The organism is Pseudarthrobacter chlorophenolicus (assembly GCF_000962805.1).
GTDB lineage: Bacteria > Actinomycetota > Actinomycetes > Actinomycetales > Micrococcaceae > Arthrobacter > Arthrobacter chlorophenolicus_A.
The window spans coordinates 1-57,671 of sequence record NZ_JZTW01000002.1 but is presented as its reverse complement, the minus strand read 5'-3'; the positions used below and the strand labels follow the sequence as shown (position 1 = coordinate 57,671).

The window sequence follows — 57,671 nt, the reverse complement described above, 5'->3', positions numbered from 1 at the left end:
CAGGTGCCGCTTCCTGGGGCTGCACCTTGAGTTCGGCGGGAGCGGACGCGGCCGGGTTTGAGCGGATTTCGCTCTTCTCGATGCTCATCTGGGAATCGGTGGCAGCGGGGGATTCGGTGCCGGTGGCTGCCACGCGGGAAAAGCCGTCCGTGGCCTGGCCTGCGGCGCCTACGCCCACCAGCATGGCTGCGGACACTGCGAGGACCGCGGCGCGCTTGCCAAAGGAAGACTTCTTGCGGGTTTCAGGCTGCGCGCTGTGGCTCGGGGCCGATTTTGGGCGCGGTTTTACCGTGAATTTAGACATGTTTATTTCGCCTCTCACACCTGCGGAGTTAGCTGTCGGGTTCGGATGAGGGCATCCGGCCGCACGGCAAATACACGTGCTGGCTTAACCCCAAGGGCAAAACTGCGTTGCCCGGGACGTGGGTCCCCCGCCTCTGCCTCAGTTCAAGCGAAATCCGGGAAGTGGCAGAGCTTGGCGTCATCCGGATATGCGGCCCGAACGGGAACCGCACTCTATCGACGGTACAGGAGAGCAGCGCTTAAGTCACATTTAGGTAACAGACATCACGACGGCGGCGCGTCGGCTTGGCGAAGTCAGGCCACGGTAGGCAGGCGGAGCGCGAATTCCGTCATCCCCGGCCGTGACGTCACCGTTACCTGGCCGCCGTGGGCCTCAACGATGGACTGGACGATGGACAGGCCCAGCCCGCTGGTGCCCTCGGCAACCGCCGCGCCGGCCTGGTCACCGCTGCCCTTGCGGGCCGCGTCAGCGCGGGCGAAGCGTGAAAAGACGTGGTCCACGAAGTCTGCCGGGATGCCTCCGCCGTCGTCCGTCACCGTCACCACGGCGGCGCCGTCCGGTGCCCTGCCGACGCCGGCCACTACGGTGGTTCCGGCGGGGGTGTGTTTCCGGGCGTTGGACAGCAGGTTCATGAGCACCTGCCGCAGCTGCACGCCGTCTCCGTTGACCAGCACCGGCTCCGCAGGAAGGTCCAGCCGCCAGGTGTGGCTGGGGGCCATGACCTTTTCGTCGCTGACGCTTTCCACCACCAGCTGCGTCAGGTCCACTTCGGCCAGCTTCAGCGGCTGGCCCTCATCCAGGCGCGCCAGGAGCAGCAGGTCCTCCACCAGTGCCGTCATCCGCTCCGACTGGCTCTGGACCCGGCCAAGGGATTTCTGTCCGTCGGGAGTGAAGTCCTCGGTCATCCGCATCAGTTCGGTGTAGCCGCGGATGGCGGTCAGCGGGGTCCGAAGCTCGTGCGAGGCGTCCGCCACGAACTGGCGCACTTTGGTTTCGCTCTTCTGCCGGGCTTCCAGGGCGCTGGCCACGTTGTCCAGCATGAGGTTCAGCGCGTGCCCCACGCTGCCCACTTCCGTGCCGGGGTTGGAGTTCGACGGCGGCACGCGGACTGCGAGCGCCACCTCACCGGCGTCCAAGGGCAGTTCAGACACCCGGGTGGCAACTTCGGAGAGCTGTTCAAGGGGTTTCATCGTACGGCGGATCAGTACGGTCCCCACCAGGCCGATCAGCAGCAGGCCACCCAGGGAGACGAATACGAAGGTCCACACGAGGGACCGGAGGGTACTTTCCTTGGTGGCCAGGGGGAGTCCCGTGACCAGGATGTCACCGGAGTTTGTCTGGACAGCGATCAGCCGGTAATCACCGCCGGACATGGAACGGTCCACTGGCCGGGAGTCGGCATCGAGCGCAAGGAGCGTTTCCTTGTCCTCCGTGGAAAGCGGCTGGCGGGTGGTGTCCGAGGCAAGGAAGCCGCCGGAACTGACCTGGCCGCTGCGGATGCTCGCGTTCACGGTGCCGATCCTTTGGCCCCGGGCGTCCAGGGGGTCCCTTCCGTTGAAACCGCCAAACGGCGGGCGGCCCGGGTTGTCGGCCAGATTGGCGGCCTGGCTCAGCTGGTCATCCAGCTGCCGGGTCAGGAAGGCGTCCATCGACGCGTAGCTCACTATGCCAACGGCACCGCAGATGGCGATGAGCAGGGCCATGGCCAGGGCGATCAGCCGGGTGCGCAGGTGCCAGGTTGCCGGCCTAAGCCAACTCCGGCCGTAAGGAGCTTCTGAAGGGGCCATGGCGTGCTAGTCCGCAGGCTTGATGACGTAGCCGGCCCCGCGGACGGTGTGGATCATCGGCGGATGGACGGCATCGATCTTCTTGCGCAGGTATGAAATATAGAGCTCCACAATGTTGGCCTGGCCGCCGAAGTCGTAGTCCCACACGCGGTCCAGGATCTGTGCCTTGCTGATGACCCGCTTGGGGTTCTCCATGAGGTACCGGAGGAGTTCGAACTGTGTTGCCGTCAACTGCACGTCGTCCCCGGCCCGCGTTACCTCGCGGGTGTCGACGTTCAGCACCAGGTCACCCACTACCAGCTCAGCAGTATCCATGGCAGCCACGCCTGAGCGCTGAACCAGCCGGTGCAGGCGGAGGATAACTTCCTCCATGCTGAACGGCTTGGTGACATAGTCGTCACCGCCGGCGGCCAGGCCGACGATGCGGTCCTGGACTGCGTCCTTCGCGGTGAGGAAGAGAGCGGGCACCTCCGGCGCGAAAGCGCGGATCCTGCCCAGCAACTCAACGCCGTCGAACCCCGGAAGCATCACGTCCAGCACCAGGACGTCGGGACGGAAGTCCTTGGCCAGCTTTACCGCCTCGGGCCCGTCCGCCGCCACGGCCACGGACCACCCGGCCATCCGCAGGCCCATGCTCATCAACTCGGAAAGGCTGGGTTCGTCATCCACCACCAGGGCGCGGATGGGGGAGCCGTCCGGGTGGGAGAGCTTGGGGAGGTTGTTGGTCATGGAGTGCGAGGTGGCCATGGGACAACTCTCCGATCCTTCGATATAGGCGGGCTTTGGGCTTCCTGTGCCCCAGCTGTGAATCCCAGCCTAGCCAGCTGGAAAGGCGGTGTCCGGAAACCCTGCAAGGGTTGGGCCTGCCGGTTCCAACGGAGCGGCCACGCGCTGTTCGCGGGCCGCCGGTAATGGGACTGCCATGCCTTTTACACCAGCTCCCGGCAGCTCTTTCACCACGGGGGGAGGAAAAATTCCTGGTCCATTTCTGCCGGTTGCTGGACAGCTGCAAATGCTCAGTGTGCTGATTTTGGGTTTCCCGGACAATATGAATATTTTGATGCCAAAGTGCCACTTGCTCGAACGAAGTTCGGATGAGCCACCAAAAGAGGGTCCACTTTCGGATAACGAGCGTTATTCTTTTGGGTCTGCCAGAATCGTGATCTGCGGCACAATGGTCCGATTCGTCTCACCATGCGGACGATTCCGTCCATTGTTACTTGCAAGTTGCCATTGTTACGCTGCACACTTCCAATGTGAACAAGAACTCAACAGCACCTGCAGCCGCAGAATATTGGCCCAGCACATCAGCTGCTGCCGACATGCGCTGTTGTCGAATGCACGCCTGACCTTCTCCACCCCTCGAAGTTCTTAGGCATTCGCCCCCAGCCCAGCGTCGGGCGCCCCTCCCCATTCGCAGTGCGGGGAAACCCAGCATTCGAGTGCCGCTAAGGCGGCCATTCACATTGAGGTAAGCATTCCATGTCAGTTGCATCCGGATACGTCCACATCTCCGTCCGTAACGCCGCCAAGGCAGGCCAGCCGTCCGGCCTCCGCCCCGGCTTCGGCCCCCGCCCCTCGCTTGCTCCTACGTCCGGAAGCAGCTTCCCGGCACAGGGCTACGCACCGCAGGGCTACAACCCCAATTCCTACGGCCAGCTCCGCGCCGTGCAGCCCACGGAGACCGCGGCGCCCGTCACCGCCCCCACCCCGGTGGTGGCCGGGCCCAACGCCGTCCGGCCGGTTCCCAATGAGAACGTGGCCCGCGGGTTCGTCCTCTACATGGGCATTGATGAGGAAACCGCTGCAGCTGCCGGCACCTCCATCGCCAAGCTCGCCCAGGAAATCCGGGCCTACGCCCAGTCCCTGGTGACCGGCGCCGAAAGCTACGCCGCCGTGGCGGTTGCCCCCGCCGGCACTCCCGGTTCCGCGCTCGACGTCGTCCGTTCCACCTTCGGTGACCCCACCGTCAACGCCCGGCAGCGCACCGAGGCACCCCGGCCCCAGCAGCCGCAGGAGCCCCGTCCCTCCGGCGTCCTGATCGACCTCGCCCGCCGCGAAGTCCACCTTGACGGCGAATCCCTCAACCTGACCTTCAAGGAGTTCGAACTCCTGAACTACCTGGTGGAAAACGGCACCCGCACGGTGGGTCGCGACGAACTGCTCGAAGGCCTGTGGCGCAACGCCGAAGAGGTCCCCAACGAGCGCACCATCGACGTCCATATCCGCCGCCTGCGCTCCAAGCTCGGCCGGCTGGCCAACACCGTCCGCACGGTCCGCGGCCAGGGCTACCGGTTCTACGAGCACCCCGAGGTGGTCGTCTGGGCCGCTCCGGAATACTCGATCTAGAAACTCTCATCACCGCCAGAAGGCGGCACGATCCCTCCGCGCCTGCGCTCGTTCCTCCCCACCGCTTCCCTCGCCTCGCAAGCTCGGCCAGGGAACCCTGGCGGAGTGGGCCCAGCAACAACGGCGCTTTCGGGATGTGCCGCCTTCTTGCGTTCGTGTTGCCCAGCCAAGCATTGACCTCCGCGGCTAAGTGGTTTGGATAGGCTTGGGCCATGAGTGAGCACCATCTTCGCCGGCTTGTGATCATGCGGCACTCCAAAGCCGACTGGCCGGGCGGGGTTGCCGACCATGAGCGGCCTCTGGAGGAACGCGGCCACCGGGAGGCGCCGCTGGCCGGGAAGTGGCTGCTCAAGCACAACATCGTTCCTGACTTCATCCTGTGCTCGAGTGCCCTGCGGACCCGCCAGACGTGCACCTGGGTGTGCTCGGAACTGGGGGACAAGGCCCCTACGCCCAAACTCGAGGACGGGCTGTACGCCGCCTCGGCCCTGCGCATGCTTGCCGTGGTCAACCACGTTCCAGACACCGTGACCACACTGATGCTGATCTCGCACCTGCCGGGCGTACAGGACCTGGCCATGCACCTGGCGTCCCGGGACTCCGACCACGACGCCTATATGGACGCTGCCACCCGGTATCCCACCAGTGCGCTGACGGTACTTGAAACCGAAAAGTCGTGGGCCGAGCTGGACGGGCAGGACGCCCGCATCACCAGGTTCAAGGTTCCCCGGGCCCGCTAGCCGCGATCTCCCGCAGCAGCTCCGACACGTAGCGGATACCCGGACTGGCCGTCATGGTCCTGCGGTGCACAATACCCACCTGCCGCGCCTGGACGGGGTCCGTGACGGGTACCGCCACCACGTCCCCAGGCAACACGGGACGGCCCAGCCGCGGAACCAGGGCCACCACGGCGGCCTGCTCCACGAGGGCGATGTGGGTGGCGAAATCGGGGTCGTAGACCTTAATGTCGGGAACCCGGCCAAGGTCGGCGAAGATCCTCAGCAGGGCTTCGTTGCAGATGGCCCCGTGCGGGGTGCTGATCCACTGCTCATCCACCAGGTCCGCCGGTGTCACGCCGGAACGCCCTGCCAGCGGATGGCTGCTGTGCACCAGGACGTCGGCGATGTCCTCGCACAGCCACTCCAGCGACAGATGCTCGGGAATCACCAGCGGCACGGAATTCCAGTTGTGCACCAGGCCCAGGTCCGCCTCGCCGTTCGCCACCCGGGCCACGGCTTCTCGTGGGTCTTCGGCAAGGACGCTGACGTCCAGGTCGCTTTCGGACTTGCCCAGCCTGCCCAGCAGGGGCCCCACCAACCCGCGGCATGCGGTGGAGAACGCCACCACCCGCAGCTGCCCGCTGGGCTTGGCCGGATCTGCAAGCAGGGTTGACTGGAGTTCTTCGAGTTCGGCAAGGATGCGCCGTCCGTAGGCCGCCAGCGCCACGCCACGTTCGGTGAGCAGCACGCCCCGCCCCCGGCGCTCCAGCACGGCGAAGCCTGCCTCCTTCTCCAGTTTCTTCACCTGCTGGGAGACGGCCGAGGGGCTGAACCCCATGGCTTCGGAGGCAGCAATGACGGACCGGTACTGTTCGATCGCGGCCAGGGCCCGGAGCGATCCGATATCAATCATGAAGCAAAAGTACACGATAGGCGGTGTAAATAAACGCTGGTGCTTCATTGGTTGATCTGCCACCCTGATGGGGTGAACCTCCGCAACTCCCTCCTCGCCGTCCTGGTCGCCGTCCTGTGGGGCCTAAATTTTGTGGCCATCGACATCGGGCTGCACCCCGGGGGAGAGGACGTCCCGCCCCTGCTGTTCGTGGCAATGCGCTTCGTCCTGGTGGTGGTCCCCTGGATCTTCTTTATCCGCAAGCCGGATGTCAGCTGGAAGGCGATCATCGGCGTCGGACTCTTCATGAGTGCCGGGCAGTTTGGGCTCCTTTACCTGGCCATGGCGCTGGGAATGCCGGCAGGGCTCGCTTCCCTGGTGCTGCAGGCGCAGGTGCTCCTGACGGTCCTGTTGGCCGCCGTCTTCCTCGGTGAGCGGCCCGGACCCCGCCAGCTTGCCGGCGTGGTGCTGGGCGTGGCGGGGTTGGCGGTCGTCGCCGTGGGCCGCAGCGCCGTGGCACCCCTGCTGCCCTTCCTGATCGTCCTCGCGGCCGCACTGTCCTGGGCCGCCGGGAACGTCATTGCCCGGAAGGCGCGGGCGGCCTCGGGGCTGGGCCTGGTGGTGTGGTCCGGCGCCGTGGTGCCGCTGCCCCTGTTCGGGCTGTCGCTGGTGGTGGACGGCCCCGGAGCGGTGCTGGGGACGCTCGGGCACCTGCAGGCGCCCACGCTGCTGAGCGCGCTGTACACGGCCGTTTTCGCCTCGCTGGTGGGTTACGGAATCTGGAACCGGCTGCTGGCCAGCCACCCGTCGTCGGCCGTTGTTCCTTTCACTCTGCTGGTCCCGGTGGTGGGAATGGGCGCGGCCTGGCTGGTCCTGGCGGAAATTCCCACGCCAACGGAAGTTGCGGGCGGTCTGCTGCTCCTTGCAGGTGTGGCGACGGCGGTGGTCAACATCAGCCGAAGGCCACCTCAGCGGCCGGTGGTCGAGCCGTTGCCGGATCTCGGCGACGGGCGGCGGGCCGGCGCGGACGGCAGCCTGGCCGGCGGGCGGGTCCCCGGGGCACGCTGAGCCGCCGAACCCTGCACGCCCGTACGCTGCGATCCTGGCCGCTGCGCACTGGGGCGCTGCGCGGGCTTTTGTGCCGGTCCCCGGCCCGGGGGCCGTCCGGAAGAAGCTGGCCTGCGTGGTACCGGCGCGCGCTTGCGCCCGTTGCCGGCACGACGGCGGGAGGGCCACGCGGCGCCGAGGAAGAGGACCGCGAGGGTCCCCGCCGCGGCGGCAGCGGCCACCATGAAGTAGTTGTCCGGATCGTTCGTGGGCAGCGGCGTACCGATGAAGGACGATTCGCCGTCGAACGCCAGCTCCCAGGTGCTCAGGAATGCCAGTGAGCACGCGATGGTGATGCTGGTACCCGCACCCGTTGCCAGGAGGGCCAGGCGCCGCCGACGGACCAGCAGCTCCCCGACGGCGGCCACATAGGCCAGCGCCAGGACGCCAAGGAACGCCAGGAACACCGGCTCAGCCAGCGTCATCCCCGTCAGGACCAGCAGCCCGGCCGCGACGATGCCGCAAATGACCGCAAACTTTCCGCTGTTGCCCATGTGACGCATGTGCTCCATCATCCCCGAGGGGGCGCATCCTTCAGGACGTAGCCGCGCATGATGGCCATGATTGCTGCAACGCTTTGGTCACGGGTCCGTTCGGGGTTGTAGGTCTGGCGGTCCAGGCCCACCACAAAACAGGCGCCGAAGATGGCCGTTTCCAGGCTCCCGCGGGGTACGGACTCGTCCACCGGGTAGGCCTTCGCCACGTTGTCCACGGCCTGCCCCACCACCTCCAGCAGCTCGCCGCGAAGCACCGCGAAGGTGCCCTGCCACTCGCTGGGGATGCGCCAGTTCTCGCTAACCCACAATCGGGCGAAGGACGGGTACTCTGCCATGAAATCCATGGCCTGCCCGATCATCGCCTCCATGGCCACCAGGGGATCCCCGGCCGGCGGGGCAGCGCTACCGGCCCCGGCACCGCCGGCCTTATCGGCCTTGCGCGGGCGCCCGGAACGGGGGCCCCCGGCGTCGGCCGCTCCCAGCAGCCGGGCCTTGAGGATGTCCACCCCATGCCTCAGCAGCTGGGCGATCAGTTCAGACTTGCTCCCGAAGTTGTAGTAGACCGTACCCTTCGATACGCCCGCCGCCGCGGCGATCTCGTCCACCGTCACATTGGCGGCCCCGCGCTCGCCGATCAGTGCCATGGAGGCGTCGAACAGCTTCTGCCGGGTGGCCGTGGTCCGGGCCGGACGCCGCCCCTTCGCTGCCTCCAGCGAGTCGGTGCCCGTTCCGGCCGATTCCTGGGCCACCCCTGATGCGGCCCTGTCTGCGCTGGCTGCCTCTGCCATGGCCGCGCCTGTATCTTCCGGGTCCTTGCTCATACGGCAATCTCCGGCTTGAGCGTCTTCAGGGTCCAGTACTTGTTCTTGCGCACTGCCAGCGTGGACATCACCGTTCCCAGCAGGGTGTACCCCAGGAGCCCGGCCACGGTGGGCAGGATCATGGACAGGTCCGCCCCGTAGATCAGGTGCCTCATTCCGGTCACCACATATCCCATCGGAAGGATCTCGTGCACCACATGCAGGGGCTGCGGGGTGGTTTGCCAGGGGAAGGTGCCTCCCGAGGACACGAGCTGGAGCACCAGCAGGATGAGCACCACCAGCTTGCCGGGGGAGCCCAGCAGCGCGACGATCCCCTGGATCAGGGCGCTGAACGCCATGGCCGCCGCCAGCATGAACAGCCACATCATCACCGGATGCGCGGGGTTCAGGCCCAGGGCGACGTTCACTACGAGGGTCAGCAGGGACGCCTGCACAACAGATACAGCCAGGAAGGGGAGCCAGCCGCCCAGGGCGATCTTCCAGGACGGGGCGTTGGAGGCCAGCGCCCGCTGGGTAATGGGACGCATGGCCTGCACCAGCATGAAGATGCCGATCCACAGCGCCAGCGTGAGGAAGAACGGTGCCAGCCCGGCGCCGTAGGAATTGGCCTTGGCCTGCGAAACGTTGCTGACCGCCACCGGATCCGCCATCACCCGGGACAGGTTGTCCTTCTGGGCGTCGTCGGGGTTGGGAACCTGCCCGGCGCCCTTACCGATCTCGTCGGCCAGCGTGCGTGAACCGTCCGCGGCCGTGCTGGCGCCGTCGGCGAGCCGGGCAGCGCCGGAATCGAGTTTCTGCGCCCCCGCGGCCAGGCTGGAGGTACCGTCCAGCGCTGCCTGCTCGCCGGTGGCCAGCGTGGCGGCACCGGTATGGAGCTGGTCGGCGCCGCTTGAGGCCTGCCGGATGGCATCCTTCAGGGCGGGTGTGGCTGCGGCCAGCTGCGCGGCGCCGACACTCACGGCCTCGGAGCCGTCGGCGAGTTGCTGGATCTGGGCCGCATCCGTCTGCAGCTTCGCCTTGGCATCGGCCACGGGGCTGGACGCAGCCGCGGCGTCAAAGTCGGCCAGGATGGCGTTGGCCTGCTCCTGCGTCAGGACCCCTGAAGCCACCAGCCGGCTGTTGGACTCCACCACGCGCGCCCGCAATCCCTGGTCCGCCGCCTCCAGCTGTGCTGCCACGTCCTGGACCTTCGTGTTCAGCTGGGCATTTCCAGCGGCCACCTGCGCGGCGCCGGACGCCAGCGTCTGCGAATCGGTGGGGAGCTGCCCGGTCTTGTCCTTCAGTACCGACAGGCCGCTGCTCAGCTGGCCGGCGCCGTCGGTGAGCTGGTTGGCCCCGTCCCGGAGCTTCAGTTGGCCGGCCTGGAGCTGGGAGGCTCCGCTGCTCAGGTCCGTGGTTCCCTGATGCAGCGTCACGGTGCCGTCGCGGAGGGTGGCGACGCCGTCGGCCAGCTGGCCGGCGCCGTCGGCCGCTTTCACCATCTGGGTGTGGATGGTGCCAAAGCCGGTGAGCAGCTGGTTTGCGGTTTCCTCGCCCACTTCGGTGGCCACCGTGGTGTGAACAGCAGTGGTCAGCTTGTCCACGATGGTGCTGAGGAGGTAGTTGTTCGCGTCGTTGGTGGTGACGTTGAGCATCGCCTGGCTCGCAGAGTCGAAGCTTCCCGGGGACGCCAGGTTGGCGGAGAAGTCCTTGGGGATCTTCAGGGCGAAGGCGTATTCGCCGCTGCTGACGCCTTCATCCGCTGCTGCGGAGCTTTCCACCGGAATCCAATGGAAGACGTTGCCCTCCACCAGGCTGTCCGCAACCTTCGCCCCGGCCTCCAGCCGGGTGCCGTCGCTGCTGCCGGCCCCGGTATCCTCGACCACCAGCGCGGCATCGAGGTTGTTCAGGTGCCCGTAGGGGTTCCAGTTCGCATACAGGTAAACGGCCCCGTACAGGAGGGGGACCATGGTCAGCGCCAGGATGGTCAGCTTGGGCAGCAGCCCGCCGGTCATGCGCTTGAGTTCGGAGCGGGCCAGCCGGATGACGGTCACTTGGCAACCTCGGTTTCGAGTTCATCGGTCCGGACGTGCTGCCCGGTGTGTGCAGGGGTGGCCCGGCTTTCCTGGCCGTGGGCGCCCACGTTGAAGGCTTCGTCTTCGTTCGGGTGCTCCGGCGCTTCGTCGCGGAACGCAGCTTCGCGCCCGGCGGCCTGCCCGCCATCGATCGGCTCGGCAGTCTCCGCCATGGACGCAGCTGCCACGGCATCGTTGCCCACGACGGCGGACGGGCCGTCCCACGACGGCGGGAGGGCGCGCACGGTGGCGACGACCGCGAGCGGCCTTCCGGCGTCGGACGCCAATTCCTGCAGGCGGGGCAGCCACGCGTCGTTGTCCGCACTGTGCCTGTCCGGAGAGTCCACCACGAGGAGATCGGTGTGCGGGTTCGCCAGCGCCAGCGCGGTCAGCAGCTCCAGCCGCCGGGCGGGGTCCAGCTGTTCGGTCCAGAGGCCCGCGATGTCCTCGAAGCGGTTCACCTTGAGCCAGGGGCCGCTGAGCAGCGCTCCCCGGTAACGGCGCGGAACCAAGGCAAGGTCCTCTGTCACCAGATCGCGTACGCTCAGGTGCTCTTCCGGCTCATTCACTCCGGGGGAGTCCACCAGGGCGCTGGCCAGCCGCAGCTGCCGGGTGCGCTGCTGTCCGTCCCAGGTGACCGAGCCGCCGGTGGACTTCATCCGCCCGCTGAGGGCAAGGGCAAGGGCAGTGCGCTGGTCCTGGCGATCGCCGGCCACCAGCAGAAGCTGCCCCCGCTCCACGGCAAGCGTGGTGGGAGGGAGCAGTGGATCGCGGCGGCCTTTAACGGAAAGCTGGCGTGCTGAGAGCAAGGGGAGCCTTTCACAGAAAGTGTCTGCTTCAAGACTAACCAAACTGACCGGTCAGTTCAAATACGAACTTTACAGCCCATACTTCTCCAAGAGTCGCAGCCACACTTCGCTGATGGTGGGGTACGCGGGGACCGCATGCCAGAGCCGGTGGAGCGGAACTTCACCCACGACGGCGATGGTGGCCGCGTGCAGGAGCTCCGCCACGTCCGGCCCGGCGAAAGTGGCGCCCAGGAGGACTTTCCGGTCCTCGTCGATGACCAGCTGCGCCCAGCCCTCGTAGTTCTCGGACTGCAGGGAGGACCCCGCTACCTGGATGGGAAGCTCCACTGAAGACACGTTGTAGCCGTCCTTGCGGGCGCGCTGGACGCTGCGGCCCACCGTTGCGAGTTCCGGATCCGTGAAGACCACTCCGGGGACGGCATGGTCATTGGAGGTCTGGGCGAACCGACTCCAGTCCGCGGGATGGCCATCCAGTTCTCCCTTGGCGCGCGCGGCTATGGCATCCCCGGTGGCCCGGGCCTCGTATTTGCCCTGATGCGTGTAGAGGTTCTTGCCAGCAGCATCGCCCACCGCATATAACCAATCCCCGTCACCCTGCGCGGCCTGGACCAGTCCTGTGTTGTCCGTTTCAAGGAGCAGGCGCCCGTCCGCGTCCGGTTCAATACCGATGCTTTCCAGGCCAAGTCCCTCAAGGGCGGGGTGCCGGCCCGTGGATACCAGGACCTTGTCCGCCGTGACGCTGGAACCGTCGCCGAGCCCGATACTGAACGTCCCGTCGTCGTTCATCCCGATCCGCTGCGTGGCCGTGTGGAGGCGAAGGTCAACGCCGTCAGCCCGCAGGCCGGCGGCGACAAGGCCCGCGGCTTCTTCCGGGAAGCTTCCCAACAGGCCGCTGCGCGCAACGAGGGTGACGGCCGAGCCCAGCCGGGCAAAGGCCTGGGCCAGTTCAGTTCCTGCCACGCCGCCGCCGAGCACTGCCAGCCGGGCCGGCACTTCCCTGGCCGAGGTCGCTTCCCGGTTGCTCCAGACCTGGACATCCGCCAGTCCGTCAATGGGCGGTTGGGTGGGCACCGATCCGGTGGCCAGGACCACGGCGTGCCGTGCCTTGAGCCGGTGGTCTGTTCCGTCCAGCCCTGCCACTTCAACGGTCCGCGGCGCGGTGAGGAAGGCGTGGCCGCGGACCAGCTCAATGCCGGAATCCTTGACCCAGTCCACTTGTGAGTCGTCCGTCCAGTTGGAGGTGAAGTAGTTCCTGCGGGACAGGACGGCTTTGGCGTCCAGCGTCCGGGTCACGGCTTCCTTGGCGCCGGGCGTCGTCTGGGCACCGTGCAGTGCGGTGCCTGGCCGGAGCAGAGCCTTGGAGGGCATGCAGGCCCAGTATGAGCATTCACCGCCTACCAGTTCAGCCTCAACGAGTACGGCGGTGAGCCCGCCCTTGACCACGCGGTCCGCCACGTTTTCGCCGGCAGCGCCGGCACCGATTATTACTACGTCATACTCGCGCCCCGAAGGCTCAGGAATCATGGGGACAGCCTACGCCGGGAGGCCGCGCCAAACGTGTGCCCAAGCAGTGAAAGCGTGTGCGGCGGAAAGGTGGGCGCGCTGGGACCGGGAAACGCCGGAACCCGTTAAAGCAAAAGGTCCGCACCGGCGAACCGGTGCGGACCTCATTTGTGCGCCCAAAGGGATTCGAACCCCTGACCTTCTGTTCCGTAGACAGACGCTCTATCCAGCTGAGCTATGGGCGCATCTCGTGTTCCTGGAGAAGAACCGCTCTCCTTGGAACTCGAATTACTTTACGCGAGTCTCGGCGGAGTGCCAAATCGAGAGCCCTGTTATCTGCGCTACTAGACCGGTCTAGGTGACCTTCCTCACTTAATCGTAGAATTTTCCACAAATATTCCTTGAAATCTCGCGGAATCCGCATTTTGGGCAAAGTTCTAGCAAGCAAACTGCCGAAAACCGGCAGTGGTCCGGACCATAGCATTTAGGACACACCGATGAACCCGAGGAAGGGAACCACAATGGGCGATCTGGCACAGAAGCCGCTGCTTGACGAAGCACCCACCACACATGCCGGACTGCTGGCATGGGTCGAAGAAGTTGCTGAGCTGACGCAGCCGGACCGCATCTACTGGGTTGACGGGTCCGAAGAGGAGAACACGCGCCTCACCGATGAGCTCGTTGCCGCCGGCACACTGACCAGGCTCAACCAGGACCTGTTCCCCAACTCCTTCGCAGCCTTCTCCGATCCGGCCGATGTTGCCCGGGTGGAGGAGCAGACCTTCATCTGCTCCGAGAACAAGCGCGACGCCGGCTTCACCAACAACTGGATGGCTCCGGCCGAGATGAAGGAAAAGCTGCGCGGCCTGTTCGTCGGGTCCATGCGCGGCCGCACCATGTACGTCATTCCCTTCGTCATGGGCCACCTTGACGCGGAAGACCCGAAGTTCGGCGTCGAAATCACGGACAGCGCCTACGTTGTGGCCTCGATGCGCATCATGGCCCGCATCGGCACCGATGTCCTGAACCGCATCACGGAAACCAATGCCTTCTTCGTTCCGGCCCTGCACTCCCTGGGTGCGCCGCTGGAACACGGCCAGGCCGACGTGCCGTGGCCGTGCAACCCGGACAAGTGGATTGTCCACTTCCCGGAAGAGCGCTCCATCTGGTCCTTCGGCTCCGGCTACGGCGGCAACGCCCTGCTCGGCAAGAAGTGCTACGCCCTGCGCATCGCTTCCGTCATGGCGCGCGACGAGGGCTGGCTGGCCGAGCACATGCTCATCCTCAAGCTGACCTCGCCCGAGCAGAAGACGTACTACGTCTCCGCCGCCTTCCCGTCCGCCTGCGGCAAGACCAACCTCGCGCTGCTTGATCCCACCATCAGTGGCTGGAAGGTCGAAACCCTCGGCGACGACATCACCTGGATGCGCTTCGGCAAGGAAGGCGAGCTCCGCGCCGTCAACCCCGAAGCCGGCCTGTTCGGTGTGGCCCCCGGTACCGGCTGGGGCACTAACCCCAACGCCATGCGCGCCATCGCCAAGGGCAACAGCATCTTCACCAACGTTGCGCTGACCGACGACGGCGGCGTGTGGTGGGAGGGCATGACCGAGGAAACTCCTGCGCACCTCACCGACTGGCAGGGCAACTCCTGGACGCCCGGCTCGGACAAGCCCGCTGCGCACCCGAACTCCCGCTTCTGCACCCCGATCGACCAGATCGACATGCTCGCCGAGGAATACAACAGCCCCGAGGGCGTGGAGCTGTCCGCAATCCTGTTCGGCGGACGCCGCAAGACCACCATCCCCCTGGTGACCGAGGCCCGCAGCTGGTCCAACGGCATCTTCATGGGCTCCACGCTGTCCTCCGAAACCACCGCAGCCGCAGCCGGTGCGGTGGGCGTGGTCCGCCGCGACCCCATGGCCATGCTGCCCTTCATCGGCTACGACGCAGGCGACTACCTGAACCACTGGGTCAACCTGTCCGCCAAGGCGAACCCGGAACGGCTGCCCAAGATCTTCCTGGTCAACTGGTTCCGACGGAACTCTGAAGGCGGCTTCGCCTGGCCCGGGTTCGGCGACAACGCCCGCGTCCTCAAGTGGGCCATCGAGCGCCTCGAGGGCAAGGCCGACGCGGTCGAGACCCCCATCGGCTTCGTTCCCACCGGCGAGGCAATCGACCTCGAAGGCCTGGATATGACCCCTGCCCAGGTTGAGGAAGCCGTCAAGGTTGACCCTGCCGAGTGGGCCACCGAGCTTGCCTCCATCGAGGAATGGTTCGGCAACTTCGGCGGCTCCCTCCCGCAGGCGCTGCAGTCCGAGCTGAGCGGCCTGAAGTCCCGCCTGGCCTAGGACTTCCCCGCTGAGTACGACGGCGGCCCCGCACCTTTCGCGAAAGGTGCGGGGCCGCCGTCGTTCCCCACCGGCCCCAAACTTCGCAAGCTCGGCCAGGGAACCCTGCCGGAGTGGGCCACCGAGTTTTAGGACAGATACCGGGACCTACGGGCCGATCACGCCGTGGTATCTGTCCGAAAACTCCAGGGGGAGGTGTCAGCTGGCCTGCCAGATGTCCGGGCCGAAGACCTCGTAGTGGATGCGGGTTGCCGGAATACCGGCATTGATGGCCTCGTTGCGGATGTTCTTCATGAACGGCAGCGGACCGCACAGGTACAGGGACGCGTCGGCGGGAAGATCCACTTCGCGCAGGGACATGAATCCTTCCTTCGCCCCTTCCGCCGGCTGCTCCAGCCACAGCTGCAGCTCGGCACCGTCCAGGCGCTCGACGTCGTCCGTCATCTGGCCGCGCAAGGCCCAGCTGTCCAGCGTGCTTTCGGCGTGCAGCACCAGCACTTGGCGGTCCGTCCCGGATTCGGCGAGCGAGCGCAGGATGGAGGCCGTGGGGGTGCAGCCGATGCCTGCGGAGGCCAGGACCACCGGGCCGTCGCCTTCCTTGAGTGTGATTTCGCCGTACGGGTTCGAAATTTCGAGGATGTCGCCCACCTGGACATCGTTGTGCAGGACGGGGGAAACCTCACCGCCGTCGTCCTTCTTGGTGGTGAAGCTGCGGCTGGTGCCGGCTTCGCCTGACAGGGAGTACTGGCGCACCTGGCGCAGGCCGTCCGGAAGCTGGACCTTGACACTGACGTACTGGCCGGGGAGTGCTTCGGTGATGGGGGTGTCGTCGGCAGGTTCCAGGGTGAACGTCATGGACCCGACGCCAGCCGGGGTCTTGGCGGCCACGCGCCACGGTGACCACATCTTGCCGTTGGCCTGGGCCGCATACAGGCCCTTCTCCAGCTTGATGAGGGCATCCGCCATGAGCCAGTAGACCTCCGTCCAGGCTTCGGCGATCTCGGGAGTTATCACCTCGGCGAGGTCCTCCGCGATCGCTGCGAACAGGTGCTCGTAGACCACTTTGTACTGCGGTTCGGTGATACCGAGGGAGGCGTGGCGGTGGGCAATGCGGGACAGTACGGTTTCCGGCAAGGTGCCCGGGTTGTTGACCAGGTGGGTGGCGAAAGCGGCGATGCTTCCGGCCAGGGCCTGCTGCTGGCTGCCGTTGCGCTGGTTGGACCGGCTGAAGAGGCCGTCAAGGAGTTCGGGGTGGGCGGCGAACAGGCGGGCGTAGAACTTGGGCGTAATGTCGCCGATCCGTGATCCCACCAGCGGCAGTGTGGCTTCGATGACGGGGCGGGATTTATCCGAGAGCATTGCGGACTCCTGAGGTTGGGACCGGGGCCTTCGTCCGGCCGTGTTGAAATGCTTGCATTTCATATACAAGTATTTCTGCCTCAGTTCTACACCTCGTAGAAGTTTGAAATCAAACTGGGATAACGCTCCCGGCTTTAACGGGTGGGGGCCCGGCTACTGCCCCGGCTGAACGCCCGGACGGAGGGGCTTCGGGAGCCCGGGGCGGAGGCCGATCATCTCGAACACGGGAGCCATTTGGCGGGACCCCGGCAGGTCGGCAATGACTACCGGGTCAAGCTCGCGGTAGAACGCCTCGCGTGCCCGGGCAAGGGCTGCGCGCAGCTTGCACTCATTGATCAGCGGGCAATATCCCGTGGCGGACATGCAGTCCGCCGGGTCCGTGCGGGTATCGAGTTCGCGCAGGATCTGGCCAACGGTGGCCGTCCTCCCGGCGCTGCTCAGCCGGGAACCGCCGGTGCGTCCCCGCTCCACGTCGATCAGCCCCATGGTGCGGAGCCGGGCCATCGCTTTGCTGACGTGGTTGTAGGGCGTCCCCACGGAGTCGGCAATGTTCTGGGTGGTCAGGAGCTGGTTCCCGGGCGCAGCCGCCAGGACCATCAGTGCCCGCAGGCTGACGTCGGCAAACGCGTTGATCTTCATGGCGCGGCGCCTGGTCTAGTCCACCCAGATGGCGGGTTCGTTGGTGTCGGCCTCGAGTTCGCCGAACTCCCAGGTTTGGGTTTCGGCGTTTGCCGCGTAGGGAAGCACAGCGGCGAACACTGAGCCGTCCCGGTGCTCGGCGGCAACGTGGACGGCGTCGGAGTCCTCCTCCACCAGCAGGATGTCGCACACCACGGCAGCGGCACGGTAGTCATCCCGGTTCTGCTTCAACAGCGCGTTCAGGTCGCCGATCATGGCGTCAGCATCGAACTCGTCGCCGCTTCCTTCCCCGGCATCCGCCGGGGAAACGGCCACCAGCCGCACCTCGCCGTCGTTCTGCACTGTGAGGGCGAACGGGAGGAAGCCGCCGGCGCGCTGAAGCTGCTCCTGGGCGGCGCTGACGCCGGTTCCAAGGAGGTTTTCAAGGTCCGCCGCCGTGGCTTCGGGGACAGAGTCGCGCCAGCTTTCCTGTCCCGCCGCCGCGGGCCCGGTATGGTCAGCCATGGCCTAGGCCCGCACGAGTGCCAGGACCCGGTCCCGGACCCGTTCCATGGTGGCCTGGTCGGTTGCTTCGGCGTTGAGCCGCAGGAAGGGCTCGGTGTTGGACGGGCGCAGGTTGAACCAGTAGCTGCCGTCGTTGGCCGTGAAGGTGCTGCCGTCCAGGGTGTCGATGGTGATGTCTTCGCCGGCGAAGTCTGCACGCACGCGCTCTACGGCAGCCGGATTGTCGTCCACTTCGGAGTTGATCTCCCCGGAGCTGACGTAGGGCTCGTACTCGCGGCCAAGCTCGGACAGCGGGCCGTCCTGCTCACCCAGTGCTGCCAAGACGTGCATGGCGGCCAGCATGCCGGTGTCGGCGTTCCAGAAGTCGCGGAAGTAGAAGTGTGCCGAGTGCTCGCCGCCGAACACCGCGCCTTCCTCGGCCATGACTGCCTTGATGAAGGAGTGGCCCACGCGCGTACGGACGGCCCGGCCGCCGTCGTGCTCCACCAGTTCGGCCACGGCGCGGGAGGTGAGGAGGTTGTGGATGATCGTGGGGGTGGCTTCGCCCTGGGCTTTCGCGCGGGCAATTTCGCGCCGGGCCACCATGCCGGTAACGGCCGACGGCGAGACGGGCTCGCCCTTTTCGTCCACCACGAAGCAGCGGTCGGCATCGCCGTCGAAGGCCAGCCCGATGTCCGCGCCGTGCTCGATGACGGCGGCCTGCAGGTCCCGGAGGTTTTCCGGCTCCAGCGGGTTGGCGGGGTGGTTCGGGAAGGAACCGTCCAGTTCGAAGTACAGCGGAATGATGTCGAACGGCAGCTTGGGCAGCAGGGCGTCACCCAGCACGGCGGGCGTGGTCAGCCCGGCCATGCCGTTTCCGGCGTCCACTACGACCTTCAGGCGGCGTGATCCTGAGAGGTCCACGAGCTTGCGGAGGTACTCGGAGTATTCCTTGAGGACGTCGCGCACACCAATCTGGCCGCGCTGGCCCGCAGCCGGGATGGTCCCGGTGCTGAGGTAGTGCTCGGCCAGTGACTGGATGTCCTTCAGCCCGGTTTCGGAGGAAATGGGGACTGCGCCGGCCTTGGACATCTTGATGCCGTTGTAGCCGGCGGGGTTGTGGCTCGCGGTGAAGGTGGCCCCGGCCCGGTTGAGCAGGCCGCAGGCGAAGTAAAGTTCGTCGGTGGAGATCAGGTCCAGCAGTTCCACGTTGGCGCCACGGGTGGCAGCGCCGTCGGCGAAAGCTTTGCTGAACTCAGGGGAGGAGGGGCGCATGTCGCCACCCACCAGGATGGTCTGGCCTTCGAGCTGCAGGACGTCCACGAACGCGGCCCCCACGGCTTCGACGATTTCGGCGGTGATCGATTCGCCCACGATGCCGCGGACGTCGTAGGCCTTGAAGGATGCCGAAAGGTCAAAAGTCGTTGTCTGTTCGCTAGTCACGGGCTTTATCTTACGTGGACCCGTGCGGTGCCTGTGGAGGGCAGGAACCGGGCTGGCGATTGTGACGCAATGGATCTGTGGGCCTTTCCACATATCCGCTGTACAGGGGCCAGCTGTCAGGGGTGGCTGGGATACTGAATCAATGGTCGATAACCGGAACGCCACCCTTTCCCAAACCGATACTGATTCAGACGCAGCTTTTACGGCCGACACTTCCTTTGCGCAGCCGTCCGCTCCGGGCGGATCCGGTACCGCCACCCACAGCCAGGCACTGGCGGTGCTGCGCGAGCTGGTGGGAAACTCCGGGGCGGATTTTCACGACGGCCAGTACGAGGCCATTGAGGCGCTGGTCGACGGCGGCCGGCGGACCTTGGTGGTCCAGCGCACCGGCTGGGGAAAGTCCGCAGTCTATTTCGTGGCGTCCCTGCTGCTGCGCCGCCGCGGAGCCGGCCCCACCCTGATCGTGTCGCCTTTGCTGGCGCTCATGCGTGACCAGGTGGCGGCCGCAGCCAGGGCCGGTGTAAGTGCCGTGGCCATCAACTCGGCGAATCAGCTCGAGTGGGACAGTGTCCGCGAACAGCTTGCGGCAGACCAGGTTGACGTTCTCCTGGTCTCGCCGGAACGTTTGACCAACCCTTCGTTCCGGGAAAACCAGCTGCCGGAACTGATCCGGCGCACCGGACTGCTGGTCATCGACGAGGCACACTGCATCTCGGACTGGGGCCACGACTTCCGCCCTGATTACCGCCGGATCGCAGACCTCATCGAGCAGTTGCCGGATTCGGTGCCGGTGCTGGCCACCACTGCCACCGCCAACTCCCGTGTGGTCCACGACATCGAAGAGCAACTGGGCGCCGGCGTCCTGACCATCCGCGGCGCCCTCGGCCGCGATTCGCTGCGGCTCGGCGTCCTGGCGCTCCCTGACGCCCGGCAGCGGCTGGGGTGGCTGCTGACCCATCTGTCGGACCTGCCCGGCAGCGGCATCATCTACACCCTGACCGTTTCCGCCGCCGAGGACACCGCCCGGCTCTTGGCGGAGGCGGGCCACGAAGTGCTGTCCTACACCGGCCGCACCGACCCCGCGGACCGGGAACGCGCCGAGCAGCTGCTCAAGGACAACCAGGTTAAGGCCCTCGTGGCCACATCTGCACTTGGCATGGGGTTCGACAAGCCGGACCTTGGGTTCGTGGTCCACCTCGGGGCGCCGTCGTCGCCGGTTGCCTACTACCAGCAGGTGGGCCGTGCAGGCCGTGGGGCCGCCAACGCCGACGTCCTGCTGTTGCCGGGCTCCGAGGACCGCGACATCTGGCAGTACTTCGCCACGGCGTCCATGCCTTCGGAGGAGAAAGCTGCCGCTGTCCTGACTGCGCTCGCCGAGGCGGGAAGTGCTGTGTCCACAGTGGCGCTGGAAGCGCGGGTGGACCTGCGCCGGACCCCGCTGGAGCTGCTGCTCAAGGTCCTCTCCGTGGATGGGGCCGTGGAACGGGTCGGCGGTGGCTGGCGCTCCACCGGGCGGCCGTGGGTCTATGACGCGGAGCGGTACCAGCGCATTGCCGAGGCCCGCGTCGATGAGCAGGACTCCATGATCATCTACCAGGACACGGCCGGGTGCCGGATGGAATACATCACGTCAGTCCTCGATGATGAGACCGCCCATGCCTGCGGCCGGTGCGATAACTGCGCCGGGCAGTGGTTCCCCGTCGACGTCGCAGCCGATGCCACGAACGCGGCCGGGCAGACGCTCAGCAGGGCAGGCGGCGTCCTTGAGCCGCGGCTGCAGTGGCCCAGCGGCATGGACCGGCTGGGCGTTCCGGTCAAGGGAAAAATCAAGCCTCCGGAGGCGATCTCCGAGGGCCGCGTCCTGGCCAGGCTGACCGACCTTGGCTGGGGCGGCGCCCTGCGCACGATCTTCGCCGCGGGCGCGGAAGACCGGCCGGTGGACCCCGCCATGCTGCAGGCCTGCGTCCAGGTCCTGCGTGAGTGGGGAGCCGGTGATTCGCGGACTGCAGGTTGGAGCGGTGGCGGCCGGCCGGCCGCGATCGTGAGCATGCCGTCGCGCAGCAAGCCGGAGCTGGTGGAATCCCTCGCCCGCGGCATCTCCGACATAGGCCGCATCCCTTACCTCGGCGGCCTGCAGTTGGCCCATGGCGGCCCCACAGGAAGTCGGGGCGGCAACAGCGCCTACCGGTTGGCCGGGGTCTGGGACCGGGTGGTGGTCGGCCCGGAACTCGAAGCGGCGTTGGGTTCCATCCAGGGGCAAAGCGTGATGCTGATCGATGACCTGGCGGACAGCCGGTGGACGCTCACGGTCGCGGGGCGTGCCCTTCGGCAGGCCGGGGCCGGGGCTGTGCTTCCGCTGGTCCTGGCGCAGGCCGGCTGACCGCTGCTCCCGCATGCCGCGGGAGCAAAACACTGTCCACCGTGCTTGCCAGCATCAGGGCTGCCATGGCCAGGAAAGCTCCGCGGTAGGGACCGGCGTCGTCCTGGGGAAACGAGCCAAGCCCGTCAAAGATCCTGATGAGCAGGGCGGCCACGGCGATCCCGGCGCCGGTGGCGAGCTGCACCAGGGTTGCCGAGACGGTGTTGGCTGAGGTGAGCTGCGCGGGGACGATGTCGGCGTACTGCACCGAGGCGTAGGACGAGAACCCGATGGAGCGGAACGCGCCGCTGCAGACCAGCAGGGCAAACGTCAGCACCTGCGGGGTATCCGGGGTCAGCAGGGCGCACAGTGCAAAAGTGGCTGCTGAGGCGAGGGAAGCGAACACCAGCATGGCCTTGAACCCGAAGCGGCGGATCAGGGGAGTGGTGGCGGGTTTGATGCCGATGTTGCCGATAAAGACGGCGGCCACCATGGCGCCGGCGTGGATGGGGGTCCAGCCAAAGCCGGCCTGGAACATCAGCGGCAGGAGGAACGGCACGGAGCTGATGGTCAGCCGGTAAATGAATCCGCCGGTAGCCATCGCGCGGAAGGTGCGGGTCCGGAACACCCCCAGGTTGAACAGGGGGTTGCTGGCCCGGCGCATCCAGAGCACGGCCGCGAGCAGGGAGGCAGCACCTGCGGCAGCACTGATGCCCGCCCAGGGGCTGCCAGGGTGGGAGCTGGCCAGTTCAAGGCCCACCACCAGGGCACCGACGCCCAGCGTGGTGAGGAATAGCCCGGGCCAGTCCAGCCGCCGCCCTTTGTCTCCAGCGGACGATGGGACCAGGCGAAGGGCCGCCAGGAAGGCCGCCAGTCCCAGTGGGAGGTTGATCAGGAAAATCCAGTGCCAGGACAGGTAGGTGGTGAGTGCACCGCCCACCAGGGGTGCGAGGACCGGGGCCAGCAGGCCGGGCCACACAAGGAACGCCGTGGCCCGCAAGAGCTCCGATTTAGGTGTACCGCGCAGCACCACCAGCGTTCCCACCGGAACCATCATGGCGCCCCCGGCTCCCTGGGCGATGCGGCTCAGCGTCAGTGTGGTGAGGTCCTGGCTGAGGGCACAGGCCAGTGAAGCGACGGTGAAGATGGCAACGGCCAGGCAGAAGACCCTTCGCGCCCCGAAACGTTCGGCCAGCCACCCGCTGATGGGTATGCCGACGGCGACGGTGAGCAGGTACGCCGTCATGGTGATATTCACGTCTGCCGCGGGAACACCGAAGTCGGCTGAAATATTCGGAATGGCAGTGGTGAGGATGGTCCCGTCGAGGAACTCCATAAAAAAAGTTGCCGCCACCAGAAGGGCCAGCCGTGGGCTCCATACCTGCGCGGCATCCCCGTCCAAGCGGGGCCGGTCTCTTTCTGCCATCCGTTTATCCTGCCACCAGGCAGCCTGCGCCAGCAGAGTGCGTCCGGTCCCCGGACTGCCGCGGCGGTGCGGGGCGGGCTCTGGCGTCTGGCCACCCTGGGTCAGACGCTTGTCCGCCAGACCATGCCGTCAGCCTTCTGATTCGCGAACAAGGCCAGTAACAAGCCCGGGACCGCGCCCGCAAAACCTCCCCGGGTACGCAAAAGGCCCCGGTCCAGGGACCGGGGCCGAACGCGGAGACGGGGGGATTTGAACCCCCGGTGGAGTTGTGCCCCACACTTCATTAGCAGTGAAGCCCATTCGGCCGCTCTGGCACGTCTCCAATTGCTATTCCTAGCCCACCAAGGATACGCAGATCCGGCCATGCAGTGCAAAACGGCTGCGGCCGCGCGACACGGGAAGACTGGCCGGGCCCGATCAGCCTAGGCAGCGGGCTGGGCCGGGCGCACCATCCTGATCTCGGGCAGGTCCTCCCAGTCCGCCAGGGTGTCCTCCACGCCGTCCGGTTCGAAGCCGAACCGCCGGTAAAAGCCGATGGCCCGGCTGTTCTCCGCGGCCACCCAGAGGCTCGCTGCCCGGCTGCCCAGGGCGGTGACGATCAGCTGCCGCCCCAGGCCCAGGCCCTGGTGGGACGCCAACAGGTACAGCCCCCACAGTTCCAGGGGGCCGGACTCCGGCGGCGGGTGTCCGTCCTGGGAATCCTGTGGCGGAACTGAACGGGTGCCAGCGAAGCCGACTACCGTATCGCCGTCGCAGGCCACCCACGCGTCGGCGGGGTCCGGGCGGTCCAGCAGGTGCCGCCACAGCGCGAGGCGGCCCTCCCGGTCGGCAGCAGCCAGAAAGGCGTCGGACAGCATCCCGCGGTAAGTTTCCTGCCAACACCTGATGTGCACGTCCGCGAGCCGTTCCACATCAGTGGCAACCGCCCTGCGGACCGAGACCGAGGGCCCCGGCACCGCAGACCCGGGCACCGCAGCCCCCGGCACCGCACGCCCAGGCATTGCGGGCCCGGGGGCCGCCATTACGACGTTCCGCCCGCCAGCGCCTTCCACAGGAAGTGCTGGCTGCGGGCCTGCAAAGCTGCCGCCTGCCGGTTGTCTGATGCTCCAGCGTGGCCGCCCTCCAACGCCTCGTGGAACCAGACGTTGGGGATGCCCATGGCGAGCATGCGGGCAGCCATTTTCCGCGCCTGGACCGGGCCCACGCGGTCATCCGAGGTGGCAGTCCAGATGAACGTTTCCGGGTATTCGATGCCGTCCTTGAGCAGGTGGTATGGGGAGAAGGTCCGGATGTAGTCCCACTGCTCCGCGACGTCCGGGTCCCCGTACTCGGCGATCCAGGAGTGCCCGGCGGACAGCTTGGTGTACCGGCGCATGTCCAGCAGCGGCACGCCACAGGAGACGGCCCGGAACAGGTCTGGGTAGCGGGTCAGCATGTTGCCCACCAGCAGCCCGCCGTTCGAGCCGCCCACGCAGCCCAGGCGCTCGCGGGAGGTGACGCCCCGGGAGATCAGGTCGCGTGCCACCGCGGCGAAGTCCTCGTAGGCTTTGTGCCGGTTTTCCTGAAGGGCGGCGCGGTGCCATGCAGTCCCGTATTCGCCGCCGCCGCGGATGTTTGCCACCACGTAGACGCCGCCACGGGAGTGCGGTGCCTCGCCGCCGTCGACCGGCAGCCCGGTGGTCCGCCGCTCCAGCCACGCCCGCCCCACTGTTCCGCTGTAGGCGGGCGTCCGGGAGACCTCGAAGCCGCCGTAACCGGAGAGCTGGGTGGGGTTCTGGCCGTCAAGGGGCAGGTTATGGGAGGAGACCTGGAAGTACGGAACCCGTGTGCCGTCGTCGGAAACCGCGAAGTGCTGCTGGACCTCGTACTCGGCGTCGGAGAAGAACGACGGCGAGGACTTCACTTCCGTGTGCCGGCTCACCACGCCGGGTTCCCCGGCATCGTTGCGGCCGCGTTCCAGCGTGCCGCGCATCAGGGTGCTGGGGGTGGTAAATCCGGTGGCGAGCAGCCAGAAATCGTCGCCCGCACCGCCGGCGGCCGCTGCTTCATCCTCGTCGTCCACGGCATAGGCGTTGACGTCATGCAGCGGGGGGCAGGCATCCAGAAGTGTGGACGCCCAGGCGGAGCCGTCCCCGAAGGACCCGTCGGCGGCGTCCGCCGGGCGGGACGGGTCCAGCACCCGGATTTCCGAGGACACGTCCCTCAGGAGGTTGAGGAGCAGGAAGTTCCGCGTCCAGCTCCACGACTGCAGCGATGTGTGGGCGTCCGGCGTGAACAGCACCACGAGGTCCCGCCCGCCGGACAGGTAGTCCTCGAAGTTGGCGGCCAGCAGCGCGCCGGCCGGGTAGGTGGTGCCATCCAGCGCCCAGTCCCGCTGTGGCCGGAACAGCAGCCATTCGCGGTGGGCGCTGGCGTTGACGTCGGTGGGAACGTCGATGGCCACCCACGAACCGTCGCGCAGCACCAGGTTGGTGCGGTTGAAGAAGTCGATGTAGTCCACAGCGAAGGTGCGCTCGAAGCCGGGGGTGGAGTCGTGCGCCACCACAGCCATCATGTGCTGCTCGGGTACCTCGAACAGCCGGGGTGCAGCGGCCAGGGTTTCGCCGCGTTTCAGGGTGACGCCGGTGCGGGCGTAGGAGGACGCCGTCCTGGGCAGCCCGTCCGCCGTGGAGGAGACCAGGAGGGTGTCCGCGTCCAGCCAGGACACGTTCCCCTTCGCCGTCGGCAGGTCAAACCCGCCCGCCGCCGGGTCAACAAAGGTGCGGGATTCGACGTCGAACTCCCGGTAGCGGTTAGCGTCGCCGCCGTCGGGGGAGAGCGCCAGCAGTGCGTGCCGGTAGGGCTCGCCCGGGGCCGGCCGCAGGAACGTGGCGCCGTGGAACACCCACTCCTCGCCTTCGGTGGCGGCCAGGGCGTCCACGTCCAGCAGGACGTCCCAGTCGGGGGAATCCGTGCAGTAGCTGTCCCAGGTGGTGCGGCGCCACAGGCCCTTGGGGTTCTCCCGGTCCTTCCAGAAGTTGTAGTACCAGTCACCGCGCTTTCCCACCATGGCGATCCGGTCGGTGGAGTCCAGCACCTCCAGGATGCTGCCTTCGAGCTCCGCGTAGTCGGCGTCCTCCAGGAGATCCTCCGTGCGCGAGTTTTGCTCCTTGACCCAGGCGAGCTGCTCTTCGCCGTAGATCTCCTCGAGCCACACGTTTTCGTCGGTTGGCTCCGGCGCTGGGCCGCCGTTGCCGCCCGGGCCGGTGCCCGCAGGCCTGCCGTCCGTGGGGGTGTTGCCGTGGCCGGACGCTGAATCAGCTGCAGTGGTGGTCATGCGCCCCATCCAAACAACATCCGCTCGGGGGTGGCAAGTCAAGCGGCCAGCCCTTCCTCTTCAACACAAGCCCGTACTCTGGAAGGCGTGGAAAATACGCAGAGCATCCGGACCGCCATCATTGGTGCCGGCCCCCGGGGGACCAGCGTCCTGGAGCGCCTGCTCGCCCATGCCAGCCACCAAGCCGCTCAGTCAGGAGACGGCGGCGCTGCCTTGCGGCTCCACATCGACGTCGTCGACCCCTATCCCGCAGGTCCGGGGCATGTCTGGCAGCCGGGGCAGTCACGGCTATTCCTGATGAACACCCAGTCCTTCTACCCCACGCTGATTCCCGAAGACCCAGGGTTGCCCGCCGCCGTCGCCGGGACCACCTTCGACCGCTGGCGCGAACGCCAACAGCAGGATCCACTCCCGGCCCTCACCGCGGATGAACGCGCCGAACTTGCCGTGCTCGGGTCCAACGACTTCCCCAGCCGGGCGATCTACGGCCGGTACCTTCGCTCCACACTGCAGGACCTTCTGGAAAAGGCGCCCGACGGCGTCACCATCGACTTCCACGAAACGTCCGCATTGTCGGTGCACCCGGCGGGTGACGGCACGTTCGACGTCGGCCTGGCCACCGGTGAGACCCTCCGCACCGGTTCCGTGGCGCTGGCCCTGGGGCACATCCCGTCCAGGCTCAACCCCGAACAGCGTGAACTGCAGGCCTCAGCGGCCCAGCTGGGGCTGCGGTACCTGCCACCGGCCGTGCCCGCTGACGTGGACTGGGCACAGATTCCGGCCGGCGAGCCTGTCCTGGTGCGCGGCATGGGGCTGAATTTCTTCGACACGATGGTCCAGCTGACCGAGGGCAGGGGCGGCAAATTCACTGCCGGCGGCCCGGCCGGCCGGCTGGAATACGAGCCCTCCGGCCAGGAACCGTTCATCATCGCCGCCTCCCGCCGGGGGGCCCCTTACCGGGCCAAAGCGGCGCTGGAGGGCTATTACGCCTCCTCGGTCACCCTCCGCTACCTCACCGAAGCGGCGATGGACCGGTTCCAGGCTGCCGGAATCCGTCCGGGCTTCGACCACGACCTCTGGCCCCTCCTGCACCGCGACACCCTCTGGGCCTACTATTCAACCCTCGTGCGCTCGCAGCCTGGCGCCGTGCCGGACAGTACAGCGTTCCTGGCCGCACTCGAGGAGGCCCTGCACCCGCACGCGCACAGCGCCGCCAACTGGGAAGACGCCGTGGACAGCGTGCTGGCCATCCACGTGGGGCCGCGCCACCGGCTGGATCTCCAGGGGCTCGCCGCGCCTCTTGCAGGGCGCACTTTCGCGTCGCGCCCCGAGCAGGACGCCGCCGTCGTCGAATTCCTCCTGGACGATGCCCGCCGCTCCTCGCTCGGCGAGGATGACCCCGTGAAGATGGCCATCGGTGCCCTGCACCACGGCCGCGCGGTGCTCAAGACGGCAGTGGCCGACGGCGGCATCACCGACGAATCCTGGGTGGCCGGCCTGCGGGGCTGGTTCGAGTCGTTCGTGGAAGGGCTGGCCAGCGGGCCGCCGGCGCTGCGCTCGGAGCAGCTGGCCGCGCTGGCGCGGGCCGGCGTGGTCAGCTTTGTGGGCCCGGACCCGAAATTCGGCGTCGACCGCAAAGCCGGAACCTTCACCGCTGCCTCTCCCTGGGTGGAGGGCCCGCCGGCCGCTGCCCGGACCATGGTGGAGGCGTTGGCACCCGGCAACCGGGTCTCGGCCAACGACTCTCCGCTCCTGCAGCAGCTGCTCAAGGACGGGCTGGTCCGGTCCAGGCACATGATGACCGCCGAGGGGGCGCCGGTACAGTCCACCGGCCTGGATGTGGAGCCGCACCCGTACCGGCCCGTCGCCGCCAACGGGTCGGTCACCGAGGGGATGTACGTGCTGGGACTGCAGCTGTCCTCCGCCCAGTGGGGAACCGCGATCGCCGCCGAGGCGCACCAGCCGGGCACCCCGGCCTACCGCAGCGGCCAGCGCACCCTCCGGGACGCCGACGAAATCGCCCAGGCCATCCTCCGCCGCTAAACCCGTCAACGCGCGCTTTGTTGTGGCGGTTTGCCCGTCAACGCGCGCTCCCGCCCCGCCCGGCTCCGGCCGTTTGGAAGTCCTGCCCGGGCAGATCGGCGCACGGGAACCACGGTGCCACGTAACAGGGCTTCTTTCCCGGCAGAAATATTAGGTCCGGGTTCCTCCTTGGCGGTCCGATGCGTGCCGGCATGACTTGACGTGCCCGCTGCCGGGCACCCGACCGGACGGCAAAATCCGCCGGGGATGCCGGACATCGGCCAACCCTGGGTCCGCCGAGCCGGTCCCCGTGACCACTCGTGAAGCGCGTGGCGGACCTTTTCCTTACGGACCATGAACGCCCGCCGCCCGAATGTGACACGGGGTTTCGCAGGCGTTCTCCGTGCTGCCCGACAAGGCTCCGAATAACCCCGCGTGGCAGCACATTTCTTGGGATTTCCTGCGGAGAACCTGCCTCTTCTGCATCCCCGTGAGCTCTGCTCTAGTGGTTGCCACACGCAAACCCAACCACCTGAACTGAGCCAAACACCCCCAAGCGAAAGGCAAGGAACACCCATGACCACCGTTACCGAAACAAAGCTCGAATTCGCGAAGCTCGGCTCCCGCATCGGCGCCGAAATCCGCGGCCTGGACCTCAGCGCAGACCTCAGCCCGGGCACCGTAGCGCAGATCCGCGAGGCCCTCAACGTCCACAAAGCGCTGGTCTTCCGGGAAGCGAACGTGCTGACGGACGAGGACCAGGTCCGGTTTGCCAGCCACTTCGGCCCGCTCACCAACGCCCACCCCACCGTCGCATCGGTGGAGGGCAAACCCGCTGTGCTGCCGGTGGACAGCGAGAACGGCAGTGCAAACAACTGGCACACTGATGTCACCTTCGTGGTGAACCCGCCCCAGGCGTCCACCCTGCGCAGCATCACCCTTCCGGACTACGGGGGAGAAACCCTTATTGCCTCCTCCGCCGGCGCCTACCGGGACCTGCCGGACGAGCTGCGCAACTTTGCCGACACCCTCTGGGCCATCCACACCAACGACTACGACTACTCCCGGCCCAAGAACCTCGAACACGCCAACGCGGAGGAGCGGCGCAAGGAGTTCACCCGGATCCACTTCGAAACCGCGCATCCGGTTGTCCGGGTCCACCCCCTGACGGGTGAACGTGGCCTGTTCATTGGCGGTTTTGCCCAGCGGCTGCGGATCGTGGGACTGTCCAACACCGAATCAAAAGACATCCTGCGGATCCTTCAGGCGTACATCACCCGCCCCGAAAACGTGGTGCGGGTGAACTGGGAACCCAACCAACTGGTCCTGTTCGACAACCGCATCACCCAGCACTACGCGCCGGACAACTACGATGGCCAGCCGCGCAAACTCAACCGCGTGACCATTGCCGGTGACGTGCCGGTAGGCGTGGACGGGCGCAGCAGCACCTCTATCAAGGGCGACTCGTCCACGTACTCGGAAACCGTCGTCGTGCCCTGAGCTCTTGGGCACGCAGCGCGGGGACGAAGCTCCCGCGCAATGAAAAGGGGTGTCCCTCCCGGCCAGCTGGCCGGGAGGGACACCCCTTTCTTGTTCTATGCCTTACCGGCGCAGCATCAGCCGCGCAGGCACTGCTGGTACTGGAGCCAGGCGATGCCGTAGCGGATCCAGCCCAGGACGTCGTACCACTTGGCCGGCTTGGTGGGTGCCGTGCACGCAGGCGGCAGCGGCGTGGTGGCCGCCACCTGTACCGCGATGGTCACCTTCGTGCCGGACTCCGCAGCGGTGAGCACCAGCGTTGCAGTACCGGCGGCTGCACCTGCCGGAACGGCGAAGCTGACGGTGGCGGATCCCGCCGATACCGGCACGGTTCCCACCTGGGTGGCCTTGCCGGCTGAATCGGTGAAAACGCCGGCGAGCGCGGTGTTCACCGGGCTGCCCAGCGAGGTCAGGTCCAGCTTGGAGACCGCCAGGTTGACCGGTTCGCCGGGCTTTACCTCGGCGGCAGTGGTGTTCACCACGGCCACTGAACGGCGGGCAAAGTCCGGGGCCACCGGGCTGCTCTTCTGCAGGTAGCCGATCCACGCATCCCGGTCCACGAGGCCGGAATCGCGCGTATTGGCTCCCTGGGTGAAGACCCGGAAGTTGTCACCGCCGGTTGCCAGGAAGCTGAACGTGCCCACCCGGTAGGACTTGGCAGGATCCAGCACCTCACCGTTGACCCGGATTGAGGTAATCCTGTCACCGGCGGTGCGTGCGGCGTCGTAGGTGTAGTTCACGTTCTTGGACAGGCCAAGCTGCAGGTACGCGCGGCTGGGGACCGTGCCGTCGGCGTTGGTCTGCCACTGCTGCTCCAGCAGGGTCTTGAACTGCGCTCCGGTCAGGGAGGTGGTCCAGAGGTTGTTGACGAACGGCAGAACGGCGTTCGCTTCGGCATAGGTGATGGTCCCGTCCGGAGCGTAGTACAGCTCGTTGCGGAGGCCGCCGGGGTTCACGACGCCGATCTCCGCCCCGCCCAGTTCGGCCGGCTTGAGCGAATCGAGCAGTGAGTCGGCCACCAGGTTGCCCAGGGTTGACTCGCTGCCGCGGTCATCGCGCTTTGCGGTTCCGGTGGCGTCGGTGCTGAAAGCGGTGGTGATGTCCTTGGTGACCGAGCCGACAGGCTGGTTGCCTACCTCGGCTGCGGCCGCCAGGGCCTTCTGCACGATGGAATCCACAGCGGCCACCCGCGGGTAGGCCGCGATCAGGTCCGCGGCCGCATCAGTGGTCCGCTTGACGTTGCCGGCCTTGTAACCGGTGACTTCCTTGGTGGCGGTATCCACGGTCAGCTGGATCTGGCCCACGTTCTCGCCGTAGTTGCCGGTCTGCACGATGGGCCGGGTCTTGCCCTGCACACCGGGGACGGGGGCGTCCCAGGCATATTCCTTGTGCGTGTGGCCGGTGAAGATGGCGTCCACGTCTGCGGTGGTTTCGGTGACCAGCTTCGCGAACGGGCCGCCGGCTGCCACTTCCTGCTCCAGCGTGGAGCCTTCCACCACACCGGACCCGGCGCCGTCGTGGTTCTCCACGATGATGACGTCGGCGAGGTTGCCTGCCTTGATCTTTGCTGCGGCCCGGTTGATGGCCTCCACCGGGTCGCCGAACTCGAGGTCGGCGATGCCGGCCGGGGTCACCAGGGAGGGGACTTCCTGGGTGACGGTGCCGATGACGGCCACCTTGATGCCGTTCATGTCCAGCACCGTGTACTCCGGCAGGACCGGTTCCGTGGTGCCCTTCCGGTACACGTTGGCACCGAGGTACGGGAACTTGGCGTTGCTGCCGCCTGCAATGACGCGGTCGCGCAGGTCTGCCCAGCCGCCGTCGAACTCGTGGTTGCCCACTGCCGAGGCCTTGAGCTCAAGGGCGTTCAGCACATCGATGGTGGGCTGGTCCTTGGCCACGGCGGAGGCAAACAGGGACGCGCCGATGTTGTCGCCGGCGGAGAGGAATGCTGTTGCTCCGGGGGCGGCAGCCGCCCGCAGCTTCTCGATGGTTCCGGCGAACTGGACGGTGTTGGCGTCGATCCGGCCGTGGAAATCGTTGATGCCCAGGAAGTTCAGGTCAACGCTGGAGGGTGCGGACTTCAGGTCCAGGCCCACCACCACGGGGTCGTGGTCGCTGGCGCGGAACTGGTCCGGTGCGTAGTAGTTGGTGACGTTGTTGTTGTAGCGGCTGTATTCCAGGGCCACGGATTCGACGGAGTTGATGTTCCAGATGTCCGCACCGGTCACCACGCCGTTGGCTGCAGGGGAGGCCAGGATGTGGTCCAGGGACCCCACCAGGCCGCCGAAGAGGTACGAGTGCTTGGAGGACCCGTCGGCGTTCTTCGCCTTGTCGTCCTGGTTGACGTAGCCGGCGGCCGTCAGGACGTTGATGGGGTCTTCCTTGCCGTAGGAGTTGAAGTCACCGATCAGGAAGACCTTGTCGGTGCCCTTCGACTGCTGCAGCGAGGTGGCGAAGTCCAGCAGGGACTTGGCCTGGGCGGTGCGGGCAAGGTTGGAGTTTCCTTGGCCCTTGTCCGTGTCGTCCGGCGTTGCGGCGGAGCCCTTGGACTTGAAGTGGTTGGCGATGGCGATGAATTCGGTGCCCGCGCCGCCGCCCACGGGCTTGAAGACCTGGGCCAGCGGCTTGCGGGCGCTGGCAAAAGCGGTGGTGTCGTTGTGGATGATGGATTCACCCATGGGTTCTGCGACGGCTTTTTTGTAGATGAAGGCGGTGCGGATCATGTCCTCATCGGCCAGCGGGGGTGCGTTCGCGGGGGAGCGCACGTAGTCCCAGATGCCGGGCGTGGGAATGTTCAGCGCCTCCACGAGCTTGGCCAGGGCGTCATCCCGGTTCTTGCCGAACTGCGCGGAGTTCTCAATTTCCATGAGGGTGACCACGTCGGCGCCGGTCTTGGTGATGGCGGCGACGATCTTGTCCTGCTGCCGCTGGAAGTTCTCGGCGTTGGCGGCTCCGCGGGCGTCGCAGCCGCCGCGGACGGTGATGGGGTTGCCGGCACGGTCCCCGTAATAGGTGCAGCCGGTGAGGGTGTCCCCGGTGGTGGGGAAGTAGTTCAGCACGTTGAACGAGGCGATCTTGACGTTGCCGCCCACGGGTGCGGGGGCTTCGGTGCGGGTGGCGCCGAAGCTGGCCGGCTGGACCGTTGCCTTGTTGGCGTCGGTGAGGTGGGTCAGCGGTTGCAGCTTCCAGGACTCGTTGGCGTAGCCCAGCACCACGTTGGTGGTGAAGGTGGCGGGAGAGCCGACGCGGACCGGGTCCGTGGTGGTGAGGTAGGGCAGCACTTCGGCCTTGGTGGCGGCGTCCTTGAGGAAGTTGGTGCTGGCGCCGTCGTCGAGCTTGATGCCGCGGGACGCGTTGTCGGCAACGGCGGCGTTGTACTCCGCAGAGCCGTACGGGGCGACGGCGGTGGGCTGCACCAGCGGAGTGGTGCCGCCGGCCAGTCCGATCTCGCCGTACTGGTTCAGGCTGTAGTTGTCCGTTACCGTCAGGGGTCCCTGGGGTGCCAGGAGCATGCCTTCCAGCGACTCGCGGAACGCCTCGGTGGCGGGCAGGGTGAAGATGGTGGGCTTCACCTCGGGCGCCGCCTCAGTGAGCTGCGTGAGCCCGGCTGCCGCTGTGACGTTGACCTGGGTCATGCCGTAGTACTCGGCCACGGTACCTGTCACCTGGACATAGTCGCCGGCCTTGACCGAGCCAACGGTAGCGGGGGAGTAGACGAAGATGCCGTCCGAAGCCGCGTGGTTCGTGGCCGTCAGGTCGCCGCCGGTGCCGGGGGTCTGGATGTAGTAGCCGTTGAGGCCGCCGGTGGGGAATGCTGCGGTGACCTTGCCGCGGGTGGTCACCGTGGTGCCGGCCAGCGGGCTGGCGGTGCCGGTGCCCTGGATCTCGGCGATGGTCTTGGCCACAGGATCCGGGGTGGGGTCAGGATTCGGCTCGGGGTCTGGCGCGGTTCCGCCGGAGGATACCGGGGTGATGGTGGAGCTGAGGCTGAAGTCGGTGGCGTTGTTGTTGCTGTCCGCTCCGCCGGCCCGGTTGAAGCTCCGCACGTCCGTGTTGCCTGTGGGGGCCGCTGCGGCCTTTGTCTCGAACGTGTTGGAGGTCCCGTAGCCCAGGAGGTCAGCCACACCGGCGGATTCCACCGCGGAACCGGTGGGAAGCACGACGGCGGAGGGCTGCTTGGCGAGCACGATGGTCCCGGAAGTGCCGCTCGGGTTCAGGCCGGTGACGGCGTCGGGCTTGGGCAGGTCCGCGCCGTTGGTTCCGTTGCTTCCGCCCTGGACCAGGTAGTACCCCTTGGCCGGGATGGAACCGGACAGTGCTGCTACGCCGGTGGGCGCTGCAGTTCCGGTGGCGGAGCGGTACTGGACCGACCAGCCGTCCAGTGACACCGGGGCGTCCGAGGAGTTGTAGAGCTCCACGAACTTGTTCTTGTAGGCGGCGCCGCTGCTGCCGCCGCTCAGGTAGGCCTCGTTGATGACAACGGGCGATGTGCCTGCCGCGGCTGAGACCTCCGCGGCCGTGCTGTCCGCTACCGCAGGCAACGCCATCAACGGGGCTGCGATGAGCCCCGCCGACAACGCTGTGCCCAGCGCTAATTTCCAAGGTGTTTGATGCATCCGCTCTTACTTTCATGAGATTGTCCCCGGTGGGGGACCCATTGGAGTATGTCCGGGTTGTACCGATCGGACTGGGGCCGGACCCTGCTCCTGGTCAAGTGGTTGTCCGGCATATCCCAACAGCACTGAATGAACGCAAAGTGGCCAGTGCGTGCATTCGGCGGATCGTTCCCCAGCGGAGCGGCCCGTCCACCGTCCCGGGGCGACCTTGGCCCCGTTCGGGTGATGCCATTGCGGTGGCCGGCTCGTGAAAAGTGTGCCGGCCATCACAAACAATACCGGCCGGTAGCTTGAAGCTCCGGCCGGTATCAGGTGGATTTTGCGGTGTCGCTTACCCCGACGCTGTCCGCCGTCAGGTTCCCTGGCCGGCCTGTTGGGCCTGGCTGGAGATGATCTTGAACGTGGCCCCGGTGGGGTCGGCGAGCATCGCCACCCTGCCGAAGTCGCTGTCCTCAGGCCCGTCCAGGACGGTGGCGCCCATGGCGGTGGCCTGGGCGATGCTGGCGTCCGTGTCCGCCACGGCAAAGTAGACCTGCCAGTGGGAGGGCACCTCCGCCGGCAGGTAGCCGGAGGCGTCCAGGATCCCGGCCTCCGCAGACATGCCCGACCCCAGGGTGGTGTAGCGGAATTCCGGCGCGTCACTCATGACTTCGGTGTCCCAACCGAAGACCTCCTGGTAGAACCGTACGGCGGCGTCGTAGTCCTTGGCGTGTAATTCATGCCAGGCGGCGGAACCGGGCTCGGCCACCAGCTCGTAGCCCTTCATCTCCCGGGGCTGCCACGCACCGATGGAGGCTCCGGACGCATCTCCGAAAATTGCCATGAAGCCCTGCTCCGGAACATCCATGGGTGGCATGTAGACCTGGCCGCCGTGGCTGCCGACAGCTGCGGCGGTGGCCGCGGCGTCCTCGGTCCGCAGGTAGGTGGACCAGACGTCCGGCATGGCCGCCATGCCGGCATCTTTCTGCATGATCCCGGCAACTGTCTTGCCGTTCTTCCTGGCGGTGGTGTAACCGCCGTACTTCTCCTGGTCGCCCGTTTCGAACTCCCACCCGAACAGCTCGCCGTAGAACGTTTGGGCGGCTGCAACATCGGAGGTCACGAGGTCGATCCAGCAAGGGGCTCCGGGGGTGGACATGGGGCTCGGCATAACGGTCTCCTGTCGCGGGATGCGGGAAGCTGGCAATAGTGTGCGGCAACGTCCGGAGGTAAGGAATCCGGTCACCCTGACCCTATGTGCAGGCACTGACACCGATCAAGGGTCCCTTGCGCTGGCTGGCCAACGCATCTGCGCGCAGGGGGCCGCCAACGCATCCCGGCCTGGTCAACGGAGTCCGGACCCAGAAAAACGAAGGACCCCGCCTGCCGGTGTTGCCGGCAGGCGGGGTCCTGATCGCGGAAGGTAAGAGATTCGAACTCTTGGTACGGGGTTACCGCACACTGGTTTTCAAGACCAGCTCCTTCGGCCGCTCGGACAACCTTCCTCAACGAGTAGTGTTTCATAGGCACTTGCCTGCAACAAAACAGGCCCGCAGTGCATACCCGGTGCACACTGGTTGGACCGGTATTGAGTCAGGAACAGGGAGTGGTCCATGAAAGCCGTCTACATTTCGGAACCGGGAGGACCGGAAGTACTCGAGGTACGCGAGGTCGAGGCCCCGTTGCCCGGTCCAGGCGAGGTGTTGATCGACGTCGTGGCCGCCGGCCTGAACCGTGCAGACGTACAGCAGCGCCGCGGGTTCTACCCGCCGCCGCCCGGCGCATCGGAGATCCCCGGACTGGAAGTTTCCGGCCGCATTGCAGGGTTTGGTACGGGTGTGAGCAAGCCGTTCTCCCTGGGGGACAAGGTGGTGGCACTGCTTGCCGGCGGTGGCTACGCGCAGCAGGTTGCCGTCCCCGCGGAGCAGGTCCTGCGGCTGCCCGACGGCGTTGACCTGGTCACGGCGGCTTCCTTGCCCGAAGTGGCTGCCACGGTGTACTCGAACCTGGTCATGACGGCCCAGTTGCAGGCCGGGGAAACGGTACTCATCCATGGCGCCACAGGCGGAATTGGCACCATGGCCATCCAGCTGGCCAAGGCCTACGGCGCGAAGGTGGCCACCACGGCCGGCACCGATGAGAAAGTCAGCACTGCGAAGGCCTTCCTGGGGGCGGACATCGCCATTAACTACGCCGAAGAAGACTTCCCGGAGAGCCTGCGCAGGCAGAACGGCGGCAAGGGGGCCGACGTGATCCTCGATGTGGTGGGCGCCAAGTACCTGAAGCAAAACATCGAGGCGCTCGCCGAGTATGGGCGCCTGGTGGTGATTGGCCTGCAGGGCGGCACCAAGGGTGAGCTGGACCTTGGCGAACTGCTCAGGAAACGGGCCGCGGTGGTGGCTACCGCCCTTCGCCCCAGGCCGGTAGCCGAAAAGGGCGCCATTCTGAACGGGGTCAGGGACCACGTCTGGCCGATGGTGGCGGACGGCAGGATCCAGCCGTTGGTGGCAAGGACGTTCCCGCTGGACCAGGTCAGCGCGGCACACGAATACTTCGACAGCGGCGACCACGTGGGCAAAGTCCTGCTGGTGATGTGACCACTTAGTGGATACTGAGTATTGCTTGATCCTCATCAGGGGGCTAGGCTTGGCTATACGCGGTATGCACGGGTCTTGGGGGCCTGTGCATACCGGATAGTGACTAAGCCCGGGGGAGCACCATGTCCATACGCCACAGCCTCCTCGCCCTGCTGCAGGACCAGCCGCGCTACGGCTACCAGCTGCGGGTCGAGTTCGAAACCCGCACGGGAGCCACCTGGCCCCTGAACATCGGACAGGTCTACACCACCCTGGACCGGCTGGAGCGCGATGGCCTGGTGGCCAGGGAAGGCGACGACGGCGGCGGCCACGTGGTCTACAGCATCACCGCCGAGGGCGCCGCGGAAGTGCAGGGCTGGTTCGCCGCCCCCGTGGAACGGAGCAACCCGCCCAGGAATGAACTGGCCATCAAGCTGGCGCTCGCCGTCACCCTTCCCGGCGTGGATGTCCAGGCCATCATCCAGGCCCAGCGGGTGGCATCCATCCGGGCACTGCAGGACTACACCAAGGCCCGCCGCGACACCGCCGCCAACCAGCGCACCGCGGACACCGCCTGGCTGCTGGTGCTCGATTCCCTCATCTTCCAGACCGAGGCCGAGGTCCGCTGGCTGGATCTCTGCGAAGCCAGGATGGTCCAGCAGGCACAATCGGCCGGCCAAAGTGCCGCGCGCAAAACGTCCAACGGGGTCACGGAAGACGCCGCCCCGCTCAACGCGGACAACCGGCGGTGAGCGTCCGCGGGCCGCAGCAGGTCCTTGAACTGGCCAGGGTGAGCAGGACTTTCGGGGAAGGCGCGACGGCGGTCGCCGCGTTGAGGGACGTGGACCTCACCATCGCAGCGGGCGAGTTCGTAGCCGTCATGGGACCGTCCGGCTCCGGAAAATCCTCCCTGCTGGCGCTGGCCGGCGGACTGGACCGGCCGACGTCGGGCGGGGTCTTCGTGGAGTCCACGCCGCTGGCGGGCCTTGGCCTGAACGAGCTTGCCAGGCTGCGCCGGCGTGCGGTGGGCTATGTCTTCCAGGACTTCAACCTGGTTCCCACACTGACCGCGGCCGAGAATGTGGCGCTTCCGCTGGAACTGGACGGAACAGCAGCAAGGAAAGCGGGCCGGCAGGCCCTGGACGCCCTCCGCCAGGTGGGCATCCCGGAACTCGCGGACCGCTTCATGGACCAGATGTCCGGCGGCCAGCAGCAACGAGTCGCCATTGCCCGGGCCATCGTGGGCCAGCGGCGGCTGATCCTGGCGGACGAACCCACCGGTGCGCTTGACTCCACCACGGGGCATGGGGTCATGGAAGTCCTGCGCTGCCGTGCCGATGCCGGTGCCGCCGTCATGCTGGTGACGCACGAAGCCCGTCACGCAGCGTGGGCTGACAGGGTGGTCTTCCTGCGCGACGGGCGGATTGTTGACCAGGCTGCCGCAATGCACGACCCCACCTTCCTCCTGACTCAGGCGGGCCTCTGATGCCCCTCCGGCACCCGCCGCTGGAGTTGGCACCGGCCGCCGGTGGCCGCCGAGGCAGTTTCCGGGTGGCCCTGAGGATGGCCCGGCGGGACATTGCCAGGCACAGGGGCCGGTCCCTGCTCATCGTGCTGCTGATCATGCTGCCGGTGGCAGGGATGACCGCGGCAGGCACCCTGTACCAAAGTTCACTGCGGACGCCGCAGGAAATCGTGCGGTACGAACTGGGCAACACCCAGGCACGGTTCGGCGCCCTGCCGGTTCCCAACGGCAACTCGGTCCAGGATCCAATGAATGACGCCTACGTGACCTCCAGCACCGGAGAGCTGGATGGTGATTTCGTTCCCACGGACCCCAAGGACCTGCTTCCGCCCGGCTACGGGATACTGCCGCTGCGGCAAGTGCAGCTGACCACTTCCGTGGGCGCGGCCAAGGTCACGCTGAACGGCGTGCAGGTGGACGCGCTGAACGAGGCTTTCGAGGGGAAATTCACCCTCCTGGATGGCCGGGCACCGGCAGGCGGTGCAGAGGTTTTGGCCTCACGCGGGCTGCTCAAGCGGTTTAACGTGGACTTGGGCGAGGAATTTACGACGTCGGCGGGGACCTTTGTCCCGGTGGGCACCATCCGCGACGCGGACGCCTCGGACAACAACAGCACGCTGTACCTGCAGTCCGCGCAGGTGCCCGCAGGCCTTGTCCAGGGGCCCGCTTCCGCACAGCCTGTCTCCTACTATGTGACAGGACCGGAACCGGTCACCTGGCAGCAGGTCAGGGAGGCCAACAGCAAGGGCGTGGGAGTGCTGTCCCGCAGCGTGGTGCTGGATCCGCCGCCGCCGGGCGAGCTGACCGTGCCGGGGGCCAGGGTGGCCGGAGTTCCCTCGGAGACGGTCGCCACCTACGCCACCTTCGCTGTGGTGGGTGCCCTTGCCCTGCTGGAAGTCGGCCTCCTGGCCGGGGCAGCGTTCGCCGTCGGGGCCAAGCACCAGGTGCGCGAACTCGCCCTTCTTGCGGCGTCCGGTGCCGAAGCACCCACCATCCGTGCCGTGGTCACCGCCAGCGGCCTGTGGCTCGGCGGCCTGGCCGTCACAGCCGGCGCCGCTGCCGGCGTAGCAGCTGCGGCCGGAGTAGTTTGGTGGGTCCGTTCCACCGGTTCCGCCCGCCTGGCGGGAGTCCACCCGGATCTCCTACTGACCACCGTAGCCATGCTGATGGGCCTGGCGGCCTGCATCCTTGCCGCCCTGGCGCCGGCCAACCTCGTTGCCCGGCAGGCACTGCTGGGTGCGCTCAAATCCGGGCGCGCACCGGCAGCAAGCGGACGCCGGAGCACCCTCGCCGGGGTGGCTGTGCTCCTGGCGGCCGCCGGACTGCTAGCCGCAGGCTCGGCCCTGGGCAGCTCGGCCAAAGACCCCGACCAGCGGGCACAACAGGCCGCCGCAGTTTCGGCGATGCTGGCCGGGGGAGCGGTCCTGGCGGTGGTGGCCCTGGTGCTCCTGACCGGATGGCTGGCAGCGATCCTGACATCCCGCACCCGGGCCATGCCGCTGCCGCTGCGCATGGCGGCCCGGGACTCCGCCAGGAACCGAGGCCGGACGGTCCCGGCGGTGGCGGCCGTACTGGCCGCCGCGACCCTGGCAAGTGCGGCCCTGGTGCTGACGGCCAGCCAACTGGCAGGGCAGCGCCAGTCGCATTCCTGGAGCGCACTGGAGAACCAGTCGTACCTGCCGCTTAACCTCGCGCAGCCACCGCTGGCCGACGGCACCGCCGCTCCGGCCGTGACTGGCGACCCGGAGCGGCTCTCGGCTGCCGTCTCGGGCGCCCTGGACAGCGTCTCCTGGACCAGGACAGTCACTACCCCCGCGCCGGTGGAAAACTGTGGCTTCGGGGAAGGCTCAGGTCCCGCCGGGCCCGTGGCGACGGAAACGTCCAACTGCCTCCTCTACGCCCTCGCCAGGCCAAGCGGCCAGGAATGTCCGGTCACGCCCCAACGGCGGGTCGTGGATCCGGACGACTGGCGGTGCCGCGGCTCCATGGCCTCGGACCAGCCAACGGACCGGTCCATCCTGGTGGGCGGCGCCGACGATATCCGTGCCATGTTCGGGAGCGAAGCCGGGGCTGCCACCGTTGCCGCGCTGGACGCCGGGGCCATGGTGGTGACCAACCCGGCTTTTGTCCGCGACGGAAAAGTCGAGCTGCAGGGCCTGGACGTGCGCACCCAGCAGCCATCGCCGTCGGACGGGTCCATCGTCCACGACGCTGTCACCAGCACCGTCCTGGACGCCGCCATCCTGGAGCCCGCGGTGGCCGTGCCCTACTACGGCATCGTCTCGCCGGCCACGGCCGGGCGCCTGGGCCTTGATCCGAAGGCCGTCGGGCTGGCCATTCAGCTCAACCGGCCTCCTTCGGCGGCTGAGGTTGACGCGGTGACCGGTGCGGTGGCGGGAGTCGTCGGACACTACGGCCTGGGATTCTGGGTGGAACCGGGGGTCCCCAAAGACCAGGCCTGGATGGGCTGGCTGATCGTGGCTATCAGCGCTTTGATCACCTTCAGCGCGGCCGGGATCACCACTGGCCTTGCCCTCGCCGATGCCCGGACGGACCATGCCACGCTGGCTGGAGTGGGGGCGGCGCCGCGGCTGCGGAAGACCCTGGCGGCGTCGCAGGCGCTCTTCACCTCAGGGCTTGGAGCTGTGCTGGGTGCCGTGGCGGGCACGGTGCCCGCCGTGCTCATTGTCGCTTCCACGGAGATGCGTTCCTCGCTGGAGGTACCCTGGCTTCCCCTTGCGGCGATGGTGGTGGCCATCCCGCTGACGGCGTCAGCCCTGGCCTGGGCCTTCACCAGGTCTGCGCTGCCGATGACCCGAAGGGCCCTCGGCGGCTGATTCTGGCACCGGAATATGCCCGGCGCCGTGCTCGTTCGCAACCGTTTCCCGTGGCGCGCCTCTTTTGGCCGGGGCCAAGGAAGCCTAACGTGGAATTCACAGGCCGCCCGTCCGCCGTCGTTCGTCGCCGATTGCCTGCCGCCTGCCGCATAACCCCGGGCACCCGGCAGAACCGTCGCCGCCCGCACCCCCGGGTTCGGTAGGGTGCCTCAGAGCAGATCCGCACGAATCTCAAGGAGGAGACAATGGCCGCAGCGCCAGAGAACAGGTCCGGCTCATCGGGGCGGGAGGGTGCGGTGGATACCGACCCGGCGCTCCCACCCACAGCCGTGGACGATGCCGTCCGCGAATCCGAAGACAGCAAATGGACCCCGGGAAAGATCGCGCTCTGGGCGGCGATCTCCCTGCTGGGCGGCGTTGCATGGTTCATGCTCGCCATCGTCCGGGGCGAGACCGTCAACGCCATCTGGTTTGTCTTCGCCTCGGTGTGCACGTACCTGATCGGTTACCGGTTCTACTCCAAGGTGATCGAACGGTTCATCACCAAGCCCGATGACCGGAGGGCAACCCCCGCCGAGTACAAGGCTGACGGCAAGGACTACGTCCGGACGGACCGGAACGTCCTCTTCGGCCACCACTTCGCAGCCATCGCCGGCGCCGGCCCGCTGGTTGGCCCGGTCATCGCGGCCCAGATGGGCTACCTGCCCGGGACCATCTGGATCATCGTCGGCGTGGTCCTCGCCGGTGCCGTGCAGGACTACCTGGTGATGTTCTTCTCCATGCGCCGCGGCGGACGTTCACTGGGCCAGATGGCCCGCGAGGAACTCGGCGTCATCGGCGGCACAGCTGCGCTGGTTGCCACGCTGCTGATCATGGTGATCATTGTCGCCATCCTGGCGCTCGTCGTCGTCAATGCCCTGGGCGAAAGCCCGTGGGGCGTCTTCTCCGTGGGCATGACCATCCCCATCGCGCTTTTCATGGGCGTGTACCTCCGCTACCTTCGGCCGGGCAAGGTCATGGAAGTTTCCATCATCGGGTTTGTGCTGCTCATGGCCGCCATCATCGGCGGCGGAATCGTGGCGGAAACCGCCTGGGGCGCGGACGTCTTCACCCTGGACAAGGTGACCATTGCCTGGGGCCTGATCGTCTATGGTTTCATCGCCGCCATCCTTCCCGTCTGGCTGCTGCTGGCACCCCGCGACTACCTGTCCACGTTCATGAAGATCGGCGTGATCGTCATGCTCGCGCTGGCCATCATCGTGGTCCGGCCCGAAATCAACGTCCCGGCCTTCAGCGAATTCGCCAGCAGGGAGAACGGCCCCGTCTTCCCGGGCGCGCTGTTCCCGTTCCTGTTCGTCACCATCGCCTGCGGTGCGCTGTCCGGCTTCCATGCCCTGATTTCCTCCGGCACCACTCCCAAACTGGTGGAGAAGGAACGCCAGACCCGGTTCATCGGCTACGGCGGCATGCTCATGGAATCCTTCGTCGCCATCATGGCGCTGGTGGCGGCAATCTCGATCGACCGCGGCCTCTATTTCGCCATGAACGCTCCAGCCGCACTCACCGGCGGAAGCGTGGAAACCGCCGCAACCTGGGTCAACAGCCTCGGCCTTGCCGGGGTCAACATCACCCCTGAGCTGTTGGCTGAGACAGCGCGGAACGTGGGCGAACAAAGCGTCGTCTCCCGCACCGGCGGCGCGCCCACCCTGGCCGTGGGCCTGGCCCACATCATGCAGCAGTTCATCGGCGGCACGGCCATGATGTCTTTCTGGTACCACTTCGCCATCATGTTCGAAGCCCTCTTCATTCTGACGGCCGTTGACGCCGGCACGCGAGTGGCCCGGTTTATGCTGCAGGACTCGATCGGCAACTTCGTGCCCAAGTTCAAGGAAGCCTCCTGGCGCCCCGGGGCCTGGCTCTGCACAGCGATCATGGTGGGTGCATGGGGCGCGGTCCTGCTGATGGGCGTGACCGATCCGCTGGGCGGCATCAACACCCTGTTCCCGCTGTTCGGCATCGCCAACCAGTTGCTGGCCGCCATCGCACTCTCCGTCTGCCTGGCCATCGTGGCCAAGCGCGGCACCTTCAAGTACCTGTGGATTGTCGCCCTGCCGCTGGCCTTCGCCGCGGTGGTCACCATTACGGCCAGCTACCAGAAGATCTTCTCTCCCACGCCCGCCGTGGGCTACTTCGCCAATAACGCAGCGTTCAGCAAGGCCTTGGCGGACGGCAAGACGGAGTTCGGCACCGCCAAGACCGTTGCCGCCATGGAAGCCGTGGTCCGCAACACTGCCATCCAGGGCTGGCTGTCCGTAGTCTTCGTGGTGCTGAGCATCATCGTGATCGCGACGGCGGTGCTCGCCACGGTGAAGGCCTTCCGCAACCGGGGCACAGGCACGGAGAAGGACAACGAGGATCCGGCTTTGCCGTCCCGCGTTTTCGCACCTGCGGGCCTCATCCCCACGGCTGCCGAGCGCGAACTGATGGCGGAGTGGGAGAAGGTCCCGGCCAACCTGCGGTTCGAGCGGGCAGGCCACCACTGATGAGCGCCGGACTGGCAGTACTGTCCAGCGGGTTCCGTGGTTTCGCGCGGTACGTCAGCGGGGTGCTCGGCGCGGATGCGTACGCCAAGTATCTCGAACACCACCGGGCTTCGGGGCACAGCGGACCGCCGCTCACGGAGCGGGAGTTCTGGCGCGACAGGACCGACCGGCAGGACGCCAACCCGCAGGGCCGCTGCTGCTGATTTAGCCCTCAGCGGACGCCGCGTCAGGCGGGTTCATGGAGTGAAGTTCCTTCGGATCGCTCATGAGAGTATGAACGCATGAGCGATCCGAAAGACACCCCGTCAGCTGAGGACCTCCCCGTCGAAGGAACCACCCTTGACGGCAACGAACCAGCAGTGCCGGCGGAAGCTGGAGCGGCAGCCGGTTCGAGGGACGGCCGCAAGCCCAAGGGCAGCAACCTGCAGGACCTGGTGGATGAACCGGCCAAGGTGATGCGGATCGGCACCATGATCCGTCAGCTCCTGGAAGAAGTGAAGTCCGCCCCGCTGGACGACGCCGCCCGGGAACGGCTGGCCGAAATCCATGCGCGCTCCATTAAGGAGCTCGAGGACGGCCTGGCACCCGAGCTCGTGGAGGAGCTGGACCGCATCAGCCTTCCCTTCTCCGATGAAAGCACCCCCTCCGACGCCGAGCTCCGGATCGCTCAAGCACAGCTGGTGGGCTGGCTCGAAGGGTTGTTCCACGGAATCCAGACGGCCATTGCGGCCCAGCACGCTGCCCGGGAGCACGCCGCCGCACAGATGCAGTTGCGCCAGCTGCCCCCCGGAACCGTGATCGCCCCGGGTGTGGTGATCGGTGAAAACGGTGAACCGGAGCGCGCCCCCGCGGGTGCGGCGCGGCAGGGTGCGCCGGCGACGGCCGGCAAGCGCGATGACCCGGACCACGGTCCCGGACAGTACCTGTAGGCTCCGGTTGGGTTTTTTCAGCGCCGCCAGGCAGGGGCGCAAGGACGACGCGGAACTGGGCAAGGGGTTGTGGCGCCGCGCGCACGACCGCTTCCACCGGGGACTGGACCGCTTCCACCAGGTGCTCGAGGGCGTGGAGGATGACCAGCTGTACGGCGAGCTGGTGGAGATCGCCAACGAACTCGCTGCCCTGCTGGACCGGGTGCGGGCCGTCTGCGTCGAAGCCCAGCGGCGCTCACCCAGTGACGGCCTGGACATTCCCGCCGCCCTTTCCGGTGTGCACCGTGCCTTGTCCAAAGCCGGCAACTCGCTGGCCACCACAGCCGAGGCTGCCGCCATGCTGCGGCTCGCCGTCGGGCCCGTCCCGGTAGGCGCGGCATCCGTGCGCCGGCGAGCGGAAGCCGTCTACGAACAGGTTGCCGACGCCGAGCGGCACCTGGCCGGGGAAACCTCCTAGCCGCAATTTATTCCCGCTGCCAGGGGTGACTTTGTGCGTTACGCGCCTGGCTGACAGACCGGAAATCACACCTTTTCCGCGCCCGCCATTTGGCAGGATGAAGTCATGACTCTTTCACCTACACTCACTTTCAAAGACGGAAACACGATCCCCCAGCTCGGCTACGGCGTGTGGCAGGTCGAAGACGACGTGGCTGAGAAGGTGGTGCGGCAGGCATTCGAAGCTGGCTTCCGCCACATCGACACGGCCAAAATCTATGGCAACGAAGCGGGCGTGGGACGCGCCATCGCCAGCTCCGGCCTGACCCCGGAGCAGATCTTCATCACCACCAAGCTGTGGAATGCCGATCAGGGCTATGAGTCCACGCTGGCTGCCTTCGAGGAATCCATGGACCGCCTCGGCCTGGAAACCCTGGACCTGTACCTGATCCACTGGATGCAGCCCAAGCAGGACAAGTACGTCGACACCTGGAAGGCGCTGATCGAGCTCCAGAAGCGCGGCCGGGTCAAGTCCATCGGCGTCTCCAACTTCACCGTTGACGGGCTGCAGCGGCTCATCGACGAAACCGGTGTGGTCCCGGCCATCCACCAGATCGAGCTCCACCCGTACTTCAGCCAGCGCGAGCTGCGCGAGTTCGGTGCTTCCAAGGGCATCCTGACCCAGGCCTGGTCACCGCTGGGACAGGGCGGCGAGCTCCTGGAAGACGCGGCCGTTGCCGCTATCGCCGCCAAGCACCAGGCCACGCCGGCTCAGGTTGTCATCGCCTGGCACCTCGCCATTGGCAACGTGGTGATCCCGAAGTCGGTCACCGAATCCCGGATCCGGGAGAACTACGCGGCACTCGACGTCACGCTGGACGCCGAGGACGTCGAGGCCATCAACGCCCTCGACCGGTCCGCCAGCGGCGAAGGCCGGATCGGCCCCGACCCGGCTGTATCCGACTTCGCGTAAGTCAGCCTGTCCGCAGTGAGCCCCGCCCTGACCGGCGGTCCTGCTTAACAGTGACGTCGAACCCGCACCACCTGGCTGGCCCAGGCGGTGCGGGTTCTTCTGTTGCACGGGCCTTCCCACGGTGAATGGCCGGCCCGGCCCAAACCTGTGGGGTCAAGCGGCAATGCGGACGGGCTCCACGCTGACAGCGTCGATTACTGCCCAGCCGTCCTCACCGGAGCACTGCCGGTCAGCGAAACGCTGCGCCTCCACCATGGTGTCGAAGGACTCAGAGCGTGCACGGCCGGAGTCGGCGTCGAAGTAGGTGACGTGAAATTCCTGAACGGTGTTTTCCATAAATCCAGTGTGCAACCGGGGTCTGACATTCCACGGAATCGGCCCCGCGTGTTGCGGTATGACAGTGCTACAGCGCACATCGTGGTGCGTTGTGGCCGCCGCCGCAGGGCACCGGAACTCCGGTTAGGCTTTGACCATGGAGGTTAGTGATTCTCCGGACCGTGACAACGCCACCAGGCACATCAATCGTGAACTGGCACGGCGACGCGGCTGGATGTTGACGGTGGCGGTCGGGTTCGCCCTGCAGATTCTCAGCGTGGTGCTGGGACTCAAATCCGTGGCGCCGCTGTGCGGCAGCCCGATGATCCCGCACAGCGGGGCAGCTGAACTGTCCGATGCGCAATCACTCACCACGGGCCTCGCGGCCGAGTGCTACCGGAGCATCGACTCCGCCGCTGTGCCCATCTGGATGCTGATGGGGTTTGGCATCGGCCTGGTCCTGGTGGGCGTGGCCATCAGGATCGTCGGTATCCGCCGGTCCCTCGCCGCAGTAGCCACCTGAGCTGACAGCCCCCCCCGGGTCTGCTGTTCGCCGGGACCCGTGGAGCCGGCAAACCACCGCCGGGTTGGGGAGTCCCGGTTCAGGTACCTGCCTCGCGGTGATCCAGCCTCAGAACCCGTTCCTGGGCCAGGACGGCTGCCCTGGCCGCCTTATCTGCGGCACGCGCAGCCTGTTTGGCCTCCGCAGAGATGGCAGCAAGGCGCTTCTTCGACTGCTCCAGCTCAGCCTCGGCCGTTTTCAGGCGGGCACGCAAGTCCGCCGTTTCCTCCTGCAATCCGGCGACGTCCCCGGCCGTCTGCTCCGCCTCCGCCTTAAGGTCTACGGCATGGCCGGCAGCCTCGGATGCTTCTTCTTCGGCCGCCTCCAGCGCAGCCCTGGCCCTTTCCAACAGAGGAGGCGATGCCGGCCGCGGCGTCTGCCGGACGGCCTCGAGGCGCGGCCTGGTGGGCCGGGGCTGGGACCCGGCCTCCGGCGTCGTGCGCTGCTTCTTTCCTGGCCGTGAATTTTTGGTATCCGCATTCCCGGAGGCCGGCACCGAGGCAAGGACCGGGGGAGCGGCAGCCGGCGTTGCGGGGAGGGCACCGGGTACGGCCACCGTCCCGTCCAGGTCTGCGGCGCTGACCCCGTCGGCGGACAGTGTCTTCACGAGCCTGCCGCTGCGGACGGCGGCCTCGGCCCCTTCATCGGCGGTCAGGGCGCGCAGGGTTTCCTCGATGTCCCCGGCGATCGTGTCACTGAGCTGCCGGCCTTGATCGCGGACAACAGCGCGGGCGGCGTCGACGGCGGAGGCCAGCAGGGTGCGTCGCTCACGTCCCAGGTCGCGGAGGGCCGGCGCATCAAGGGACGCCTGCGCCGCACGCATGCGGGAGCCCAGATCCGCCAGTTCGTCGAGCACGTCCGGCCGGTGCAGGACGAGCATGTTCACGGCCCAGGCGCCCACCGACGGTTTGGCAAGCCCACGGACTGCCGTGCCTAAGCCCTTATCCTTGCCGGCCGCCTCCTTGGCCGCCGCCGTCCGGGCGGCGACGAAGTCGTCCAGGGGACAGGCGTACAGCCCGTTCGCGATCCCGGCCAGGGCCTCTTCACTCATGTCCGCCATCATAGGCGCGACGGCTGGGACGGGCGTGGAGTGCCGGGCGGGCGCAGCCGGGGGCTGGGCCTGTGAACCCTGTTGCTGCGGCGCCGTGCACGGTATGTTGCTCGAATGGACGATACATATCAGGTCATCGTGGTTGGCGGCGGCTTCGCCGGTAAGGCCGCAGCCCAGGAACTGGGCCGCAAGGGCACCCGGGTGCTGCTGATTGATGCCAACAACTACCACCAGTTCCAGCCGCTGCTGTACCAGGTGGCATCATCCCAAATCGGTGTCTCAGCAGTGGCCCGCCCGCTGCGCGCGGTCTTCCGCAATATCAAGGGCGTTCGGGTCCTGACTGCCGAAGTCACCTCGGTGGATGCTGCCGCCCACACCGTAACCACCGCGGACGGCAGGCAGTTCAAAGCACAGATCCTGGTCCTTGCCACGGGCGCGGTCCCGAATTTCTTCAATACTCCGGGTGCCGATAAGTTCGCGTACCCGCTCTATTCGGTTTCAGACGCCACGCGCCTGAGTGTGGCGTTGACGGAAGCCCTCGACGAGGCGGACCGGGGCAACGGCGACAGTCCCGACGTCGTAGTGGTGGGAGGCGGCCCCACCGGGGTGGAGACGGCCGGCGCCCTCGCCGAGAACGTCAAATACATCGTGCCGAAATACTTCTCCTCCGAGCTTGCCGCCCGCTGCCACGTACACCTCGTGGACATGGTGCCCAATGTGCTCATGGCGTTCTCGGAAAAATCACAGGCCTACACCCGGGACCGCCTGTTGAAGCTTGGCGTCCAGCTGCACATGGGCCAGAGCGTCACGGAGGTCCGTCCCGACGGCGTGACGCTGGCGGACGGTACCGTGCTGCCTGCGCCCATCGTCGTCTGGGCCGGCGGCCTCCAGGCAGGCAAGATCATCGCCGAATCAGGGCTCACGCAGGGCAAGGGCGGGCGGATCGACGTGCGTCCGGACCTGACCGCTCCGGGAGTGGAAGGCGTCTACGTCCTGGGGGACTCTGCCAACATCACCGACGCCGCGGGGGCCCGGCTCCCTCAGCTGGGGTCTGTGGCCCAGCAATCAGGGAAATGGGCCGCAAAAAACATCCACGCTGACCTCACCGGTGGTACGCGTCAGCCCTTCCGTTACCTCGACAAGGGGTATATGGCCATGGTGGGCCGGGGTGCCGCGGTGGCTGAGTTGGGCCCCCAGCGCATCCAGCTGCAGGGTCCGCTGGCATTCCTGTCCTGGCTGGGCGTCCACCTTGCCCTGCTGCCCGGAGTCCAGCAGAAAGTCCGTGCCCTCTTCTCCTGGGCAGTGGGCTACGTGACGCACAGTCCGTCCCAGGTTGTGGTGGGGCGGCCGGACTAGGCCCGGGAGCCGCCCTGTCCAGCTAAAGGCTGCCTGGCGGTGTGCTCCCACTGAAAGAACTTGCGCCTGAGGGCATTGACCAGGCCAAAGGGGTGGGAGCCGGCGGCGGCTGGAGGAGGCACCGCACTCGCGGACAGTGCCATCGCCGCCGACTCCACGCATCACGCTAGGTCCGCGACCTGAGCGAAAGCCGGGTAGGAACTGCATCTTTCCGCAAAGCCGCCGGACACCTTGGCTGCGGGCGGTTTCGAAAGATGATGCGGGCCGGCGGCGGCTGGGGGAGGTGCTGGTCTCCATCAAGCACCATCGCCGCCGGCTCCGGTCACCACGCTATGGCTTCAGAAGCCGCGGCGCCTGAGTAACCGGTACGTGTTTTCGCGAACCACGCTACGTGCGCTGACCGCCCCGGGCTCCAACCGGCCGGAGGATAAACTGGGACATATGGTCTTGGGGGGGCAGCGTGATGGCGCAATGAGGAACTGGGTTCGGCAGCATCCGTATCTGGCTCTTGTGGCTGGCTACGTCGTCATCTTCGTCATCGCCGGTGCCATCCGGCTGGCCTTTGTGCCCGGGGACCTGGCCGATGCCGCCGTCTACACCATCATGAACACGCTGGTGTATTGGCTTCTGGTGTTGTTCCAGGTGCGCAACCTGAGGAAAACCAATGCACGCCTCAAGGAACGTGGCCAGCTCAGGGCGTTTATCCGCTATCCGGAATCCCGCCCCGGTTCTCTCAGTGGTATTTGGAACCAGGGGATTGTGACGCCCGCGGCCGGATCGCTGCAGTTTCAGCCAGCGGTCTACGACAACCTCGAAGCGTCAGGGCGCGCCACCACACTCATTGTGGAAAGAGTGCAGCCGGAGCGGTGGAAGGTCACCGGCGAGAACCGCAAGTACATCGGATCGTTTGGGATGTACGCCGTGACCGTCCTGACAGATCGCGGCACAGTGGAGCCGGCAGCGAGCCCTGAATCGTTGGACCGGCTCGCTGAAGCCCTTGCCGGCTGAAGAACGCCGGATCTGAGCCGGGCAGGAGCAATCACCGATCACACGGCGAAGAGGCGAACGGCAGCATCCTGTAGTTGGGCTTAACCAGCGAAAAACCCCCCAAAGCCCTCCAACGAGGGGCAATAGGGGGTTTATCCCGAGCTTCCTATCAGAATCGAACTGATGACCTTTTCATTACGAGTGAAACGCTCTACCGACTGAGCTAAGGAAGCACCGCACGAAATCCCCGGAAGAATCCGGGCGCTTCATGCAAGAGTCAACTGTAATGGAGTCTCCGCGCCCGGGTCAAAATGGCGGGCGCTGCAGCGGGTGAGGCCTTCAGCACACCGTGTTGTCGGCCGGAACCTGACCGCTGACCAGGTAGCTGTCCACCTTGTCCTCGAGGCAGCTGTTGGCCCGGCCGTAGGCTGTGTGGCCCTCGCCTTTCCACGTCAGCAGCGAGGAGTTGCCGAGCTGTTTCCGCAGCGAGGATGCCCATTCCACGGGGGTGGCGGGATCGCCGGTGGTGCCGATGACCACGATCGGAGACTCACCCGTGTACTGGACGGGGGCAGGCGTGCGCACGTTCTTGTAGGGCCAGTCGGCACAGTTGATGCCGCCGTAGGCGAAGAAGTAGCCCAGGGTGGGGGACTCCTGCATCAGCCGCTGCTGCTCTGCCCGCATGGACGCAGGATCGGAGTCCATGGGGTAGTCCAGGCAGTTGATGGCGTTGAAGGCGAACGTCGAATTCGAGGTGTAGCTTCCATTGGCGGACCGGTCGGCGCCGAGGTCGGACAGGCGCAGCATCAGGCTTACGTCGCCGGTCATGGCAGCGTCCAGGGCCTGGGTCAGGGCGGGCCAGCTCTGGTCGTTATACAGCGGTGTGATGAGGCCACTGACGAACATGTTGGCGTTGACCACCCGGCCGTCCTTGGCGGTGCGGGGCTGCTGCTCCACGGCGCTGATCAGGTCACGGATCTGCTGGACGCCGCCGTCCACTCCGCCAGTGAGGGGGCATTCCTTCTGCTGCTGGCAGCTGGCCACGTAGGTGCGTACCGCCTTTTCGAAGGTCACGGCCTGGCCGCTGGTCAGTTCCTCATTGCTGATGGAGGGATCCAGCGCACCATCGAGCACCATCCGGCCCACGTTGTTCGGGAACAGTTGCGCGTATGTGGAGCCCAGGAACGTCCCGTAGGAGTAGCCCAGGTAGTTCAGCTTCGCATCGTTGACCACGGCCCTGAGGACGTCCAGGTCCCTGGCTGCGCTCTGGGTATCGATGTGGGCCATCGACGGGCCGGTCTGCTCGGCACACTGTTCGGCGATGGCCTTGTTGTCCGCCCGGGCCGCCGCGAGGCCGGCGTCGGTCTCCAAGTCGTAGATCTTGGCCCTCGCCGCATCACGCTCTGCGTCCGTCATGCAGGTCACCGGAGCGGACCGCTTAACGCCGCGGGGGTCGAAACCGACCAGGTCGTAGGCGTCACGGACGGGCTGGGAGAAATGGGTGGCCGCCGCATCCTTTACGAAGTCATAGCCGGATGCGCCGGGCCCGCCCGGGTTGACCAGCAGGCTTCCGGTCTTGTTGCCAGTGCTTGCAGCCCGCAGCGCGGCAAGCTGGATGGTTTCGCCGTCGGGAGCCGCATAGTCCATGGGAACCGTGACCTTGGCGCACTGGAACTGGCCCTCGCAGGGCTCCCACACGATTTCCTGCGAGTAGAACTTCTCAAGCCCCGCCGGCGCGGAGGCCACGATGGAGGGATCTGCCTTGGCCGTGGCGGTTTCCTGTTGGCGGTCGCCCCCGTTGATGAGGCTGCAGGACGCCAGCACCAGGGCAAGGGCCATGGCTCCGGCGGCGCGGGCCGCGAACACCAGGGGCTGGCGGCGGCGTACGGGCAGGGGGCGGGCAGTCATCGGGTCTCCTTGGAAGGCTGGATCAGGCTGGCTGCCATGGACTCAATGGCCAACAGCGGGGCAACGTTCGTGGTGGTGATGCGTTCGCGGGCTTTGTTGATGGCGTCCATCCGGGCGAGCGTGACTTCCGGAGCGGAACGGGAGGCGAATTCCTCCAGTTCACCCCTGAGCTCAACGTTTACCAGCTCAACAGCATTCCCCATCTGGATGATCAGGACGTCCCTGTAGAAGGACATCAGGTCAGTGAGGGTTCGGTCCAGGGAGTCGGTAATGGAACGCTTGGCCCGCCGCTTCTGGTCGTCCTCCAGCTGCTTGACCTGCGCCCGCATGGCGGGCGGAAGGGTGCCGGATTCAGGTGCGCCCAGGGTGGCGAGCAAGGCGGCTTTCTCGGCGGCGTCGCGTTCTTCGTTGGAGCTGTTTGCCTCGGCGGTGGCAATTTTCACGAGCTTGTCCGCCATCATGACAGCCGCGGTGACGCCCCGCAGGCCCAGCGGAAACCTGACAGTTTCGAGCCGGCGTTCGCGCGCTGCAGGGTCCCGCGCCAGCCGGCGGGCGATCCCCACATGGCTTTGGGCTGCCCGGGCGGCCCGTTCAGCCACTGCGGGATCGACGCCGTCGCGCTTCACCAGGAGCTCCGCGACGTCGGCCGCGGGCGGCAGCCGCAGCGCCACGCTGCGGCAACGCGACCGGATGGTGACCAGCACGTCGGCCGGCGAGGGGGCGCACAGCATCCAGACCGTCCGCGGTGTCGGTTCCTCGATGGCCTTGAGCAGCACGTTGGTGGTGCGCTCTGCCATCCGGTCCGCGTCCTCGACCACGATGATGCGCCAGCGTCCGGCGGAGGGCCGGTTGCCGGCGGTGGCTACCAGGTCGCGGGCTTCGTCGATGGTGATAGTGACCTTTTCCGTCCGGACAAACGTCACGTCCGAATGCGTTTCACCCAGGATTGTCAGGCAGGCGTGGCACTGCCCGCAGCCGCGCAGGTTCACGTCTTCCTGGTCGCAGTTGAGTGCGGCGGCAAAGGCTTTGGCGGCGTTGGAGCGCCCCGATCCCGGCGGACCGGTGAACAGCCACGCGTGCGTCAGGCCTTCGCCGCTGGAAGCCTGGCGCAGTTGCTCGACGACGGCGGGCTGGCCCTGGAGGTCATCCCACACGGTCATGGGGTGCCGCCGCCGTGCGCGCCGTCAGCGGGTGCGGCACCTGCTGGTTCGTTCCCGGGTGCTTCCACCAGTCCGACCACGCGGTCGAGGATCATCGCGGCAAGCTCGTTGACCGGAAGCCGGGCAGGCAGCACCAGGTAGTGAGCCGGCCGGGCCGCGGCCAGGTCAAGGAAGGCGTCCCGGATCCGGGCATGGAACTCGTCAGCTTCGGATTCCAGGCGGTCCTCCGTTGCGTCCCCCGCTGTGCGCCGGGTCCTGCCGACTTCCGGCTCCACATCGAGCAGCACGGTGAGATGGGGCTGGAGGCCGGAAGTGGCCCATTCGTTCAGTGAGCGGACCGCATCGGTGCCGAGGTCCCTGCCGGCTCCCTGGTAGGCGACGGAGGAGTCGATATAGCGGTCTGTCAGCACAATCTCGCCACGCTCCAGCGCCGGCCGGATCACCTGGCCGGCGTGGGCCGCCCGGGATGCCGCGAAAATCAGCGCTTCCGTGTGTGCGTCGATATGGCCATGGCCGTGGTCCAGGACCAGGGACCGGAGCTTCTCGCCGATGGGAGTGCCGCCCGGTTCACGGGTCCGGAGAACGGTCAGGCCGCGGCTTTCGAGTGCTTCGGCGAGCCTTGCTGCCTGGGTGGACTTTCCGGCGCCGTCGCCGCCTTCGAACGCGATGAATAGTCCGGCACTCTGTTTGTTCACTGTTCAAGCCTACCGATCGGCCGGGACAAACACTGTCCCGGCTTGGGGCTTTGTGGACAGTTTCACCGTGCCTGGTGCTTCGCGGTGGCTATTCGGGCGGTCTGCAGACGGACAGTACGCTGTCCCCATGAGTCTTTCCGAACAGCAGGCCGCCGGCCTGTCAGCCGAAACCGTGGTGGTGGCCGCGGGCCGCCCGCCGCGGGAACGGGACCAGCCGGTGAACCCGCCACTGGTTCTCTCCTCCACGTACTACGGAACAGGACCGCTCGGGCCCGGAGACCGTGGTTACGGCAGGTACTCCAACCCCACCTGGGATCCGTTCGAGGAGGCCCTCGGCCAGCTGGAAGGAGCGGACCTGCCGGGCCTGCTCTATGCCTCCGGGCTGGCTGCCGTCAGCTCCGCGTTGTCACTGATCCCATCCGGTGGGGTGCTGGTGATGCCCAACCACAGCTACTCCGGAACCCTTGTCATGGCCGCGGAACTGGCCCAGAAGGGGTTCATCGAGCTGCGCACGGTGGACATCGCCGATACCGGGGCCGTCAAAGCGGCCCTCGCCCCGGGCGGGCCGGATGCCAAAGCCGCCGCCATGCTGTGGCTGGAAAGCCCCACCAACCCCATGCTGGGAATCGCGGACATCCCCGTGCTGACGGAAGCAGCCCACGCGTCGGGCGCCATCGTGGTCACGGACAATACCTTCTCGACGCCGCTGGTGCAGCAGCCGCTCGCCCTGGGCTCCGACGTCGTACTCCACTCGGTGACCAAGTACCTGGCGGGCCACTCGGACGTTGTCCTTGGCGCCCTGGTGACCTCCAACGCGGATATCCGCGCCGCACTCCTGCACCACCGGACCATCCACGGAGCCATCGCGGGGCCCTTTGAGGCCTGGCTTGCGCTGCGCGGCCTGCGCACCCTGGCGCTGCGCGTTGAAAAGTCCCAGGAGTCCGCCCGGGTGCTGGCGGAACGGCTGGGCGCCCACCCGGGCGTCGAGGCCATCCGCTTCCCGGGCCTCGCGGACGATCCCGGGCACAATCGGGCCACGGCGCAGATGAAGGGCTTTGGCTCCATCATCTGCATCCAGGTGGCGCCCGCCGGCGGACTGGACGGCGCAGCGGCGGCCGACAAGGTCGTTGAAGCAGTCAACCTCTGGCTGCCGGCCACATCGCTGGGCGGTGTGGAATCCCTGATCGAACGCAGGCGGCGGCACACCGCCGAGCCGGCCACCGTGCCGGAGAATCTGGTCCGCCTCAGCATCGGCATTGAGAACGTGGAAGACCTCTGGCCAGACTTGGAGCAGGCGCTGGACACGCTGGGCGGCTAGGCTGGGCTTTGTGGACGGTGAACTGATTATTCGGCCTGTGGAACAGGCAGTGTTCTTTATCCTTGCCCTCGTTGCCCTGGGGCTGGAGTTGTGGGCGCTGGCAGACTGCGCCCGCCACAAGGCCAACGCCTTTGAGGCGACAGGCAAGCGGACCAAGGGCTTCTGGCTTGCCCTCACCGGCGGCGCCGCGCTGGTGGGTGTCATCTCCCTGTTCGCCAGCGGCGGTATCTTCGGCACCCTGGGACTGTTCGGCCTTGCCGCCGTGGTCGCCGCATCGGTCTACCTGGCCGACGTCCGCCCGGCGGTCAAGGACGCAGGCCGGGGCGGCAGCCGCAACATGGGGCCTTACGGCCCCTGGTAACCCCGGTCAGGACCGGGGCGCCACCGCGTCCCAGTCCACCGTCAGTTCGCCCAGCCGCCACCGGCCCGGTCCGTCCTGGACCGGCCAGCCGGCTTCGCGTAACGCCCTGCACATCCCCTGCCAGCGCTGCCGGTTTCCAAAGGACGCCAGCGGGGCGCACTCGAGCCACGCCTTGTCCATGGCCTGCATCAGGGCATGGATGGATTCGCCGGGAACATTGCGGTGGATCAAGGCCTTGGGGAGGCGTTCGGCAACGTCGGAGGGCAGCTCAAAACTCCCGAACCGGACCGACATGCTCAGGGACAGCGGGCGTTCCGCGTCCAGGGCCACCCACGTCACGCGTCGTCCGATTTCGTCGCACGTACCGTCAATAAAGAGCCCGCCAGGTGCCAGCCTGCCCTGCACCAGGCGCCAGATCCCGGCGACATCGGCCTCTTCATACTGCCGGAGGACGTTAAAGGCCCGGACCAGGACGGGGCGGCCGGCAACGGGAAGCTCAAATCCACCCACGTGGAAGCTCAGGCCCGGACGTTGAAGGGGGAGGGCAGCGCGCACCCGCTCAGGCTCGATTTCAATCCCGCAGACCCGGACGTCCGGGCGGACCGCGGCAAGCCGCTCAAAGAGTTCGACGGCGGTGGCCGGCGTCGCGCCGTAGCCCAGGTCCACCACCAGGGGGTCGGCGGCCCGCCGAAGCCGCCAAGCCTGGGGACCGGCCAGCCAGCGGTCCACCCGGCGCATCCGGTTGGGGTTGGTGGTCCCACGGGTAATGTTTCCCACCGGCCTGCCGGACGATCTCCGCCCGGTGATCCCGGAGCCACTCACCCGTTCAGCCTTTTGCACCACCGCCCCACTGTATCCCCGCCGCCGCGGCCGAGGCGCCAGCCGGCATGCCGGGTGACGTGTGACGGTGGCCGTCCCTGGTCCCTGTAACGCGGGGCGGGCGGCAACACTGCTCGGCTAGGATGAAAATCATGACTTACAAGCTGATTCTGCTGCGCCACGGCCACAGCGAATGGAACGCCAAGAACCTGTTCACCGGCTGGGTGGACGTCGACCTGAACGATCAGGGCCGCGGGGAAGCAGCACGCGGCGGTGAGCTGCTGGTGGAGAACAACATCCTCCCCGACGTCCTGTACACGTCCCTTCTGAAGCGGGCCATCAACACCGCCAACATCGCCCTGGACAAGGCCGACCGCGGCTGGATCCCGGTCAAGCGCGACTGGCGCCTGAACGAACGCCACTACGGCGCCCTGCAGGGCAAGGACAAGGCCCAGACGTTGGCCGAATACGGTGAAGAGCAGTTCATGGAATGGCGCCGCTCCTACGACACCCCGCCGCCGCCCCTGGATGACAACAGCGAATTCAGCCAGGCACACGATCCGCGCTACGCGGACCTTGGCGATGCCTTGCCGCGCACCGAATGCCTCAAGGACGTTCTGGTGCGCCTGCTGCCTTACTGGGAGTCGGACATCAAGGAAGACCTCAAGTCGGGCAAGACCGTCCTGGTCACCGCGCACGGCAACTCCCTGCGCGCGCTGGTCAAGCACCTTGACGGCATCAGCGACGAAGCCATCGCCGGCCTCAACATCCCCACCGGCATCCCGCTCGTCTATGACCTCGACGAGGACTTTAAGCCCGTCAAGGCCGGTGGAACCTACCTCGACCCCGAGGCCGCCGAGCAGGCCATCCTGGCCGTAGCCAACCAGGGCAAGAAATAAGGCTTTAGAACGTACGACGGCGGGCTGGTCACCTCAGGTGACCAGCCC

46 protein-coding genes, 4 tRNA genes and 1 riboswitch (1 of these 51 running past the window's edge) are annotated in these 57,671 nt (G+C 67.0%); of the genes, 22 read left to right on the top strand and 28 right to left on the bottom strand.

The genetic code is table 11. From position 1 onward, the window contains the following. The 3 genes from UC32_RS20730 to UC32_RS03700 all read right to left on the bottom strand — a co-directional run. Positions 1 to 304, bottom strand: the beginning of a protein-coding gene (locus UC32_RS20730; protein WP_045729922.1) for an aggregation-promoting factor C-terminal-like domain-containing protein. It extends 422 nt beyond the left edge of the window; the window shows 304 of its 726 coding nt (coding positions 1-304); the start codon lies at positions 302 to 304; its stop codon lies off the left edge, out of view. A gap of 2 nt (positions 305 to 306) precedes the next feature. Beyond that, positions 307 to 464: riboswitch (cyclic di-AMP (ydaO/yuaA leader) on the bottom strand. A 133-nt stretch (positions 465 to 597) separates the two neighbouring features. Then, complete coding sequence (locus UC32_RS03705; protein ID WP_045729921.1) at positions 598 to 2,091, bottom strand: sensor histidine kinase; 1,494 nt, start codon at positions 2,089 to 2,091, stop codon at positions 598 to 600. A gap of 6 nt (positions 2,092 to 2,097) precedes the next feature. Continuing rightward, positions 2,098 to 2,838: a response regulator transcription factor gene (locus UC32_RS03700; RefSeq protein ID WP_015936024.1), complete on the bottom strand. Its 741-nt coding sequence runs from the start codon at positions 2,836 to 2,838 to the stop codon at positions 2,098 to 2,100. A gap of 735 nt (positions 2,839 to 3,573) precedes the next feature. Here UC32_RS03700 and UC32_RS03695 point away from each other — a divergent pair. Continuing rightward, a complete protein-coding gene (locus UC32_RS03695) occupies positions 3,574 to 4,440 on the top strand; it encodes a winged helix-turn-helix domain-containing protein (RefSeq protein ID WP_045729920.1) in 867 nt (288 codons plus the stop codon). Positions 4,441 to 4,652: 212 nt separating this feature from the next. Next, entirely contained in the window at positions 4,653 to 5,180 is a 528-nt protein-coding gene (locus tag UC32_RS03690) for a SixA phosphatase family protein (protein WP_045729919.1), read from the top strand. Here UC32_RS03690 and UC32_RS03685 read toward each other — a convergent pair. Then, positions 5,158 to 6,072, bottom strand: coding sequence for a LysR family transcriptional regulator (locus tag UC32_RS03685; protein WP_045730080.1), 915 nt, complete (start codon positions 6,070 to 6,072; stop codon positions 5,158 to 5,160). The genes UC32_RS03690 and UC32_RS03685 overlap by 23 nt on opposite strands. Positions 6,073 to 6,144: 72 nt before the next feature. Here UC32_RS03685 and UC32_RS03680 point away from each other — a divergent pair, with 72 nt between their 5' ends. Next, the gene (locus tag UC32_RS03680; protein ID WP_045729918.1) at positions 6,145 to 7,119 is read left to right on the top strand and encodes an EamA family transporter; all 975 of its coding nucleotides are present in this window, start codon (positions 6,145 to 6,147) and stop codon (positions 7,117 to 7,119) included. On the opposite strand, the gene UC32_RS03675 is transcribed toward UC32_RS03680, so the two are convergent. The 6 genes from UC32_RS03675 to UC32_RS03650 form a co-directional block, all read right to left on the bottom strand. Further along, positions 7,020 to 7,652 carry a hypothetical protein gene (locus UC32_RS03675; protein WP_045729917.1) on the bottom strand — a complete coding sequence of 211 codons (633 nt, stop codon included), beginning with the start codon at positions 7,650 to 7,652 and terminating at the stop codon, positions 7,020 to 7,022. The two genes, UC32_RS03680 and UC32_RS03675, sit on opposite strands and share 100 nt — an antisense overlap. 17 nt (positions 7,653 to 7,669) lie before the next feature. Further along, a complete protein-coding gene (locus UC32_RS03670) occupies positions 7,670 to 8,443 on the bottom strand; it encodes a TetR/AcrR family transcriptional regulator (protein ID WP_235423582.1) in 774 nt (257 codons plus the stop codon). Positions 8,444 to 8,472: 29 nt separating this feature from the next. Next, positions 8,473 to 10,509 (bottom strand): YhgE/Pip family protein, encoded by a 2,037-nt coding sequence (locus tag UC32_RS03665; protein WP_045729916.1) that lies wholly within the window; start codon positions 10,507 to 10,509, stop codon positions 8,473 to 8,475. Further along, entirely contained in the window at positions 10,506 to 11,339 is an 834-nt protein-coding gene (locus UC32_RS03660; protein WP_045729915.1) for an ABC transporter ATP-binding protein, read from the bottom strand. The genes UC32_RS03665 and UC32_RS03660 overlap by 4 nt, the downstream gene beginning before the upstream one ends. Before the next feature lie 69 nt (positions 11,340 to 11,408). Then, entirely contained in the window at positions 11,409 to 12,863 is a 1,455-nt protein-coding gene (locus tag UC32_RS03655; RefSeq protein WP_045729914.1) for a dihydrolipoyl dehydrogenase family protein, read from the bottom strand. A 150-nt stretch (positions 12,864 to 13,013) separates the two neighbouring features. Further along, a tRNA-Arg gene (locus tag UC32_RS03650) sits at positions 13,014 to 13,087 on the bottom strand. Between the two features lie 276 nt (positions 13,088 to 13,363). Between UC32_RS03650 and UC32_RS03645 the strand changes: the two genes are divergently transcribed. Continuing rightward, positions 13,364 to 15,190, top strand: coding sequence for a phosphoenolpyruvate carboxykinase (GTP) (locus UC32_RS03645; protein ID WP_045729913.1), 1,827 nt, complete (start codon positions 13,364 to 13,366; stop codon positions 15,188 to 15,190). 198 nt (positions 15,191 to 15,388) lie between these two features. Here the strand turns inward: UC32_RS03645 and UC32_RS03640 are convergent, their stop codons facing one another. The 4 genes from UC32_RS03640 to UC32_RS03625 all read right to left on the bottom strand — a co-directional run bounded on the left by UC32_RS03640 (position 15,389) and on the right by UC32_RS03625 (position 19,114). After that, complete coding sequence (locus UC32_RS03640; protein ID WP_045729912.1) at positions 15,389 to 16,549, bottom strand: globin domain-containing protein; 1,161 nt, start codon at positions 16,547 to 16,549, stop codon at positions 15,389 to 15,391. Between the two features lie 153 nt (positions 16,550 to 16,702). Next, positions 16,703 to 17,188, bottom strand: a complete 486-nt coding sequence (locus UC32_RS03635) for an RrF2 family transcriptional regulator (protein ID WP_045729911.1) — start codon at positions 17,186 to 17,188, stop codon at positions 16,703 to 16,705. A 15-nt stretch (positions 17,189 to 17,203) separates the two neighbouring features. Next, complete coding sequence (locus UC32_RS03630; protein ID WP_045729910.1) at positions 17,204 to 17,692, bottom strand: hypothetical protein; 489 nt, start codon at positions 17,690 to 17,692, stop codon at positions 17,204 to 17,206. Positions 17,693 to 17,695: 3 nt separating this feature from the next. Next, the gene (locus UC32_RS03625; RefSeq protein ID WP_045729909.1) at positions 17,696 to 19,114 is read right to left on the bottom strand and encodes a phosphomannomutase/phosphoglucomutase; all 1,419 of its coding nucleotides are present in this window, start codon (positions 19,112 to 19,114) and stop codon (positions 17,696 to 17,698) included. A 142-nt stretch (positions 19,115 to 19,256) separates the two neighbouring features. Between UC32_RS03625 and UC32_RS03620 the strand changes: the two genes are divergently transcribed. Continuing rightward, positions 19,257 to 21,494: a RecQ family ATP-dependent DNA helicase gene (locus UC32_RS03620; RefSeq protein ID WP_045729908.1), complete on the top strand. Its 2,238-nt coding sequence runs from the start codon at positions 19,257 to 19,259 to the stop codon at positions 21,492 to 21,494. Here the strand turns inward: UC32_RS03620 and UC32_RS03615 are convergent. From UC32_RS03615 to UC32_RS03600, 4 genes are all read right to left on the bottom strand, one after another. Further along, positions 21,418 to 22,899 (bottom strand): MFS transporter, encoded by a 1,482-nt coding sequence (locus tag UC32_RS03615; protein ID WP_045729907.1) that lies wholly within the window; start codon positions 22,897 to 22,899, stop codon positions 21,418 to 21,420. The two genes, UC32_RS03620 and UC32_RS03615, sit on opposite strands and share 77 nt — an antisense overlap. A gap of 234 nt (positions 22,900 to 23,133) precedes the next feature. Further along, positions 23,134 to 23,221, bottom strand: a tRNA-Ser gene (locus tag UC32_RS03610). A 100-nt stretch (positions 23,222 to 23,321) separates the two neighbouring features. After that, positions 23,322 to 23,756: a GNAT family N-acetyltransferase gene (locus UC32_RS03605; RefSeq protein WP_235423581.1), complete on the bottom strand. Its 435-nt coding sequence runs from the start codon at positions 23,754 to 23,756 to the stop codon at positions 23,322 to 23,324. 164 nt (positions 23,757 to 23,920) lie between these two features. Further along, a complete protein-coding gene (locus tag UC32_RS03600; protein ID WP_045729906.1) occupies positions 23,921 to 26,215 on the bottom strand; it encodes a prolyl oligopeptidase family serine peptidase in 2,295 nt (764 codons plus the stop codon). Between the two features lie 87 nt (positions 26,216 to 26,302). On the opposite strand from UC32_RS03600, the gene UC32_RS03595 reads away from it, so the two are divergent. Next, positions 26,303 to 28,258 (top strand): FAD/NAD(P)-binding protein, encoded by a 1,956-nt coding sequence (locus UC32_RS03595; RefSeq protein WP_045729905.1) that lies wholly within the window; start codon positions 26,303 to 26,305, stop codon positions 28,256 to 28,258. Between the two features lie 555 nt (positions 28,259 to 28,813). Beyond that, positions 28,814 to 29,737, top strand: coding sequence for a TauD/TfdA dioxygenase family protein (locus UC32_RS03590; RefSeq protein WP_045729904.1), 924 nt, complete (start codon positions 28,814 to 28,816; stop codon positions 29,735 to 29,737). 116 nt (positions 29,738 to 29,853) lie between these two features. Here the strand turns inward: UC32_RS03590 and UC32_RS03585 are convergent, their stop codons facing one another. The 3 genes from UC32_RS03585 to UC32_RS03575 all read right to left on the bottom strand — a co-directional run bounded on the left by UC32_RS03585 (position 29,854) and on the right by UC32_RS03575 (position 35,879). After that, positions 29,854 to 34,395, bottom strand: coding sequence for an ExeM/NucH family extracellular endonuclease (locus UC32_RS03585; protein WP_045729903.1), 4,542 nt, complete (start codon positions 34,393 to 34,395; stop codon positions 29,854 to 29,856). A gap of 352 nt (positions 34,396 to 34,747) precedes the next feature. Continuing rightward, positions 34,748 to 35,545: a VOC family protein gene (locus UC32_RS03580; protein ID WP_045729902.1), complete on the bottom strand. Its 798-nt coding sequence runs from the start codon at positions 35,543 to 35,545 to the stop codon at positions 34,748 to 34,750. Positions 35,546 to 35,791: 246 nt separating this feature from the next. Continuing rightward, positions 35,792 to 35,879, bottom strand: a tRNA-Ser gene (locus UC32_RS03575). A gap of 108 nt (positions 35,880 to 35,987) precedes the next feature. Here UC32_RS03575 and UC32_RS03570 point away from each other — a divergent pair. The 9 genes from UC32_RS03570 (at position 35,988) to UC32_RS03530 (ending at position 46,192) form a co-directional block, all read left to right on the top strand. Further along, positions 35,988 to 36,971 carry an NAD(P)H-quinone oxidoreductase gene (locus tag UC32_RS03570; protein WP_045729901.1) on the top strand — a complete coding sequence of 328 codons (984 nt, stop codon included), beginning with the start codon at positions 35,988 to 35,990 and terminating at the stop codon, positions 36,969 to 36,971. A gap of 122 nt (positions 36,972 to 37,093) precedes the next feature. Further along, positions 37,094 to 37,702, top strand: coding sequence for a PadR family transcriptional regulator (locus UC32_RS03565; protein WP_045729900.1), 609 nt, complete (start codon positions 37,094 to 37,096; stop codon positions 37,700 to 37,702). Next, entirely contained in the window at positions 37,699 to 38,436 is a 738-nt protein-coding gene (locus UC32_RS03560) for an ABC transporter ATP-binding protein (RefSeq protein ID WP_015936049.1), read from the top strand. The genes UC32_RS03565 and UC32_RS03560 overlap by 4 nt, the downstream gene beginning before the upstream one ends. After that, positions 38,436 to 41,312: a hypothetical protein gene (locus UC32_RS03555; RefSeq protein WP_045729899.1), complete on the top strand. Its 2,877-nt coding sequence runs from the start codon at positions 38,436 to 38,438 to the stop codon at positions 41,310 to 41,312. The genes UC32_RS03560 and UC32_RS03555 overlap by 1 nt, the downstream gene beginning before the upstream one ends. 245 nt (positions 41,313 to 41,557) lie before the next feature. After that, positions 41,558 to 43,855: a carbon starvation CstA family protein gene (locus UC32_RS03550; protein WP_045729898.1), complete on the top strand. Its 2,298-nt coding sequence runs from the start codon at positions 41,558 to 41,560 to the stop codon at positions 43,853 to 43,855. Then, a complete protein-coding gene (locus UC32_RS03545; protein ID WP_045729897.1) occupies positions 43,855 to 44,058 on the top strand; it encodes a YbdD/YjiX family protein in 204 nt (67 codons plus the stop codon). The genes UC32_RS03550 and UC32_RS03545 overlap by 1 nt, the downstream gene beginning before the upstream one ends. A gap of 78 nt (positions 44,059 to 44,136) precedes the next feature. Then, a complete protein-coding gene (locus tag UC32_RS03540) occupies positions 44,137 to 44,784 on the top strand; it encodes a bacterial proteasome activator family protein (protein ID WP_045729896.1) in 648 nt (215 codons plus the stop codon). 7 nt (positions 44,785 to 44,791) lie between these two features. After that, positions 44,792 to 45,241 carry a hypothetical protein gene (locus tag UC32_RS03535; protein ID WP_015936054.1) on the top strand — a complete coding sequence of 150 codons (450 nt, stop codon included), beginning with the start codon at positions 44,792 to 44,794 and terminating at the stop codon, positions 45,239 to 45,241. 105 nt (positions 45,242 to 45,346) lie between these two features. Beyond that, positions 45,347 to 46,192, top strand: coding sequence for an aldo/keto reductase (locus tag UC32_RS03530; protein ID WP_045729895.1), 846 nt, complete (start codon positions 45,347 to 45,349; stop codon positions 46,190 to 46,192). Between the two features lie 153 nt (positions 46,193 to 46,345). On the opposite strand, the gene UC32_RS03525 is transcribed toward UC32_RS03530, so the two are convergent. After that, positions 46,346 to 46,528, bottom strand: a complete 183-nt coding sequence (locus UC32_RS03525) for a hypothetical protein (RefSeq protein ID WP_045729894.1) — start codon at positions 46,526 to 46,528, stop codon at positions 46,346 to 46,348. 136 nt (positions 46,529 to 46,664) lie between these two features. On the opposite strand from UC32_RS03525, the gene UC32_RS03520 reads away from it, so the two are divergent. Then, on the top strand, positions 46,665 to 47,030 hold the full coding sequence (locus UC32_RS03520) for a hypothetical protein (protein ID WP_045729893.1): 366 nt from the start codon (positions 46,665 to 46,667) through the stop codon (positions 47,028 to 47,030). A gap of 79 nt (positions 47,031 to 47,109) precedes the next feature. Here UC32_RS03520 and UC32_RS03515 read toward each other — a convergent pair whose 3' ends face one another. Then, positions 47,110 to 48,120 carry a hypothetical protein gene (locus UC32_RS03515; protein WP_045730077.1) on the bottom strand — a complete coding sequence of 337 codons (1,011 nt, stop codon included), beginning with the start codon at positions 48,118 to 48,120 and terminating at the stop codon, positions 47,110 to 47,112. 114 nt (positions 48,121 to 48,234) lie between these two features. Between UC32_RS03515 and UC32_RS03510 the strand changes: the two genes are divergently transcribed. Together UC32_RS03510 and UC32_RS03505 are read left to right on the top strand one after the other, a co-directional pair. Next, the gene (locus UC32_RS03510; RefSeq protein ID WP_045729892.1) at positions 48,235 to 49,476 is read left to right on the top strand and encodes an NAD(P)/FAD-dependent oxidoreductase; all 1,242 of its coding nucleotides are present in this window, start codon (positions 48,235 to 48,237) and stop codon (positions 49,474 to 49,476) included. 369 nt (positions 49,477 to 49,845) lie between these two features. After that, positions 49,846 to 50,484: a hypothetical protein gene (locus tag UC32_RS03505; RefSeq protein ID WP_152642551.1), complete on the top strand. Its 639-nt coding sequence runs from the start codon at positions 49,846 to 49,848 to the stop codon at positions 50,482 to 50,484. Between the two features lie 139 nt (positions 50,485 to 50,623). Here the strand turns inward: UC32_RS03505 and UC32_RS03500 are convergent. From UC32_RS03500 to tmk, 4 genes are all read right to left on the bottom strand, one after another. Next, a tRNA-Thr gene (locus UC32_RS03500) sits at positions 50,624 to 50,696 on the bottom strand. Positions 50,697 to 50,802: 106 nt separating this feature from the next. After that, positions 50,803 to 52,371 carry an alpha/beta hydrolase gene (locus UC32_RS03495; protein WP_045729890.1) on the bottom strand — a complete coding sequence of 523 codons (1,569 nt, stop codon included), beginning with the start codon at positions 52,369 to 52,371 and terminating at the stop codon, positions 50,803 to 50,805. Continuing rightward, positions 52,368 to 53,531, bottom strand: a complete 1,164-nt coding sequence (locus tag UC32_RS03490; protein ID WP_045729889.1) for a DNA polymerase III subunit delta' — start codon at positions 53,529 to 53,531, stop codon at positions 52,368 to 52,370. Before UC32_RS03490 ends, UC32_RS03495 begins: the two co-directional genes overlap by 4 nt. Then, a complete protein-coding gene (tmk, locus tag UC32_RS03485) occupies positions 53,528 to 54,226 on the bottom strand; it encodes a dTMP kinase (protein ID WP_045729888.1) in 699 nt (232 codons plus the stop codon). The genes UC32_RS03490 and tmk overlap by 4 nt, the downstream gene beginning before the upstream one ends. Positions 54,227 to 54,353: 127 nt before the next feature. Between tmk and UC32_RS03480 the strand changes: the two genes are divergently transcribed. After that, on the top strand, positions 54,354 to 55,544 hold the full coding sequence (locus UC32_RS03480; RefSeq protein WP_045729887.1) for a trans-sulfuration enzyme family protein: 1,191 nt from the start codon (positions 54,354 to 54,356) through the stop codon (positions 55,542 to 55,544). 10 nt (positions 55,545 to 55,554) lie between these two features. Continuing rightward, positions 55,555 to 55,905 carry a DUF2516 family protein gene (locus UC32_RS03475; protein WP_045729886.1) on the top strand — a complete coding sequence of 117 codons (351 nt, stop codon included), beginning with the start codon at positions 55,555 to 55,557 and terminating at the stop codon, positions 55,903 to 55,905. A gap of 6 nt (positions 55,906 to 55,911) precedes the next feature. Here the strand turns inward: UC32_RS03475 and UC32_RS03470 are convergent, their stop codons facing one another. Further along, positions 55,912 to 56,748, bottom strand: coding sequence for a class I SAM-dependent methyltransferase (locus UC32_RS03470; RefSeq protein ID WP_200896307.1), 837 nt, complete (start codon positions 56,746 to 56,748; stop codon positions 55,912 to 55,914). A gap of 128 nt (positions 56,749 to 56,876) precedes the next feature. Between UC32_RS03470 and UC32_RS03465 the strand changes: the two genes are divergently transcribed. Continuing rightward, positions 56,877 to 57,623 (top strand): phosphoglyceromutase, encoded by a 747-nt coding sequence (locus UC32_RS03465; protein WP_045729885.1) that lies wholly within the window; start codon positions 56,877 to 56,879, stop codon positions 57,621 to 57,623. Positions 57,624 to 57,671: the final 48 nt, after the last annotated feature.

Coding starts and splice junctions, on each gene's coding strand:
- UC32_RS03705 (WP_045729921.1), bottom strand. CDS start 2,091: ATGGCCCCTTCAGAAGCTCCTTACGGCCGGAGTTGGCTTAGGCCGGCA.
- UC32_RS03700 (WP_015936024.1), bottom strand. CDS start 2,838: ATGGCCACCTCGCACTCCATGACCAACAACCTCCCCAAGCTCTCCCAC.
- UC32_RS03695 (WP_045729920.1), top strand. CDS start 3,574: ATGTCAGTTGCATCCGGATACGTCCACATCTCCGTCCGTAACGCCGCC.
- UC32_RS03690 (WP_045729919.1), top strand. CDS start 4,653: ATGAGTGAGCACCATCTTCGCCGGCTTGTGATCATGCGGCACTCCAAA.
- UC32_RS03685 (WP_045730080.1), bottom strand. CDS start 6,072: ATGATTGATATCGGATCGCTCCGGGCCCTGGCCGCGATCGAACAGTAC.
- UC32_RS03675 (WP_045729917.1), bottom strand. CDS start 7,652: ATGGGCAACAGCGGAAAGTTTGCGGTCATTTGCGGCATCGTCGCGGCC.
- UC32_RS03670 (WP_235423582.1), bottom strand. CDS start 8,443: ATGGCAGAGGCAGCCAGCGCAGACAGGGCCGCATCAGGGGTGGCCCAG.
- UC32_RS03655 (WP_045729914.1), bottom strand. CDS start 12,863: ATGATTCCTGAGCCTTCGGGGCGCGAGTATGACGTAGTAATAATCGGT.
- UC32_RS03645 (WP_045729913.1), top strand. CDS start 13,364: ATGGGCGATCTGGCACAGAAGCCGCTGCTTGACGAAGCACCCACCACA.
- UC32_RS03640 (WP_045729912.1), bottom strand. CDS start 16,549: ATGCTCTCGGATAAATCCCGCCCCGTCATCGAAGCCACACTGCCGCTG.
- UC32_RS03635 (WP_045729911.1), bottom strand. CDS start 17,188: ATGAAGATCAACGCGTTTGCCGACGTCAGCCTGCGGGCACTGATGGTC.
- UC32_RS03630 (WP_045729910.1), bottom strand. CDS start 17,692: ATGGCTGACCATACCGGGCCCGCGGCGGCGGGACAGGAAAGCTGGCGC.
- UC32_RS03620 (WP_045729908.1), top strand. CDS start 19,257: ATGGTCGATAACCGGAACGCCACCCTTTCCCAAACCGATACTGATTCA.
- UC32_RS03615 (WP_045729907.1), bottom strand. CDS start 22,899: ATGGCAGAAAGAGACCGGCCCCGCTTGGACGGGGATGCCGCGCAGGTA.
- UC32_RS03605 (WP_235423581.1), bottom strand. CDS start 23,756: ATGCTGTCCGACGCCTTTCTGGCTGCTGCCGACCGGGAGGGCCGCCTC.
- UC32_RS03600 (WP_045729906.1), bottom strand. CDS start 26,215: ATGACCACCACTGCAGCTGATTCAGCGTCCGGCCACGGCAACACCCCC.
- UC32_RS03590 (WP_045729904.1), top strand. CDS start 28,814: ATGACCACCGTTACCGAAACAAAGCTCGAATTCGCGAAGCTCGGCTCC.
- UC32_RS03585 (WP_045729903.1), bottom strand. CDS start 34,395: ATGCATCAAACACCTTGGAAATTAGCGCTGGGCACAGCGTTGTCGGCG.
- UC32_RS03580 (WP_045729902.1), bottom strand. CDS start 35,545: ATGCCGAGCCCCATGTCCACCCCCGGAGCCCCTTGCTGGATCGACCTC.
- UC32_RS03570 (WP_045729901.1), top strand. CDS start 35,988: ATGAAAGCCGTCTACATTTCGGAACCGGGAGGACCGGAAGTACTCGAG.
- UC32_RS03565 (WP_045729900.1), top strand. CDS start 37,094: ATGTCCATACGCCACAGCCTCCTCGCCCTGCTGCAGGACCAGCCGCGC.
- UC32_RS03555 (WP_045729899.1), top strand. CDS start 38,436: ATGCCCCTCCGGCACCCGCCGCTGGAGTTGGCACCGGCCGCCGGTGGC.
- UC32_RS03550 (WP_045729898.1), top strand. CDS start 41,558: ATGGCCGCAGCGCCAGAGAACAGGTCCGGCTCATCGGGGCGGGAGGGT.
- UC32_RS03545 (WP_045729897.1), top strand. CDS start 43,855: ATGAGCGCCGGACTGGCAGTACTGTCCAGCGGGTTCCGTGGTTTCGCG.
- UC32_RS03540 (WP_045729896.1), top strand. CDS start 44,137: ATGAGCGATCCGAAAGACACCCCGTCAGCTGAGGACCTCCCCGTCGAA.
- UC32_RS03530 (WP_045729895.1), top strand. CDS start 45,347: ATGACTCTTTCACCTACACTCACTTTCAAAGACGGAAACACGATCCCC.
- UC32_RS03525 (WP_045729894.1), bottom strand. CDS start 46,528: ATGGAAAACACCGTTCAGGAATTTCACGTCACCTACTTCGACGCCGAC.
- UC32_RS03520 (WP_045729893.1), top strand. CDS start 46,665: ATGGAGGTTAGTGATTCTCCGGACCGTGACAACGCCACCAGGCACATC.
- UC32_RS03515 (WP_045730077.1), bottom strand. CDS start 48,120: ATGAGTGAAGAGGCCCTGGCCGGGATCGCGAACGGGCTGTACGCCTGT.
- UC32_RS03510 (WP_045729892.1), top strand. CDS start 48,235: ATGGACGATACATATCAGGTCATCGTGGTTGGCGGCGGCTTCGCCGGT.
- UC32_RS03495 (WP_045729890.1), bottom strand. CDS start 52,371: ATGACTGCCCGCCCCCTGCCCGTACGCCGCCGCCAGCCCCTGGTGTTC.
- UC32_RS03490 (WP_045729889.1), bottom strand. CDS start 53,531: ATGACCGTGTGGGATGACCTCCAGGGCCAGCCCGCCGTCGTCGAGCAA.
- UC32_RS03480 (WP_045729887.1), top strand. CDS start 54,354: ATGAGTCTTTCCGAACAGCAGGCCGCCGGCCTGTCAGCCGAAACCGTG.
- UC32_RS03465 (WP_045729885.1), top strand. CDS start 56,877: ATGACTTACAAGCTGATTCTGCTGCGCCACGGCCACAGCGAATGGAAC.